The sequence below is a fragment of the Coralloluteibacterium thermophilum genome, from assembly GCF_042654365.1.
In the GTDB taxonomy this organism is placed as follows: domain Bacteria; phylum Pseudomonadota; class Gammaproteobacteria; order Xanthomonadales; family Xanthomonadaceae; genus Coralloluteibacterium; species Coralloluteibacterium thermophilum.
The window spans coordinates 1-56265 of the sequence record NZ_JBHSGG010000030.1; the positions used below are offsets into that span (position 1 = coordinate 1).

Genomic DNA, 56265 nt, shown 5'->3' on the forward strand with positions numbered 1-56265 from the left:
GCCTTCCTCTACCTCGCATCGATTCCGATGTGGCTGGAATGAATGTCGATTCGCCCTAGCGTCCGGCGTCCGCCGGTACCGCATCCGCCTGCGCCAGCGGCCGCCGCAGGCGATGCAGGTGCCACAGCGCACCGGGGTCGCCCAGCAGTTCGCCGCGGACGCGCGGGGGGAGGCCGTCGAGCGGGGCGGCGGCGGCCTGCGCCACCCGGTCCGGGAGGCGTCGCTCCGGCGCGTCGAGGCCGCGCCGGCGGGCGCCGGCGGCGGCGCAGTGCATGGCGTTGACGACCGGGTCCTCCACCGCGTCGGCGAAGCCGGGCATGGGCCGCTGCGCCGCCTCGTCGAGGGCCTCGCGCATCCAGCCCAGCTCCTTCGGCGGACGGGTCTCCTCGGGAATCAGGAACAGCCCGGCGCGGCGTGCGGTGCGGCCCAGCCGCGCGCTGCTCGACAGGACCGAGATCGGGATCGACACGATCAGCGCGCCGGCCACCGGGATCAGCCACAGTGCCAGCGCCGGGCTCAGCCAGATGGCGAAGGCCATCCACGCCAGCCCGATCGCGGTGTGCGGCAGGTGCCGCCTGATCGCGGTGCCCCACGGGGTGGCGGCGTCGTCGCGCGCCGGCGAGGTCCAGCTTCCCTTGATGTTGAGCAGGGTCGCGATCACGAACTGGGTGTGGAACAGCATGCGCACCGGCGCCAGCAGCGCCGCGAACACCGTCTCCACCAGGATCGACAGCGCCAGGCGCGCGCGGCCGCCGTACTCGCGCGAGCGACGGAACGCGACCATCAGCAGGGCCAGCAGCTTGGGCGCGAACAGCAGGATCATGGTCGCGGTGAACAGCGAGATGGCGGCGGTCGCGTTCCACTCCGGCCACTCCGGATACAGCTGGTTGGGCTCGGTGAAGTAGACCGGGACCGCCAGGATCTGGTGCGCCAGCATGCCGGTGGAGATCGCGAGGAACAGCAGCCAGAGCGGCGATGACACGTAGGCCAGGGCGCCGATCAGGAACATCACCCGGTGCGCGGAGAAGATGCCGCGGGTGAAGAACAGCCGCATGTTCCTGAGGTTGCCGCCCGCCCAGCGCTTGTCGCGGCCCAGCTCGTCGAGCAGGTTGGGCGGCAGCTCCTCGTAGCTGCCCTCCAGGTCGTAGGCGATCCACACCGCCCAGCCCGCGCGGCGGATCAGCGCCGCCTCGCAGAAGTCGTGCGACATGATCTCGCCGGACAGGAAGCCGCGCCCGGACAGGCGTCCCAGCGCGCAGTGCTTCATGAAGGGCTCGACGCGGATGATCGCGTTGTGCCCCCAGAAGTGCGACTCGCCGAGCTGCCAGAAGCACAGGCCCGCGGTGAACAGCGGGCCGTACACTCGCGAGGCGAACTGCTGCGCGCGCGCGTAGAAGGTGTCGCGGCCCATGGGGTGCGGCACGCTCTGGATGATGCCGGCGTTGGGGCGCGCCTCCATCATCCGCACCAGGGTCGCCAGGCAGTCGCCGGTCATGATGCTGTCGGCGTCCAGCACCACCATGTAGCGGTAGTTGCGGCCCCAGCGCCGGCAGAAGTCGGCGACGTTGCCGCTCTTCTTCTTGATGTGGTGGCGGCGCCAGCGGTAGTGCAGCCGGCCGTGCGCGCCCAGCTCGGCGCACATGCGCCGCCAGGCCTCCAGCTCCGCCACGCGCGCGTCGGCGTTGCCGGTGTCGGAGAGCACGTAGAAGTCGAAGTGCTCGAGCACGCCGGCCTCGGCCACCGAGCGGTAGGTCGCGCGCAGCCCCGCGAACACCCGCGCCACGTCCTCGTTGCAGATGGGCATGACGATGGCGGTGCGCGCGGCGGGGTCGATGGGGCCGCTCTCGTGGCCGGCCTTCGACATCGACAGCCCGTCGCCGCCGACCAGGGTCAGGAAGAACCCCGCGATGGCGCTCCAGAACCCGGCGGAGACCCACAGAAACAGCACGCCGAACATGGCCAGCACGCCGAGTTCGAGCGGCTGGCGGCCGCCGTAGGGCAGCGCCTGCGCCATGGCGGCGATGCCCCAGGCGGTCTGCAGCAGCACGATGAGGGTGAGCGCGGTGCGGCGCAGGCGCGCGGCGGTCTGCCAGCGCCCGCGCGGGTCGGGCGAATCCATGACCGGCTTGCCGGCGTCGGAGAACGGCGCGCGCCAGACGGTGCGCAGCGGCCATGCCGACGGCGCCATGCTGGCGCGGGCGAGCGGCGGCGCCGTCGCCAGGCGCGGCCGCCCGGCGGCGTCCTCGGCGAGGACGGGCGCCAGGTCGGGCGCCGCGGCCAGGCGCGTCCGCAGCTCGCGGGCGACGTCGGTTGCACTGGAGTCGGACATGGGCGCCATCTGGGCTCGAAGGGTGCCGTGCGCGTCGCGCGGCGGCGTCAGGGGCGCGGCAGCAGGTAGCTCCAGGTCTCGGAGACCTGCTCGCCGCCGTGCCTCAGCAGGGCGCGCATCTCGACCGGTCGCTCGGCATCGAGGTGGCGGACCCGCAGGTACACGCGCCAGCCGCCGGTCACCTCGTTGCGGTACACGTTCTGCTCGACCAGCTGGCCGTTGTCGTTCACCCAGAGATCGGCGCCGACCTCGGCATCGGGCGGCAGCGCTTCGAGCGCCGGGCCGACGAAGTCCACGGTGAAGGCATGCTCGTCCTCGCCGATGTCGCCGAAGCCCTGGCCGCGCCGGCTCTGCATGACCCAGCTGGTGTCGGGGCGCGCCTCGTCCTCCATCTGCCAGGACAGCCGGTAGCGGAATTCCAAGGGCGTGTCGGCGCCGGCGCGCGGCCGCTCGGCCGGCACCCAGAAGGCGACGATGTTGTCGTTGGTCTCGTCCGGCGAGGGGATCTCGATCAGCCGCACCACGCCCTCGCCCCAGTCGCCGCGCGGTTCCACCCACGCGCTGGGGCGCAGCTCGTAGCGCGCCTCCAGGTCCTCGTAGTGGTCGAAACGGCGGTCGCGCTGCATCAGGCCGAAGCCGCGCGGGTTCTCGACCTGGAAGCTCGACACCTGCAGGAAGCGCGGATCGGTCAGCGGGCGCCAGATCCACTCGCCGTTGCCGGCGAGGATGGAGAGGCCGTCGGAATCGTGGACCTGCGGACGGTAGTCCTCGCGCGGCGGCGGCTGGTTCTCGCCGAAGAAGAACATGCTGGTCAGCGGGGCGATGCCGAGCACCTCGACGTCCTCGCGCAGGAACAGGCGCGCGGTGACGTCCATCACCATCGACGGGCCCTCGGGATTCACCACGAAGCGGTAGGCGCCGGTGACGCGGCGCGAGTCCATCAGCGCATAGATGGTGATGGTCCGGGCGTCGCGGGCCGGCCGCGCGATCCAGAACTCGCGGAACTGCGGGAACTCCTCGCCGCTGGGCAGCGCGGTGTCCACGGCGAGGCCGCGCGCGGACAGCCCGTAGCGCTGCCCGCGGCCCACGCCGCGGAAGTAGCTGGCGCCGAGGAAGCTCAGGACCTCGTCCTTGTAGTCCGGCGTGTTCACCGGGTAGTGCAGGCGGAAGCCGGAGAAGCCGGCACCCTCGAAATCGGCCTCGCCCAGCCGGTTCTGCCCGTAGTCGAACAGCGCCGGGTCGAAACGGATCGGGCGCACGCCCTTGGCGCCCACCTCGTGGATGCGCACCGGCGAGCGGTAGTGCGAACCGGCGTGGAAGAAGGCCACCTCGAAGGGCAGGCCGGTGGCGCGCCACAGGTTGGCCCGCGGCCGGTAGCGGATGTCGCGGAGCTGGTCGTAGTTGAGCGCGTTGAGCGCGGGCGACAGCGTCTCCGGCGGCGCGACGTAGGGCTCGTCCGCCAGCGCGCGCGCCCTGGCGGTCACGTCCTCCAGCCCGAAGGCGCTCGCGGCGCCCGCGCACAGCGGAAGCAGAAGGACGAGTACGGCGCGCAGCGCGCGGAGCGGAACGTTCGCGGGCATCGGGGTCTCGTTGGGGTCTGGACGGACTGCGCGCCGACTATAAACCGCGGCTGCTGCTATGCATCATGAAGATCGTGCGAGGCCGCACGCTCCTGCCGTTCCAGCCGGCGCAGCCAGGCCAGCATCAGGAGCACGCCGCCCACCAGGTAGGGCACGGCCGCCGGCACCCACATGATCAGGCCGGCCAGCTGCTGGTCCTCCAGCGCGGTCAGGCCGAGCTGCGGGGCGCGGTCGAAGTAGAACGGGTAGCGCGGCTCGGGCGCGAACGTCAGCAGCGCGCTCAGCAGGCCCATCTGCACCATGGTGCCGACGATGGCCATGAGCCCCGCGCCGTAGCCGGCGCCGCCCGCGCGCAGGCTGCGCAGCAGCGCCCACCAGAAGAGCAGCCCGGCCACGAGGAAGCTGGCGTGCATGAGGTAGTGCACCGCCTCGTCGTGCAGCGCACGCTCCATCGCCGCGGGCGCATGCCAGGCCCACATGGCCGCCCCCTGCACCAGGGTCGCGGCGGTGGGCGCGGTCCACAGCGCCCAGCCGCGGCGCACCCGCGGCCCGCGGAAGGGCGCGGCCACGCGGCGCGCCGCCCCCGCCGGCAGCCCGGCCAGCATCACCGCGCCCGGCAGGCCGACCAGCAGCAGCGGCGCGGCCAGCGCCATGAGCACCATGTGCTGGGCCATGTGCGCGGCCAGCGACCACTCGCCGTAGGCGTCCAGCGGCCAGACCAGGGCCAGCACCAGGCAGGCCATGCCGCCGGCGAAGGCGGCGCTGCGCCAGGCCGGCAGCCCGCGCCCCAGGCGCGCGGCGCCTGCCGCGTAGGCGACGGCGGCCAGCGCCAGCGGCACGAGCAGGAGCGGATCGGCGCTGAACGCCTCGGCCAGGCGCGGGGGGTGGGCGTGGTCGCCGCCGGCGTGGGCGCCGGCGACCGCGGGCGCCAGCAGCGCCGCCCACGCCACGCGCACGCGGGCCGGGTGCACACTGCGGCTCCGTCGCGGGGGCGCATCCATGTACTTCTGGCTCAAGGTCATCCACATCACGGCATTGTCGATCTGGTTCACCGGGCTGTTCTTCCTGCCCAGGGTGTTCATCGCCAAGATCAAGCGGCAGGCCGGCCCGGACGAGCTGGAAAAGCTCAACGCGATGGGCAAGACGCTCTACTTCCACCTCATGACGCCGGCCGCGGTGGCGACGGTCCTGGCCGGCACGGCGCTGATCGCCTACGGGTTCCAGGGTGCCTGGTTCCCCGTGAAGCTGACGCTGGTGGCGATGCTGGTCATGACCCACATCTACTTCGGCCAGCTGCTGCTCGACCTCACCCGCGGGCGCACGCGGCACTCGATCTGGCTGTTCCGCGCGCTGAGCTGGTGGCCCCTGGTGCTGCTGCTCTCCATCGCCACCCTCACCGGCGCCAAGCCGCACAGCCTGCTGGTGGACCGCCTGCCCAACCCGCTTCAGTCCTTGGGCGGCGAATCGCTGTCGTCGTCGTCGTCGCCGATCGAGTCCTCGCCCTTGAACTCGTCGCCGTAGGTGCCGATGTCGTGCCGGAAGGTGAGCGTGCCGCCCAGCCAGCCGGTCACCCCCACCACGAAGGTGCCGACCGCCGACAGCAGCAGGCCCCAGGGCCAGACGTCCTCCACGTCGCCCCAGCGGTGCCGGGTGTTCGCCGCCGCCAGCGACAGCAGCATGATTCCCGAGATGAAGTGGCTCCAGCCGGAGACGTGGCGCCGCGCCTCGTGCATGGTGAAGAAGTCGGTCATGCCCAGCAGCGCCGCGAGCAGTCCCATGGTCAGCCCGCCCGCGCACAGCCAGAACGAGAACTGCGCCCAGACCGCGCTGCCGGTGACCAGGTAGGCCAGATCCGTCGCCAGCGCGCCGCTGAGGAAGGCGATGGGGAAGTTCACGACCATCGGGTGCAGCGGATGCTGCAGGATCGAGACGGTGCTCGACTTGCCCTCGTTGGTGGCGGCGTCGCGGACGCTGCGGGCTACGCGCTTGACGCTCATGGGTGTCCGGAACCTCCACTCATCGGCAGGGATGCAGCATGAACACGGGAATGGCGACCAGCACCGTCGCCACCGCGGCGAGCACGCCGAGCAGGGTCATCGTCATGCCCATGAAGCGCGCGCGCTGCGACATCTCGGTGCCGAGATCGTCGCGCCGCGCCTGCCGCCACGCGCGCCAGCCGATGGACGACAGCCACCCGATGGCGCCGAGCGCGAGCACGGACAGCAGGGCGAGCACCACGCTCAGCAGGTTGGTGCCGCCGACGCCGATCAGCGCCCAGCCGGCCTCGCAGCCGATGGCCTGCAGCACGTAGATGGCGAGGAAGTAGGCCGCCCACACCCCCATGGTGCTGACGACCCCGAGCATGCGGTCCGGGCCGATGGCGCGCATCACGAGACCTCCGGGAACAGGTGCACCACGATCGAGCCCACCACCCACAGGGCGACGGAATAGCGCCAGAACAGCGCGGTCACGCGCAGGTCCAGGCTGCGCGCCGGGGTCACCAGCCCGTGGCGGGCGCGCACCAGGGTGAAGCCGGCCATCAGCACCGCGATGAGGACGTGCAGAGCCTCGAAGCCGACCAGGGTCCAGACCACCGACGCATAGGCGTGGGCCTGCGGCGCGCCGAGCGCCAGCCCGAGCGGGACGGTGCGCAGGACGATCGCAGCGACGCCTGCCAGCGCCGCCAGGACGAGCGCGGCCTGCATGCGCCCGGCCGCGCCCTCGCCGTTGGCGCGCACGGCCCGGCCGACCAGCAGGCCCGCCGCCGCCACCAGCAGCAGCGAGAGCCCCGGCAGGACCAGCCCCGGCATGTCGGCCGTCGGCGGCGGCCAGGCGTCGTTGACCAGCCACAGGAAGAAGTAGGCGAACACCAGCGAGGCGTAGAGCGTCGAGTCCACCACCAGGAGCAGCGCCGTGCCCCACCAGCCCGGCGCGTTGCGCGCGTGGGCATGCGTCGGCAGCACGCGTCCGTGGCCGGCATCGAGCTCGGCCGGCGCGTACGGATCGCCCGTGGTCCAGAGCCAGCGCAGCAGCACGCCGACGAAGGCCGCGACGCAGAGCGCCGAAAGCCAGTACCACGAGGCAAGGAAGCCGGCGAAGAACACCGCGAGGATGAGCGCCGCGATCAGCGGCAGCCAGGTCGCGTTGGACAGACGGATGACCTGCTCCGGCTCGCCGGTGCGCAGCGAGGTGCCGAGCGTCTCGCGCGCCTCGTCGCGGGCGAACGGCAGCCAGCCCCGCCCGGCCTCGATCTGCTCGCGCACCGTGCTGTCGTCCCACAGCGGGTTGCGGCCGATCACCTGCGGCTGGCTGACGAAGTTGTAGGCCGGCGCGGGCGTCGGCATCGCCCACTCCAGCGAGCCGGCCTTCCACGGATCTGGCTCGGCGCGGCGGCCGTGGCGGAGCATCAGCAGCATGTCGATGACGAAGGCGACGAACCCCACCGCCAGCGCGAAGCCCGCCGCGGTCGAGAGCAGGTTGAGCCCCTGCACCCAGGGGCCGAGGTCCTCGCTGTAGGTGTAGGCCCGTCGCGGCATGCCCAGCAGGCCGGTGAAGTGCATCGGCAGGAACAGCAGGTTGAAGCTCACGAAGATCAGCCAGAACACCATGCGGCTGAAGCCTTCCGAGGGCATGCGCCCGGTCACCTGCGGCAGCCAGTAGTAGAAGCCCGCGAACATCGGGAACAGCAGGCCGCCGATCAGCACGTAGTGCAGGTGGGCGACCACGAAGTGGGTGTCGTGCGCCTGCCAGTCGAAGGGCACCAGCGCGACCATGACCCCGGTCAGGCCGCCGCAGACGAAGATCGCGAAGAAGCCCAGCATGAAGCGCATCGGCTGGCGCAGCTGCGGCCTGCCCGTCCACAGCGTCGCGATCCACGAGAACACCTGTATGCCCATGGGGATCGCCACGCCCATCGACGCCGCCGAGAAGAAGCTCAGCGCCAGCAGGGGAATGCCCACGGTGAACATGTGGTGCACCCACAGCCCGAAGCTCAGGAAGCCGGTGGCGATGATCGCCAGCACCACCCAGGTGTAGCCCACCGCCGGCCTTCGCGAGAAGGTCGGGATGATGGTCGAGACCACCCCCGCCGCGGGCAGGAAGATGATGTAGACCTCGGGGTGGCCGAACAGCCAGAACAGGTGCTGCCACAGCAGCGGATCGCCGCCCAGCGCCGGCTCGTAGAAGGTGAAGTCGAAGGCGCGCTCGATCTCCAGCAGCACGCTGGCCATGATCAGCGGCGGGAAGCCGAAGGCGATCATGAAGGCGGTGACCAGCACGTACCACGCGAACAGCGGCATGCGCTGGAGCGACATGCCCGGCGCGCGGCAGAACAGGATGGCCACGATCAGCTCGATGGCCGCGCTCACCGCCGCGATCTCGGCGAAGGTCACGCCCAGCAGCCAGAAGTCCGCGCTCTTGCCCGGCGTGTAGGTGCTGCCCGACAGCGGCGTGTACATGAACCAGCCGGCGTCGGGCGCCTCGCCGAAGAAGAAGCTCGAGTACAGGAACAGCCCGCCGAACAGGTAGCACCAGTAGCCGAAGGCGGTCATCCGCGGGAAGGGCACGTCGCGCGCGCCGATCATCTTCGGGATCAGGTAGAGCGCGAAGCCCTCCATGATCGGCACGGCGAACAGGAACATCATCGTCGTGCCGTGCATGGTCACGAACTGGTGGTAGGTGTCGTGGTCCAGCACCGTGTTGCCCGGCCAGGCCAGCTGCAGGCGCATGAACATCGACAGCAGGCCGCCGAGCATCAGGAAGGCGATGCCGGTGACGATGAAGCGCAGGCCGACCGTGGTGTGGTTGACCGCGGTGAGCTGGCCGACCAGCCCGGGCTTGTTGTCCCAGATCGCCTCGAGCCGGCGCCGCAGGGACACGTCCTGCCCGCGTGCCTCCTCGGCCGGCAGCGGCAGCTTGTCGGCGCTCATCGCAGCGTCTCCATGGCGTCCAGCAGCCCGTCGACCTCGTCGTCGCCGACGCCCCGCAGGTGCCCGCGGTTGCCCGGCTTGACCCGCTGGGGATCGGTCAGGAAGCGCCCGATGTACTCGCGGTCGAAGCCGCGCCGGCCCAGCACCATGGCGCGTGCGCCGACGTGGCGCAGATCGGGCCCCGCCTCCTCCGGCGCGGGCCCGCCGGGCAGTTGGTGGCAGGCCGCACAGCCCGCGTCGCCCAGCGCGGCCGCGCCGGCGGGCACGGCCGCGGCGGGGCCGCCGACTTCGCGGCTGCGGCGCCAGGCTTCGAACTCCTCCATGGGCGCGGCGGTGGCGACGAAGGACATCAGCGCGTGCTGCGCGCCGCAGAACTCGGCGCACTGGCCGCGGAACTCGCCCGGCGCCTCCGCCATCAGGCGCAGGGTGTTGTCGCGGCCGGGGATCATGTCGAGCTTGCCGCCGAGCTGCGGGATCCAGAAGCTGTGGATCACGTCCACGCTGCGCACCGTGATCTCGGCCAGCTCGCCGACCGGCAGCCACAGTTCGTTGGCGGTGACCGCCTCCGCCCAGCCCCGCTCCGCATCGGCGGGATAGCGCACCTCCCACCACCACTGGTGCCCGGTGACCTCGATCCGCAGCGTGGGCACCTCGCCGGCGAACACCATGCGCCGCCCCACCGTGGTGCCGTAGATCAGCAGTGCCGTCAGCACGGTGATGGGGAACAGCAGGCCGCCGACGAGGATGAAGGGGTTCGGGCGCAGCCGCGGGCGGCGTTCCGGCGCGCGCAGGGTGGCGTAGATCACCAGCCCCATCACCAGCGCGAAGATCGCGCTGGCGCCCACCAGCATCACCCACCAGGCCTCGGCCGCGGCCGCCGCCGCGGGGCCGCGCGGATCCAGCGAGGACTGCTCGCCCGCGCAGGCCGCCAGCAGCGCGGCGGCGCCCGCGACGGCGATGCGCGGGGCCGGGAGCGGTGCACGATGACGGGGCGCGGGCGATGTGCCGGGCATGCGGCTCCTGGTCCGGAACGGCCGGCACTGCCGGCGGAAGGGCGAAGGCGCGTCGCGCCGGGGCGCCTGCCGCAGGGGCGGCGTGGCTGCGACAGCCTGCGTTCCGGGACGTATGCGCTGCGTCGAGCCGCAGGACGCCGCGCGGTCGGGCCGCTCAGCCCGGGACGGGCCGCCCGTCGAGCAGCGCGTCGAGGACCTCGCGCAGGCGTTCCGCCGTGCCCGGCTTGGGAATCACCGGCACGTCGCGGTAGGCCGCCGGGATCGAGGCCCGGTCGTGGTCCCCGGTGGCGAAGGCGAAGGGGATCGCGTCGCCCGCGAGCCGCGCGGCGACCGGCAGTGCGTCGCGGCCGCCGCCCAGGTGCACGTCGATCACCGCGACGCCGATGCCGCCGGCGTCGAGGATGCGCAGGGCGTCCTCGACCGTCGCCGCGATCTCCACCTGCGCGGCGCCGAGGCGCCGCAGCGCGTGCTCGGTGTCCATGGCGATGAGCATGTTGTCCTCCAGCACCAGCGCCGCCAGGCCCTCGACCGGCGAACCGGCGGGGGCGGGCCCCGGGACGGAGGCCCCGGGAGGCGGCACCGTGCGGAGATGGGCCGCGGGCACCACGAACAGGGCCTCGACGCCCGCCGGCAGGTAGCGGACCTCCGCCCTGCCCCCCAGTTCGTGCGGGATGGCGCGGCGGATCAGGGTCGAGCCGAAGCCCTGCTGCGCCGGCGGCGTCACCGGCGGCCCGTCGCGCTCGGCCCAGGCGATGCGGCAGTCGCCGGTCGCGTCGATCTCCCAGCGCACCTCGACCCGCCCTTCCGGGCGGCTCAGCGAACCGGCCTTGGCCGCGTTCGTCGCCATCTCGTGCAGCACCAGGGCCAGCGCCGAACGCGCCCTGGCATCGAGCAGCACCTGCGGTCCTGTCAAGGCGAAGCGGCCCTCGCGCCCGTGGTAGGGCGCGAGTTCGGCCTCGACCAGGTCGCGCAGGGTGCCGATCTGCGTGCGCGCGTCGTACTGGTCGTGGGCGAAGGCCAGCGCGCGGATGCGCCCTTCGAGCGTCTCCACGAAGTCCTTGACGTCGGTGGCGGTCTCGGCGCTGTGCATCACCATCGACTGCATCAGCGCCAGCATGTTCTTGACGCGATGGTTGAGCTCCGCGATGACCAGCGCCTGGCTCCCGGCGCCCGCCGCGGCGGCCTCGCCGGGGCGCCGCATCCGCAGCTCGGCCAGGCTGTCGCCCAGGCGCCCGGCCACCCGGCGCTCGGCCGCGCTCCAGGGCGCGCTGGTGCCGCGCGCGGCCTGGGTCCAGGCGGCGAAGCTGGCGCGCGGAGACAGCCGGCCCATGCTGTCGGTCCGGTAGGGGCGGTTGGGATCGCCCGCCCAGGACACCGTCTCCACCACCTCGCGGCGGAACAGGAGCAGCCAGTCGCCGTCCGTGCCGAGCGGCACGCCGAGCGCGCCGCTGGCGTCCCGGGCATACGCGGACGCCTCCTCCAGCAGTCCGCCCAGCGCATGCGTGCAGGGCACCGCCTCGCCGCGCGCGGCCAGTGCGCGCACGATGGCGGGGATGGCCGCAGGCGGCGGCGTGGCGCCGTCGCCCCGCCAGGTCCCGCCGAGGAACAGGCCCGCCCCGTCGCAGGGCACCAGCCTGCGCAGCGCGACCAGGCGCCCGGCCAGGACCGCGAACGGATCCTCCGCGACCCCGAGGCCGGCGACGATCTCGTCGTGGACGATGCGCGCCCGCGAGGCGTAGTCGAAGTCCTCGGCGCGTTCGCGCGAGGCCACCTGCATCGAATAGAACATCCCGAACAGGTCGGCGGCCGCGCGCACGTCGATCGGCAGGCGGCGCGGCGTCGCGTGGTGGCAGGCGATCAGCCCCCACAGTGCGCCTTCGCACAGCACCGAGACCGACATCGAGCAGGCCACGCCCATGTTCCGGAGGTATTCCAGGTGCACCGGCGCCACGCTGCGCAGCGCGGTCAGGCCGAGATCGAGCGGCTGCCCGTCGCCGTCGCGCGCCGGCAGCACCGGCACCGGCGCGTAGCGCGCATCGGGGATCAGCCGGATGCGGTTGCGGCGGTACAGCTCGCGCGCCTGCGGCGGGATGTCGGACGCCGGGTAGTGCAGGTCCAGGTAGGAGTCCAGGCCCGCGCGCCGGGACTCGGCGATGACCTTGCCGGTGCCGTCGTGCAGGAAGCGGTAGATCATCACCCGGTCGAAGCCGATCAGCGCGCGCATCTGCTGCGCGGCGCGGGCGTGGAACTCGGCCATGCTGCGGGTGCCGGCGAGCCGGCCGATCATGGCCTGGGCCAGCACCAGCGGGGACTGCGCGCGCAGGTGGCCGTGCTCGGCCGGCTCGATCTCCACGTGCAGGTGCGGGCCGGCGCGATGCACGGAGACGTCGCACAGCAGCGCATGCGGCCCGAAGTTGGCCTGCGCCGCGCGCTGCTGGCCCGCGTATTCGCCGCCGCCCGCGGTGACCGCGTTGCCCAGCGCGTGCAGCACCTCGCGCGACAACCAGGCGTCGAGCGAACTGCCGATCAGCGCATCGAGCGCGACGCCGAACAGCTCGCCGGCATTGGCCGAGGCGTGGCGGATCGTCCAGCCCGGCATCGACACCGCCAGCAGCCAGCCGTGCGGCTGGATGGCGCCGGAAAGATGGATGGGCGCGGTCGCGCACTCGCGCAGTTCCGCCTCCAGGCGCGCCGCGTTGGAATCGTCAGCCATGCCGCATCGCCTCCCGGCGTTCTTCTTCGAGCGAATGAACCACGCTGCCGAAGGCGTCCACGGCACCGATGGCGAGCAGGCGTTCCTGCGTGGTGTCGAGGTCGGCGTCGCGCAGCAGCGCCTGGAACCGGCGCCAGCGCCCGGCGTCGGCCGCGTGGGCGGCGAGGAAGCGCGTGGCGCCGGCCTCGGGCATGGCCAGTGCGCGCACCGCGGGCAGCAGCACGCGGGCGCCGAGGCTGGAGCCTTCGATCACGTAGCGGATGCCGAGGCCGCGACCCGGGCCATCGCCGTCCAGCGCGGGCGCCGCGGGAGGCAGCGGTTCGCCCAGCGCATCGAGGTCGGCCGCGATCAGCCTCGCCCCGGCGGCGTCCCACGCGGCCGGCGCGCCGTCCGCGCGCTGCCGTGCCAGCGCGGACTCGGCGGCACGGTGGAAGCGGTACATCGCGCGGAGGAAGCGGCGGTAGCCGGCCTGGCGGGTCCGCGCGCCGAGCGCGTCGGCCAGCGCTTCCGCACGCGCGTGCAGCGGCGCCGTCGCGCGGCGAAGGAGGCCATGGCGGTCGGACGCGGGCGCGACGGGCGGTTGGGGGGATGACGTAAGTCCGTCCGGGGGGAAGGCGGTCGGCGATGATAGCCAGCCGGGGCCGGCATCGGACACGTTTTCTTCACGCCGGCCTTCACGCCGCGGCGGCGGCCGTCCTCCGCCGCATGCCGCCTGCGGGGCTCAGCGCGCCAGGCGCACCCACACCGGCGCGTGGTCGGAGGGCCGCTCCCAGGTGCGCGGCTCGCGGTCGATCCCGCTCGCCACGCAGCGCGCGCGCAGCGCGTCGGAGACCAGCACCAGGTCGATGCGCAGGCCGAGGTTGCGGCGGAAGCCCGCCATCCGGTAGTCCCACCACGAGAACTGCCCGCCCTCCTCGCTGTGCAGCCGGAAGCTGTCGTGCAGGCCGAGGTCGGTGATCGCGCGCAGCGCATCGCGCTCCGGCGTGGAGCAGAGGATCTTCTCGTGCCAGGCGGCGGGATCGTGCACGTCGCGGTCGTCCGGCGCGATGTTGAAGTCGCCCAGCACCACCAGTTCCGGGTACTGCGCGATCTGCGCCGCCAGCCAGTCGCGCACCGCCGCCAGCCAACGCAGCTTGTACTCGTACTTGACGTCGCCGACCGCCTTGCCGTTGACCACGTAGAGGTTGACCACGCGCACACCGTCGATGGTCGCCGCGATCACCCGCTTCTGCTCGTCCTCGAACCCCGGGATGGCGATGACGCAGTCCTCCGCCGGCACGCGCGAGAGCAGCGCCACGCCGTTGTAGGTCTTCTGCCCGCAGAACACGCTGCGGTAGCCCAGCGCCGCGATGTCCCCGTCGGGGAACCGCGTGTCCTCGAGCTTGGTCTCCTGCAGCGCCACCACGTCCGGCTGCGCCGCCGCGAGCCACTGCGCGAGGTGCGGCATGCGCACGTTGAGGGAGTTGACGTTCCAGCTGGCGATTTTCATGGGGCGGCATTGTGAAGCGGGAATCGGGAATGGGGAATCGGGAACGGAAGGCTGGACGCATCCGGACGCTCACGGCACAGGCGGCCGCTACCATGCGCAGCCGGCACGCCCCGCAGCCGTCCGGGTCCCGATTCCCCATTCCCACTTCCCGCCTTTTCCGAAACCCCATGCCCATCGACCTCCGCTCCGACACCGTCACCCGTCCCACCGCGGCCATGCGCGCGGCGATGCTGGAGGCCGAGGTCGGGGACGACGTGTACGGCGAGGATCCGACGGTCAACGCGCTGCAGGCGCGGCTGGCGGGCGAGCTGGGCTTCGAGGATGCGCTGTTCGTGCCGACCGGCACGCAGTCGAACCTGCTGGCGCTGATGAGCCACTGCGCGCGCGGGGACGAGTACCTCGTGGGCATGGACGCGCACGCGTACAGGTACGAGGGCGGCGGCGCCGCGGTGCTGGGCGCGATCCAGCCGCAGCCCATCGTGCAGGCGGACGACGGCACCATCCCGCTCGACGTCGCGCGCGCGATGGTCAAGCCCGTCGACCCGCACTTCGCGCGCACCCGCCTGCTCTGCCTGGAGAACACCTGGCACGGGCGCGTGCTGCCGATGGACTACCTCGCCGAGGCGCGCGCGTTCTGCGACGCCCACGGCCTCGCCCTGCACCTCGACGGCGCGCGCCTGTTCAACGCCGCGGTGGCGCTGGAGGTGCCGGCCCGCGCCATCGCCCGCCACTTCGACAGCGTCTCGGTCTGCCTGTCCAAGGGCCTCGGCGCGCCGGTGGGCTCGGTGCTGCTGGGCAACCGCGACCTGATCGAGCGCGCGCGGCGCTGGCGCAAGGTCGCCGGCGGCGGCTGGCGCCAGGCCGGCATGCTCGCCGCCGCCGCGCTGTACGCCCTCGACCACCACGTCGCGCGGCTGGCCGACGACCACGCGCGCGCGGCGCGGCTCGCCGCCCTGCTGGAGGATGCGCCGGCGGTGCGCGTGGTGGCGCAGCACACCAACATGCTGTTCGTCGAGGTCGCGCCCGAGCGCCTCGCGGCGTTCAGGGCGCACACCGAGGCCGCGGGCATCGCGATGTCCATCGGCACCCTGCCGAGCGTGCGCATGGTCGTGCACCTGGACATCGACGACGCGGCGATCGCGCGCACGGCCGAGGTGCTGCGCGCCTTCCCGGCGCGGGCGGCATGAGCGCCGGCGCGGACCGCCGCGACGGCCGCCGCGCCCGGCTGCGGCGCGGCCTCGGCCTGCTGCTCGCGCTCTACCTCGCCAGCGCCGCCTGGCAGGCCTGGAAGCCCCTGCCGCCGGGCATCGGCGAGGCGCAGCCGCTGCGCGCCAGCGCGGACGTACGCTTCCTCGCCGACCGCACCTGGGTCGATGCCGAAGGCCGGCGCCACAGCGAGCAGGTCATCTTCGACGAGATCCTCGCGCTGATCGGGCAGGCGCAGCGCCTCGTCGTGCTCGACATGTTCCTGTTCAACGCCTTCGGCAGCGCGCCGGACGAGGACGGCCGCGCGCTCAGCAGCGAACTGAGCGAGGCGCTCGCCGCGCGTCTCGCGGAGGTGCCGACGCTGAAGGCGGTGCTGATCACCGACCCGGTCAACACCGTCTACGGCGGCGTGGCCGCGCCGCACCTGGCGGCGCTGGAGGCGGCCGGTGCGACCGTGATCGTCACCGACCTCGACCGCCTGCGCGCCCCCAATCCGCTGTGGTCGGGACCGTGGCGCGCCTGCTGCGCCTGGCTCGGCAACGATCCCCACGGCGGCTGGCTGCCCAGCCCGTTCGGCCCCGAGCGCGTGACCCTGCGCAGCTACGGCCACCTGCTGAACTTCAACGCCAACCACCGCAAGACCCTGGTGGTCGACGCCGGCGACGACTGGGTCGGCCTGGTGGCCTCGGCCAATCCGCACGACGCCAGCCGGGCGCACGGCAACGTCGCCCTGCGCTTCTCGGGGCCGGCCGTGCTCGACCTGCTGGACACCGAGCACGCGGTGGCGGCCATGTCCGGCACCGAGCTGCGCCTGCCGGACCCGCTGCCGGTCGATGCCCCCATCGAGGACGTGCTTGGTGCGCGGGTGCAGGTGCTGACCGAGGGCCGCATCCGCGACGCCCTGCTGTCGATGCTCGCCGCCGCGGGCGCCGGCGACCGCATCGACGTCGCCGCGTTCTACCTCTCGCACCGCGGCGTGATCGCGGCGCTGCGCGATGCGCATGCGCGCGGCGCCGCCGTGCGCGTGCTGCTCGACCCCAACCGCGACGCCTTCGGCCGCACCAAGAACGGCGTGCCCAACCGCCAGGTCGCGCGCGAACTGCATGCCGCGGGGGTGCCGGTGCGCTGGTGCGACACCCACGGCGAGCAGTGCCACGCCAAGCTCGTCCTGCTGCGGCGTGCGGACGGGGACGCCGAGCTGGTCGCCGGCTCGGCCAACTTCACCCGCCGCAACCTCGACGACCTCAACCTCGAGACCAGCCTGCGCGTGCTGGCGACGGAGGACGACCCGGCCGTGGCCGACGCCGCGGCCTGGTTCGAGGAGCAGTGGTCGAACACGCCCGAGCGCCGTTACAGCCTGCCCTACCCCGCCTACGCCGACGACGCGCGCCTGCGCGTGCTGCTCTACCGCATCGGCGAGGCGACCGGGCTGTCCACCTTCTGACGTACGGCGCGCGCGGGGCCCGCGGCCGGAACTAGACTCCGCCCGCTCCTTCCCACCGTCGGCACGCGGAGTCGCGCATGTACGTCCTGCACATCGCCAACAAGAACTACTCGTCGTGGTCGCTCCGCCCCTGGGTGCTGCTGCACGCGCTCGGCATCCCGTTCGAGGAACGCCTGCTGCCGTTCCCGCCGGACGGCGACTGGAGCGCCTTCCGGGCGCTGTCGCCGACCGGGCAGGTCCCGCTGCTGGAGGACGCCGGCACCGTGGTCTGGGACTCGCTCGCCATCGTCGAGTACCTCGCCGAGCGCCATTCCGGCGTGTGGCCGGAGGACGCCGCCGCGCGCGCCTGGGCCCGCTGCGCCGCCGCGGAGATGCACGCAGGCTTCCAGGCCCTGCGCGGGACCTGCCCGATGAACTGCGGCATCCGGGCGCGCTTCGAGCGCCTGCCGCCGGCGCTCGCCGCCGACGTCGCGCGCGTGGAGGCGCTTTGGAACGACGGGCTCGCGCGCTTCGGCGGGCCCTTCCTCGCCGGTGCCGCGTTCACCGCCGCCGACGCCTTCTTCGCGCCCGTCGCCTTCCGCGTGCAGAGCTATGCCCTGCCGCTGCGCGGTCCGGCCGCGGACTACGCGCAGCGCCTGCTGGCCCTGCCGGCCATGCGCGACTGGTACCGCGCGGCCCTGGCCGAGTCCTGGCGCGAACGCGGGCACGAGGCGGCGGTCGCGGCGGCGGTCGGCGAGGTCGAGGACCTGCGCGGGTGAGCGGCGGGACCGTCCTCGAAACCGCCCGCACGCGCCTCGGCGAACTGGTGGCGGACGACGCGCCCTTCGTCCTCGCCCTGCTGACCTCGCCCTCCTTCCTGCGCCACATCGGCGACCGCGGCGTGCACGACCTCGACGGCGCCCGCCGCTACATCGCCGACAGCGCGCAGGCCAGCTACGCGCGCCACGGCTTCGGGCTGTGGCGGGCGACGCGGCGCGAGGACGGCGCCGCCATCGGCCTGTGCGGCCTCCTCCGCCGCCCGGAGCTGCCCGCGCCCGACCTCGGCTTCGCCTTCCTGGAGACGGCGCAGGGCCAGGGCTACGGGCGCGAGACCGCCGAGGCGGTGCTGCGCCACGCACGCGCGGCGCTCGGCATCGGCCGCGTGCTCGCCATCGTCGCCGAGGGCAACGTCGCCTCGCTGGCGGTCCTGCGACACCTGGGCTTCGCCGACGCCGGCGAACACGCGCCGGGCGTGCGCCTGCTCGCGCACGCGGGCCGGCCGGCCGACGACGCGCAGCGGAGCCGACCGCCCGACTGCGCCCGCCCGGGCTGATCAGGTCGCCGAGCGCTGCTCGGCCTTCTGCTCGGCGACCTCGCGCCCGGCCTCGGCACGACCGGCCATCTCGGCCCCCGCGTCGCGCGGCAGGCGCCACATCATCCAGGCCGAACTGGCCGAGATCAGGCCGACGGTGAGGAAGGCGAAGCCGAAGTTGATCACCGCCTCGATGGGCGCCCCGGTGGCCACCGAGGCGAGCTGCAGGGCATAGCCGCCGACCGCGATGCCGAGGGTGAGCGACACCTGCTGGACCATGCCGGCGAGGCTCGACGCGTGGCTCATGCGCGCCTGGTCCACCTCGGCGTAGGCGATGGCGTTGAGGCTGGTGAACTGCAGCGAGCGGAAGCAGCCGCTGACCAGCAGCACCGCGACGATCAGGAGATGCGGCGTGTCGGGCCGGAACAGGCCGAAGCCCGCCAGCAGCGCCGAGGCGATCAGCGCGTTGACCACCAGCACGCGACGGAAGCCGAAGCTGCGGATCACGCGCGCGGCGATGGTCTTCATGAACAGCGCGCCGGCCGCCGAGGCGAAGGTCAGCAGGCCGGCCTCGAACGGATTCAGCCCGAAGCCCAGCTGCAGCATCAGCGGCAGCAGGAAGGGCGTCGCGCCGATGCCGATGCGGAACAGCGCGCCGCCGAGCACGCCCGCGCGCAGGGTCGGCAGGCGCAGCAGGCCGAGGTCGATCAGCGGGTGCGCGTGCCGGCGCGCATGCGGCACGTACAGCGCCACCGCGGCCACGCCCGCGACCAGGCAGGCCAGGGCGACGCGCACGTCCACCATGTGCTGGCTCAGCGTGGAGAAGCCGAACATCGCCAGGCCGAGTCCGAGCCCGGACAGGGCGAAGCCGGTCCAGTCCAGCGGCGCGCGCGGCTGGCGGATCTGCGGGATGAAGCGCCACGCCAGCCAGATCCCGGCGATGCCGATCGGCAGGTTGATCAGGAAGATCCAGCGCCAGTGCGCGTAGGTCGAGATGAAGCCGCCGAGCACCGGCCCCAGCATCGGCCCGACCAGGGCCGGCACCGTCAGCCAGCTCAGCGCCTGCACCAGTTCGTTCTTGGGCACAGTGCGCAGCAGCACCAGGCGACCCACCGGGACCATCAGCGCGCCGCCCGTCCCCTGCAGGAAGCGCGCGGCGACCAGCTCCGGCAGGGTGCTGCTGGCGGCGCAGGCCACCGAGCCGAGCAGGTAGACGCCGATCGCCGCCATGAAGGTGCTGCGCGCGCCGAAGCGGTCGGCGACCCAGCCGCTCACCGGGATGAACACCGCGAGCGCGAGCATGTAGGTGGTGAGCGCGAGCTTGAGCGCGATGGGCTCGGTGCCGAGGTCGGCGGCGATGGCGGGCAGCGACGTCGAGATCGACGTCGAGTCCATGTTCTCGATGAACAGCGCGCAGGCGACGATGAGCGGCAGCAGCCGCGCCGGCCTCATCGCTGGTGGCTCCGCATCGGCATGGACGCGCGAGCATGCCGCCGCGCGCGTCGAGGCCGCATGTGCGGCGGCGGCCTCATCGCGCGGGCCGCGCCGGCGGCCCGCATGGCGTCACGCCGCGAGGCCGTAGCTGCGCAGCAGGGCGTCCGGCTGGGGTTCGCGGCCGCGGAAGGCGACGAAGCTCTCCAGGGCCGGGCGCGACCCGCCGACCGCGAGGATCTCGCGGCGGAAGCGCGCGCCGGTCTCGGCGTCCAGCACCTGCCCGCCGGCGGCCGCGGCTTCCTCGAAGGCGGCGAAGGCGTCCGCCGACAGCACCTCGGCCCAGAGGTAGCTGTAGTAGCCCGCGGCGTAGCCGCCCGCGAAGACGTGGGTGAAGGCATTGGGGAAGCGGTGCCACGCGGGCGGCCGGATCACCGCCACCTCCTCGCGCACCTGGTCGAGGATCTCCAGCGCGCGCGCGCCGCGCGCCGGGTCGTACTCCAGGTGCAGGCGAAAGTCGAACAGCGCGAACTCGAGCTGGCGCACCAGGAACAGCCCCGCGTGGAAATGCCGCGCGGCGAGCATCCTGTCGTAGAGCGCCTGCGGCAGCGGCTCGCCGGTCTCGTGATGGCGGGCGAACAGGTCCAGGGTCTCGCGCGCCCAGGCGAAGTTCTCCAGGAACTGGCTGGGCAGCTCGACCGCGTCCCACTCCACGCCGCCGATGCCGCCGACGCTGGGCCAGGCGACCTCGGTCAGCAGGTGGTGCAGGCCGTGGCCGAACTCGTGGAACAGGGTCAGCACGTCGTCGTGGGTGAGCAGCGCCGGCTTGCCGTCCGCCGGCGGCGCGAAGTTGCAGACCAGGAAGGCGACCGGCATCTGCTCGCCGTCGGCGCCGCGGATGCGCGAGCGGCAGACGTCCATCCACGCGCCGCCGCGCTTGCCGTCGCGGGCGTAGACGTCGGTGTAGAAGCCGGCGCGGACGCTGCCGTCGGCATCGAGCACCTCGTAGTAGCGCGCGTCCGGATGCCACAGGTCCACGCCCTCGCGGGCGCGCAGGCGCACGCCGAAGGCGCGCTCGGCGACGGTGAACAGGCCCTGCATCGCGGCGTCGAGCGGGAAGTAGGGCTTGATGTCCTCCTCGCTGAAGTCGAAGCGCGCCACGCGCAGCTTCTCCGCGGCGTAGGCGACGTCCCAGGGCTCGAGCGTGTCGAGCCCGAGCTCGGCCTTCGCGAAGGCCGCGAGGTCGGCCAGCTCGCGCTCGGCGACCGGCCGCGCGCGCGCGGCGAGGTCGCGCAGGAAGCCGAGCACGCGCTCCGGGCTCACCGCCATCTTGTCGGCCAGCGAGAGGTGCGCGGCCGACTCGAAGCCGAGCAGGCGCGCGGACTCGTGGCGCAGCGCCATGATCTCCTCGATGCGCGCGGCGTTGTCGAACTTCGGATCGTGCGGACCCTGGTCGGAGGCGCGCGTGGCGGAGGCGGTGTAGACCTCGCGCCGCAGCTCGCGGTCGTCGGCGTAGGTCATGACCGCCTGCACCGCCGGGCCCTTCAGCGTGGCGAGCCAGCCTTCGCGTCCCTTGTCCCGGGCCGCCTGCGCCAGGATCGCGCGCGCCGAGGCGGGCAGGCCGGCCAGCTCGGCCTCGCTCACCGGACGGGTCCAGGCGTCGGTGGCGTCCAGCACCGCCTCGCCGAACTCGGTGGAGAGCTTGGACAGGCGGTTCTCGATCTCGCGGAAGCGCGCCCGCTCCGCGCCCTCCAGGCCCACGCCCGAGAGGCGGAAGTCGCGCAGGGCGTCCTCGACCAGGGTCTTCTGCGCCGCATCGAGCGCGCCGAAGCCCGGCCCGCCGCGCACCGCCTGCACGGCCTCGTACAGGGCGCGGTTCTGGCCCAGCTCGGTGGAGAAGTCGGTCAGCCTGTCCTGCGCGTCGGCATAGACCTCGCGCAACTCCGGCGAGTCCTTGACCCCGTGCAGGTGCCCGACCGGCGCCCACACGTGCGACAGCCGCGCCTCCCAGTGCTCGAGGGGCGCGATCAGACTGTCGAAGTCGCGCGCGGCGGGATCGTCGACCAGCCGCTCCACCGCGGCACGGTAGTCGGCGAGCACCGCGTCGACCGCCGGGCCGACATGCGCGGGAACGATGGCGGAGAAGGCCGGCAGAGCGTCGGCGGCGAGCAGCGGGTTGTCGGTCTGGGGCGTGGTCATGGGAGGGGAGGTGGCGGGGGGAGAGGGGGATTTCAAGTTTCGGGGCTCGCTTGGGAGCGGGGAACGAGGAGCAGGAGCGGGAAGCGGGAATGGGGAATCGGGAATGCAAGGTGGCCGCGTGGGGGCAGGCCTGCCAGCGAGGCGCCCCGCCGTTCCCCGCCCGCCCCCTGTCTCCGCTCCACTCCCGCTTCCCGCTTCCCGATTCCCGCTTCCCGCTTCCCGCCTCACCCCGATGTAGCATCCCCATCCCCCCACTCTCCACCGAGCCCCCATGCCCTCCCCGCTCCGCCCCTACCTCGACGCCCGGCCGCAGCTGGGGGCGCGGGTCTACGTGGATCCGGCGGCGACGGTGATCGGGGACGTGGCGCTGGGCGACGACGCGTCGGTGTGGCCGGGCTGCGTGCTGCGTGGGGACGTGAACCGCATCCGCATCGGCGCGCGCACGAACGTGCAGGACGGGACGATCGTGCACGTGACCCACGAAGGGCCGTTCACCCGCCCCGGCGGCATTCCGACCCTGGTCGGCGACGACGTCACCATCGGCCACGGCGTGATCCTGCACGCCTGCACCGTCGAGGACGCCTGCCTGATCGGCATGCGCGCCATCCTGCTCGATGGCGTCGTCGTGAAGCGCCACGCCTTCGTCGGTGCCGGCGCCCTGGTGCCGCCGGGCAAGACCGTCGGCGAGGGCGAGCTCTGGCTGGGCAACCCGGCACGGAAGGTGCGCATGCTCACCGACCGCGAGCTGGAGAACCTGCACTACTCCGCCGCGCACTACGTGCGGGTCAAGGACCGCTACCTCGGCATGGGCGAGGTCGCCGATTCCAGCGCCGCGAGGTAGGCGAGGGCGGCGTCGCGCGAGCCGCCGCACATCGACGCGCTGGGCTGGAGCGAGCCGCACACCGCCGGCCGCTCGGGATGCCCGAAGATCCGGCAGCGATTGGCCTCGTCGAGCTGCACGCAGCGGACGCCGGCCGGCTTGCCCTGCGGCATGCCCGGGATGGGCGTGGAGATCGAGGGCGCGATGCAGCAGGCGCCGCAGCCGCTCCGACAGGCGAGCGCGCGCACCCTCAGTCCGCGGTGGCGAGGGCGTCGGCGCGCGCGCGCAGGGCCGCGTAGACGGGCCCGGTGTCGGGACGGACGCCGTGCCAGCGCTGGAAGCTCTCGGCCGCCTGCTCCACCAGCATGCCGAGCCCGTCCACGGCATCCGCGCAGCCGGCGGCCCGCGCCCACGCGAGGAAGGGCACGGCGGCCTCGCCGTAGGAGAGGTCCACGGCGAGGCAGTGGCCCGGCGCGACCAGCCCGAACGGCAGGCCCACGCGCGACTGCTCGCGTCCCAGCGAGGTCGCGTTGACGATCATCCCGAAGTCGCCGAGCGCGTCGAGGTCGTCCCAGTAACGGGCACGGGCGCGCGCGGGTTCGCCGAGCGCCAGGCACAGCGCGTCGGCGCGCTCGGCGGTGCGGTTGACGACGATCAGCTCGGAGACGCCGGCGTCCAGCAGCAGGGGCGCGACGCCGCGCGCGGCGCCGCCGGCGCCCAGCAGCAGGCAGCGGCGGCCGCGCAGGTCGTGCCGGCGGCGTTCGGTGAGGTCGCGGACCAGGCCGGCGCCGTCGGTGTTGTCGCCGTGCCAGCCGCCGCCGGTCCAGGTGAGCGTGTTCGCCGCGCCGGCCGCGCGCGCGCGCGGCGTCGCCTCCGCGCAGAGAGCGAAGGCGCGCTCCTTGTGCGGCAGGGTCACGTTGAGCCCGCGCCCGCCCTCCGCGACGAAGGCGGCGAGCACCGCCTCGAATTCCTCGGGCGCGGCCTCGATGGCGGTGTAGGTTAGGGCGATGCCGGTCTCGCGCGCGAAGGCCGCATGGATGCGCGGCGACAGCGAGTGGGCGATGGGCCGGCCGACGACGGCATAGCGTGCGGGGGTGGTCATGGCGGCTCCTGCGGCGCGAGGCGGACCGCGTCCAGCCTACGCCCGCGCCCACGACGCGTCATGCCCGAGGGCGCCGGTGCGGCGCCGACGGCGGGCACGCCGCGCTCAGCCCTCGCGCAGCCAGCGCGCGGCGTCGAGGGCGGAGTAGGTCAGCACGCCGTCGGCGCCGGCGCGCTTGAAGCCCGTCAGCGCCTCGAGCACGCAGGCGCGCTCGTCGAGCCAGCCGTTGGCGGCGGCCGCCTTGAGCATCGCGTACTCGCCGCTGACCTGGTAGGCGAAGGTCGGCACGCCGAAGGCCTCCTTCACCCGTCGCACGATGTCGAGGTAGGGCATGCCGGGCTTCACCATCACCATGTCGGCACCCTCGGCGAGGTCCAGCTCGACCTCGCGCAGCGCCTCCTCCGCGTTGGCGGGATCCATCTGGTAGGTGGATTTGTCGCCCTTGCCGAGGTTGCCGGCCGAACCGACGGCGTCGCGGAACGGGCCGTAGAAGGCCGAGGCGTACTTGGCGGCGTAGGCGAGGATGCGCGTATGCACGTGGCTGCCGCCCTCCAGCGCCTCGCGGATGGCGCCGATGCGGCCGTCCATCATGTCCGAGGGCGCCACGATGTCGGCGCCGGCCTCGGCGTGCGAGAGCGCCTGCTTCACCAGCGCCTCGACGGTGACGTCGTTCGCCACGTAGCCCTCGGCATCGACGATGCCGTCCTGGCCGTGGGTGGTGTAGGGGTCGAGCGCGACGTCGGTGATGACGCCCAGCTCCGGGAAGCGCGCCTTCAGCGCCCGCACCGCGCGCTGCGCGATGCCCTCCGGGTTCCACGCCTCGGCGGCGTCGAGCGACTTGGCCCCGGGATCCGTCACCGGGAACAGCGCCAGCGCGGGAATCCGCAGCGTGGCGGCCTGCTCGGCCACGCGCAGCAGCTCGTCCAGCGACAGCCGCTCCACGCCCGGCATCGACGCCACCGGCGCCCGCCCCTCCCGCTCGTGCACGAAGACCGGATAGATCAGGTCGTCGGCGGTGAGAGTGTGCTCGCGCATCAACCGGCGCGAGAACGCGTCGCGGCGCATGCGGCGGGGACGGACGGCGGGAAAGGTCATGACGCGGCTCCTGGGGGAGCCGGACATGATACGGGTTGGGGAGCGGGCAGAGGGCAGAGGGCAGAGGGCAACGGGAAGCGGGAATGCGAGGCTGTTCCATACTGCCGGCGGCGTTCCAGCCATGACGGCCCAACCATTCCCCATTCCCTCTTCCCGAGTCCCGCTTCACCCGACCGCCCCATTCCCTCTTCCCGATTCCCGCTTCACCCAACACACCATGCCCCGCCCCCCGCCCCCGCTCGTCGTCGCCTGCCTCGCCACGCTGGGCGTGCTGCTGGTGCTGGTCTGGATCGGGCCTGTGCTGCTGGGGGTGGATCCGCATGCGCCGGACTGGGATGCGCTGTCCCTGCCGCCGCTGGCGGATGCGGCGCATCCGCTCGGCACCGACGCCATCGGGCGGGACGTGCTGGCGCGCAGCCTGGTCGGAGGCCGGCTGTCGCTGGGGATCGGGGTGCTGGCGAGCGCGATCGCGCTGGCGATCGGCATGGCCTGGGGCGCCGTGGCGGGCTATGCGGGCGGGGCGGTCGAGCGGGCCATGGTGCGCGTGCTCGACGTGCTCTCGGCCCTGCCCTTCCTGCTCATCGTGATCCTGCTGCTGACCCTGTTCGAGCGCTCGCTGTGGCTGATGCTGGCGGCCATCGGCGGCTACGTGTGGATCGACCTGGCGCGGGTGGTGCGGGCCGAGGCGGCGCGCCTGCGCGAGACGCCCTTCGTGCTCGCCGCGCGGGCGAGCGGGGCGCGCTTCGACCAGGTGCTGCGCTGGCACCTGGTGCCCAACCTGCTGCCGATCGCGCTGGTCTACCTCGGCCTGATCCTGCCCCAGGCCATCCTGGTCGAGAGCTTCCTCGGCTTCCTCGGGCTGTCGGTGGACGAACCCTCGGCGAGCTGGGGCACCCTGCTGGCCGAGGGCGCCCAAGAGCTCGATACCGCGCCGTGGACCCTGCTGGTGCCGGCGGTGTTCCTCACCGCGACGCTGGCGGCCTTCCAGTTCCTCGGCGACGGCCTGCGCGACTGGCTGGACGTGCGCGGCGGCGGCGCGCTGCGCGACGCGGCGGCGACGGCATGAGTGACGCGCTGCTGCGCCTGGACGACCTCGTCGTGACCGGCCCGCGCGGCAGGCTGCTGGGACCGCTCGACCTCGACCTGCGGGCGGGCGAGTGCCTCGGGCTGGTGGGCGAGTCCGGCAGCGGCAAGAGCCTCGCCACCCTCGCCCTGCTCGGCCTGCTGCCGCCGGAGCTGGCCGCACGCGGCGCGCTGCGCGTGGACGGGGCCACGGTCGCGCTCGGCAGCCCGGCGCACGCCGCCCTGCGGGGGCGCACCCTCGGCTGGGTTCCCCAGGACCCGCTCGCGAGCCTGCACCCCATGCGCACCGTCGGCGCGCAACTGCGCGAGACGCTGGTGCGGATCGGCGGCGCGGCCCGTGCCGCCGCCCGCGCCGAGGCCGCCGACCTGCTCGCCCGCGTGCGCCTGCCGGCGCCGGACGCGCTGCTGGCGCGCTTCCCGCACCAACTCTCGGGCGGCCAGCGGCAGCGCGTCCTGATCGCGCTCGCGCTCGCAGCACGGCCGCGCGTGCTGATCGCCGACGAGCCGACTTCGGCGCTCGACCCCAGCCTCGCGCGGGAGGTGCTCGACCTGCTCGACGCCCTGCGGCGCGAGCTCGGCCTGGCCCTGCTGCTGATCGGCCACGACCTGCCGCAGGTACGCCGCGTGGCGCAGCGGGTCGCGGTCCTCCGCCGCGGCGAGGTGGTCGAGCGGGGCGCCACGGCGGCGGTGCTGGAAGCGCCCGCGCACGCCTACACCCGCGAGCTGCTCGCGGCCGCGGCGCTGCCGACGGCAGTGGCGACGACGCCCGGCCCGCGCCTGCTCGAAGCGGAGGCGCTGCGCGTGCGCTACCCCCGCGCCGCCGCCGACGCGGTGGACGGGGTGGACCTCGTCCTGCACCGCGGCGAGTGCCTGGCCCTGCTCGGCGAATCCGGCAGCGGCAAGAGCACACTCGGGCGCGCCCTGCTGCGGCTGGCGCGCAGCCACGGCCGCATCCTGCTCGACGGCCAGCCCATCGAGGCGCTGGACGCGCGCCGCCTGCGCCCGCTGCGGCGGCGCATCGGCATCGTCTTCCAGGATCCCTACGCCTCCCTGGACCCGCGCCAGCGCATCGCGGAGATCGTCGCGGAGCCGCTGCGCGTGCACGGGGTGGGCGACGCCGCCGCCCGGCGCGCGCGCGCGGCCGAACTGCTGCGGGCCGTCGGCCTGGACGCCGACGCCCTGCCGCGTTACCCGCACCAGTTCTCCGGCGGCCAGCGCCAGCGCATCGCCATCGCCCGCGCACTCGCCACCGATCCCGACCTCCTGGTCTGCGACGAAGCGGTCTCCGCGCTGGACGCCCACCACCGCGCCGGCATCCTGCGCCTGCTCGGCGACCTCCGGACCGGCCGCGGGCTGGCGCTGCTGTTCATCACCCACGACGTCGACGCGGCCCGCGCCCTGGCGGACCGCATCGCCGTGATGCATGCCGGCCGCATCGTCGAGACCGGCCCCGCGGCCACCCTCCTCGCCGCGCCCGCGCACCCGGCGACGCGGGGGATCGTCGCTGTGGCCGGGGGATAGGCACGGGGCACGGGGCACGGGGCACGGGGCACGGCAGGAGCATCCAGCATCGCCGCCCTGGCCCCAAGCCCCCAGCCCCAAGCCCCAAGCCCCCAGCCCCCGAGCCCAATGCCCCAAGCCCCACGCACCAACGCCCCACCCTCGGGTCACCACCAGATGGCGCGCCGTCGCGGGGCACGCGAAGCTGCGGCGGCGTTCCACCACTGGGCTCGACCTCATGGACGGTATCCACGCCGGGATCGGCAGTGTCCCGACCTTCTTCGCCGCCGCCTCGCCGCTCGCGGCCTCGGCCCTGCAGCTGCGGGCCGCCGCGCCGGACGACCTGGGCGGACACCTGCAGGCGCTGGCGGAGGCCGGGCGCCTGCCCGAGTTCCTCGACAGCACCGCCCTCGCGCTCGACCTGGCGGCGGCCGACCCCACCTTCGCCGCCGAACTGGACGACCTGCTCGGCCGCATCCGCGACGCGCTCGGCGAGCTCGACCTCTCGCGCCTGCCGCGGGTCGACCGGGACCAGGCCGAGGACGTGGTCGCGCGCATCGAGGACCATCTCGGCCCCACGGCCCAGGTGCCCGGCGGCGGACTCCAGGCCCACGAGGACGCCGGCGGCCACCTGATCGAGCGCCACGTCGGGTGGACCGAGGCCCAGCTCGTGGACCGCGTGCGCCGCGAGAACATCAGCGCCGCCTCCAGCTTCGCCGACCTGCCGTCCGCCGAGGCGCTGGTCGCGGCGACCCAGCAGGAGAACGCCGGGCGCATCGACGCCTGGCTCGACGGCCAGGGCGGCAACCGTCTGGTCGTGAACGCGCAGTTCGACGCGGTCACCGGCATCTCCGTCGCCCGCGGCGAGAACCAGGCCACCGAGGTGCACTCCGTCCGCCTGGTGCTGGAGCGCTCCGGCGCGCTGGACGTCGGCTATAGAATCGTGACCGGCTATCCCAACGCACCCTGACGCATGAGCGCGCACCCGACGCTTGAGAACTTCTTCTCCGCCTACTTCCACCAGGACTGGACGCAGGAGCAGGACAGCCCCGAGGGCGTCGTGGCCTACTACGTCGCCAACGAGTCCGAGGACGAGGTCGAGGGCCTGCGCGAGGACATCGACCGGCTGCGCGCGGAGGATCTCGACGAGGACGCGCTCGAAGCCCTGTTCCTGGACTACGGCTGCAGCTACGACCCGGCCGCCGACGGCATGACCCGCCGCGAGTGGCTGGACGACCTGGCGCGCCAGCTCGCCGAATAGCCCGCCGCGGCACCCCGCGCGGCGCCCGCCGCGTACGCGCCCGCCCGCGCCGGCCACCTTTCCAAGTTCAACGGAACCCGCCGTACCCGCGGCGGGCGCGATCGCGTGCGTCCGAAGCTGAACCGCGCCGCCACGTTGACAGCGCGGTTCATCGGTGGTTGACGCGAAGGTGGTAAGTTTATCGTTAACTGCAATTCAACTTGCAGAACACTTCTGCGCAGCAATCTTAATTCTTACCATTAAGTGACTGAAGAATAAGAAGATGTTGTACGCGATCGCCGCCCTCATCGTCGTCCTGCTCGTGCTGTCGGCCCGATGGGTGCCGGAGGGTCAGGTCCATACCGTCCACCGCTTCGGGCGCTATGCGCGGGCCCTGCCGCCGGGCATCGGCTTCGTGATTCCCGGTATCGAGCGCATCGCGCAGCGCATCTCGCTGATCGACCATCACCTCGAAGTGCCCGCCCCCGCGCTCGGCAGCGACGGCACCAGCGCCGACCTCTACTTCCAGATCCTCGGCCCGCGCCAGGCCGGCAGCGCCCTGGAGCAGGTCGACGCGGTGATGCGCCAGCACGCCGACGCGGCCCTGAGCGAACTCGCCCAGACCCGCACCGACGACCAGCACGCACCGTCCCTCAGCGAGGCCCTCAAGAGCGCCCTGAACCGCCGTGTCTCCTCGATGGGGCTGCGGGTGATCCGGTGCGCCCTGCACAGCTGAGCGGGTGAAGCGGGAACAGGGAAACGGGAATCGGGAACGGGCGCCGTGAGGCGCCGGACGCGCCGCTCAGCCTGAAGGACGCCTGCGCCCCAGGCGGGATCCAGGCCGTGTCACGCTAGACTGCACGGCTTTCCTCGCGCCGTGCCTGCCGTGACCGCCCTGGCCGACCTCCAACCCGACCTCGAAGCCGGCCTCGCGACCCTGGGCATCGACCCGGCGCACGCGCCGCGCCTGCTCGACTTCCTCGCCCTGCTGGTGCGCTGGAACGGGACCTACAACCTCACCGCGGTCCGCGACCCGCGGGAGATGGTCATCCGGCACCTGCTCGATTCGCTCAGCATCGCCCGTCACGTGCCCGACGGACTGCTGGTGGACATCGGCACCGGGCCGGGCTTCCCTGGCATTCCGCTGGCCATCGTGCGGCCGGGCATCCGCGTCACCCTGGTCGAGTCCAACGGCAAGAAGACCCGCTTCATGCGCGAGGCGGTGCGCAGCCTCGGGCTTCCCAACGCCCAGGTCGCCGAGAGCCGTGCCGAGGCGCTGCCGGACGCAGGCCGCTTCGACCGCCTGACCGCGCGCGCCCTCGGCACCCTGGCCGAGCTGGTCCGCCTCGGCGGGCACCTCGTCGCGCCGCAGGGCCAGATCCTGGCGATGAAGGGCCGCCGGCCCGACGACGAGATCGCCGCCCTGCCGCCGGGCTGGGAGGTGCGTACCATGCATCGCCTCGACGTGCCCGGCCTCGAGGGCGAGCGCCATCTGGTGGTGCTGGGGCGCGACCACACTTCCGACAGCCTGGGGACCGGGACCAATGCCTAGCGCGCGCATCTTCGCCGTCGCCAACCAGAAGGGCGGCGTCGGCAAGACCACCACCGCGGTGAACCTGGCCGCGGCGCTCGCGCAGGCGCCGCGCAGGGTGCTGCTGATCGACCTCGATCCGCAGGGCAACGCCACCATGGGCGCGGGCGTCGACAAGCGCGAGCTCGAGGTCTCGGCCTGCGAGGTGCTGCTGGGCGAGGCCGAGGCCGGGCAGGCGCTGCTGCGCACGGCCGAGGACTACGACCTGCTGCCGTCCAACATCGACCTGACCGCCGCCGAGGTGCGGCTGATGGACGTGCCGCAGCGCGAGCTGCGCCTCAAGGCAGCGCTGGTGCCGCTGCGCGAGCGCTACGACTACATCCTGATCGACTGCCCCCCTTCGCTGTCGCTGCTCACGCTCAACGCCCTGGCCGCGGCCGACGGCGTGGTCGTGCCGATGCAGTGCGAGTACTACGCGCTGGAGGGCATCTCGGCCCTGGTCGACACCATCGAGGCGGTCAGGGCGCGGCTCAACCCGACGCTGCGGATCGAGGGCATCCTGCGCACCATGTTCGACGTGCGCAACAACCTCGCCAACGCGGTGTCGGGGGAGCTCATCACCCACTTCGGCGACCGCGTGTTCCGCTCGATCGTGCCGCGCAACGTGCGCCTGGCCGAGGCGCCCAGCCACGGCCAGTCCATCCTCGGCTACGACCGCGCCTCGCGCGGCGGCGTCGCCTACCTCGGCGTCGCCGGCGAGATCGTGCGCCGCGAGCGCGCCGTCGCCACTTCCACGGAGACGCCCTGATGGCGGTGAAGAAGCGCGGCCTCGGCCGCGGACTGGATGCCCTGCTCGGCGGCCCGGCCACCCCCGCCAGCACTGACGAGGGCGCCCCCGCGCCGTCCGCCGAGGCGCTGACGACCCTGCCGATCGACGCCCTGCAGCCCGGCAAGTACCAGCCGCGCACCGGCATGGACCCGGAGAAGCTCACCGAACTGGCCGACTCCATCCGCAGCCAGGGCCTGATCCAGCCCATCGTGGTGCGCCCGGTCGGCGGCGACCGCTACGAGATCATCGCCGGCGAGCGCCGCTGGCGCGCCGCCCGCGAGGCCGGGCTGACCGAGGTGCCGGTGGTCAGGCGCGAGGTCGAGGACCGCGCCGCCATCGCCATGGCGCTGATCGAGAACATCCAGCGCGAGGACCTCAACCCGCTCGAGGAGGCGCTCGCCCTGGCGCGCCTGATCGAGGAGTTCGGGCTGACCCACCAGCAGGCCGCCGAAGCCGTCGGTCGCGCGCGCTCGGCGGTGTCCAACCTGCTGCGCCTGCTCGACCTGCCCGAGCCCATCCGCCGCCTCGTGGAGGCCCGCCGCATCGAGATGGGCCACGCCCGCGCCCTGCTGAGCCTGCCCGAGAAGCAGGCGGTCGCGCTCGCCCAGGAGGCGGCCGACGACGAGCTGTCGGTGCGCGAGGTCGAGCAGCGCGTGCAGCGCCTGACCCAGGGCCTGCCGGCGCCGGCGCCCAAGCCGGCGGCACTGCCCGACGCCGACATCGCCGCGCTGGAGCGGGAGATGTCCGAGACCCTGGGCACCCGCGTGGCCGTGCAGCACGGCAAGGGCGGCAAGGGCAGGCTGGTGATCCATTACCACGGCCTCGACGCCCTCGAGGGCGTGCTGGAGCGCCTGCGCCGCCGCGGCTGAACACGGCGGCAGCCGCCGTTCACGCGCAAGCGCTTGCGCGGCAAGAGAAAACCGCGCATGATGCGCGGCTCGCTCCGTCCAGCCGACAGGCCCGGGCGCCCGGAAACACGACTCCGGCGCCGCAGGCGAGCGACTTCCCGCGTCGCGTACGACGGCATTCCGCCGCCGTGGGGCCGATGTCTCCCTGGCCAAAGGGGGATCAACCCAATCCTATCGAGGTGCGTATGGCCCGCGTGTGCCAAGTAACCGGTAAGGGTGTGCAGACGGGCAACAACGTCTCCCACGCCAACAACAAGACCCGCCGCCGCTTCCTGCCCAACCTGCACGAGCGCCGGTTCTGGGTCGCCAGCGAGAACCGCTGGATCAAGCTGCGCGTGAGCACCCACGCTCTGCGCACCATCGACAAGAAGGGCATCGACTCGGTCATCGCCGAGCTGCGCGCCCGTGGCGAGAAGATCTGAGGAGGACTGAATCATGGCAGGCAGCAAGAGCGACAAGATCCGCCTGATCTCCTCCGCGGGGACCGGCCACTTCTACACGACCACCAAGAACAAGAAGAACACGCCGAACAAGTTCGAGTTCATGAAGTACGACCCGGTGGTCCGCAAGCACGTGATCTACAAGGAAGGCAAGATCAAGTGAGCCGGCCCCGGCCGGCCACCCCGCGCTGACGGGATGCCTCCTGACGAAACCCGCCGTATGGCGGGTTTTGTCGTTTTGGAGAAGAGGCGGGAATCGGTGGCCGGGAATGGGGACCTGGAGGTCTCAAGCCGCCCGCGGCCTGCACCACTGCCCACGCCGGCTCCGTTCCCGATTCCCGATTCCCGCTCCTCGCCCCCGCCCCACCCCCTACACTACCTCGATGCCCACCCACGCTCTCCTGATCGTCGGCGGTGGCGCGGGGGGCGCGCTCGTCGCGCTGCACGCCCTGCGCCGCGCGCCTGCCGGCGCCCGCATCCTCCTGGTCGAGCCGGCGGCGACGCTGGCGGCCGGCATCGCCTACGCCACGCGCTGGCCGGAGCATCTGCTCAACGTGCCGGCGGGGCGCATGAGCGCGTTTCCCGACGCGCCGGGCGATTTCGTGGCGGCGCTCGCGGAGGACGGACACGCCGACCCGGACCATCTCGCGCACGTCTACGCACCGCGCCGCGACTACGGCGCCTACCTCCGTGCGCGGCTGTCGGCAGCCCGGGCGGCCTCGGCGGCCCGGTTCGAGGTCGTGCACGGGCGCGCGGTGGCGCTCGACCCCGCGACCGGCGGCATCGTCCTGGACGACGGCAGGCGGTTCGAGGGCGACACCGTCGCCCTGGCCCTCGGCAACGCACCGCGGCGCCTGCGCGCGGACGGCGTGCAGGCGGTCGAGGCCTGGGACTACGACGCGATCCGCGGCATCCCCGTCGACGCGCGCGTCGCCATCGTCGGCGCGGGACTGAGCATGGTCGACGCGCTGCTGAGCCTCGACGCGACCGGCCATCGCGGTCCGGTCGAGGTGCTCTCGCGTCACGCCCTGCTGCCGCGCCCGCATGCCGCGCACGGCCCGGCCTTCGCGGCGGACCTCGACGCCCTGCTCGCGCTGCCGGGCGTGCGCGCGCGGACCCGCCTGCTGCGCCGGTGGGTGGAGGCCGCCGCCGCGCAGGGCCTGCCCTGGCAGGCGGTGATGGAGGCGCTGCGCCCGCACGTGCAGCGGCTCTGGCGCACGCTCGGCGCGGCCGAGCAGCGCCGCTTCCTGCGCCACGCCGTGCGGCACTGGGACGTCCACCGCCACCGCATCGCGCCCGAGGTGCACGCGACGGTGCAGGCAGCCATCGACGCGGGACGCGTGCGCCTGCACCGTGGCCGCGCGCTGGCGATCGCGCGGGACGCCGGCGGCCTGCGCATCGAGACCGGGGCCGGCCCCCTGCGCGCGGACGTGGTGGTCAATGCCACCGGCGTCGAGAGCGCGGCGGCGCGGATGCGCAACCCGCTGCTCGACGACCTGCTCGCCCGGGGCGCGGCACGTCCGGGTCCGCACGGCATCGGCGTGGACACCGACGCCGAGGGCGCGCTCCTCGATGCCGCCGGCACGCCGCAGCCGCGCGTGCGCGTGGCGGGCAGCCTGCGCATCGGCACGCTGTGGGAGAGCCTCGCCGTGCCCGAGCTGCGGGTGCAGGCCGCCGCGATCGCCGCGCATGCCTTCCCGGGCTGAACCGGCGCCGCCCCGCCCGCACGGGGCTACACTCGGGCACGCCGTCGAACGGGGGACTTCGGGGTGATCACCGGCTGGCTGCTGCTGCTCGTCTCCGCCGCCTACGTGGGCGTGCTGTTCGCGGTCGCCTGGTGGGGCGACCGCCGCCCCCTCTATCCCGCCCGCACCTGGCTGCGGCCGGCGGTCTACAGCCTGGCGCTGGCGGTCTACTGCTCCTCGTGGACCTTCTACGGTGCGGTCGGCACCGCGGCGCGCAGCGGCCTGGGCTTCCTGCCGATCTACCTCGGGCCGGTGCTGCTGCTGATCTTCGCGTGGCGCGTGCTGGAGCGGCTGGCGCTGATCGCGCGCGAGCAGAACACGGTCTCCATCGCCGACTTCATCGCCTCCCGCTACGGCCGCGCGCGGACGCTGGCGGCCCTGGTCGCCTTCATCGCCGTGGTCGCGGCGATTCCCTACGTCGCGCTGCAGTTCAAGGCGGTGGCGATGAGCCTGGACGTGCTCGCGGGCACCGCCTCCGCAACGGGCCAGCACGCGGTGCTGGCCGACCCGGCCTTCTACGTGGCCGGGCTGTTCGCGGTGTTCGCCATCCTGTTCGGCACCCGCAAGCTCGACGCCACCGAGCACCACCACGGCATGATGCTGGCGGTCGCGCTGGAGTCGCTGGTCAAGCTGCTGGCCTTTGTGGCGGTCGGCGTGTTCGCGATCCTGCACCTGCCCGGCGGCGAAGGGCTGGGCGAACGCGTGCTCGAGGCCGGCCGCGAATTCGCCGGCAAGGGCATCCCGCAGGGCTTCGTCGCCCAGACCCTCCTGGCCTTCGTCGCCATCGTCTGCCTGCCGCGCCAGTTCCAGGTGGCCGTGGTGGAGTGCGAGGACGTCGGCGACGTGCGCCGCGCGCGCTGGCTGTTCGGCATGTACCTGGCCATCGTCTGCGTGATGGTGCTGCCGATCACCGCGGCCGGCCAGGCGCTGCTCGCCGGCGTCGCGGAGCCCGACGTCTACGTGCTGGCGCTGCCCCTGTCCGAAGGCGCCACCACGCTCGCGCTGGCCGCCTACATCGGCGGCTTCTCGGCGGCGACCGGCATGGTGATCGTGGCGAGCGTGGCGCTCGCGACCATGGTCAGCAACGACCTGGTCATGCCCCTGCTGCTGCGCTGGCGCCGGCGCGCCGGGGGCGGCACGGCGGGCTCCCCCATCGGCGCGCAGGTGCTGTGGGTGCGGCGGGCGGCCATCGTCGTCATCACCGCGCTGGCCTACAGCTACTACCGCCTCGCGGGCGAGACCGAGTCGCTGGCCGCCTACGGCCTGCTCGCCTTCGCCGCGGTGGCGCAGTTCGCGCCGGCCCTCATCGGCGGCCTGTACTGGCGCGGGGGCAGCCGCGCCGGCGCGCTCGCCGGGCTGGCGGCGGGCTTCCTGGTCTGGGCCTACACCCTGCTCGTCCCGGTGCTGCTGCGCGGCATCGGCGCCGACGCGGCCTGGCTCATCGACGGCCCGCTGGGCATCGGCTGGCTGCGCCCGGAGAGCCTGTTCGGCCTGCAGGGCTGGGACGCCATCACCCACGGCACGTTCTGGTCGCTGCTGGCCAACGTCGGCGCCTTCCTGGTGGTGTCCGCACGCTACCGGCCCAGCTTCGACGATCGCCTGCGCGCGACGCCGTTCCTCGACCCCTACTCGATCCGCCCGACGCTCGCCGGCGGCGTGTGGCGCGGCGGCCTGACCGTGGGCGACCTGCAGGCCCTGGCGGCCCACGTGATCGGCGAGCGCAACGCCCGGCGCGCGTTCTTCGAGCACTTCGCCGGCAAGGGCGTGAAGTCGGTGCCGCCCCAGGCCGCGGCCGATCGTGCGCTGGTGCAGTTCACCGAGCGCCTGCTGGCCGCCTCCATCGGCGCGGCCTCCGCGCGCCTGACCCTCACCACCGCGCTGCGCGGCTCGGGCATGGAGCTCGGCGAGGTGATGGCCCTGCTCGACGAGGCCAGCCAGGAGCTCCGCTTCAACCGCGAGATCCTCTCGGCGACGATGGAGAACATGTCGCAGGCGGTCAGCGTGGTCGACCGCGACATGCGCCTGGTGGCGTGGAACCGCCGCTACCAGGAGCTGTTCGAGTACCCCGACGGCATGCTCTACGTCGGCCGCCCGGTCGCCGACCTGATCCGCTACAACGCCGAGCGCGGCGAGTTCGCCAGCGACGACGTCGAGGCCCAGATCGCCAAGCGCATCGGCTACATGCGCGCCGGCACCAGCCACCTGTTCGAACGCGTGCGCGCCGACGGCCGCACCATCGAGATGCAGGGCCGGCCGCTGCCGCACGGCGGCTACGTCACCACCTACAACGACGTCACCGACTACAAGCGCGTCGAGCGTGCGCTGCGCGAGGCCAACGAGAACCTCGAACGCCGCGTCGCCGAGCGCACCCGCGAGGCGGAGGCGGCGCACCAGTCCAAGACCCGCTTCCTCGCCGCACTGAGCCACGACGTGCTGCAGCCGCTCAACGCGGCGCGCCTGTTCGCCTCGGCGCTGCGCGCCACCGACGACGGACGCGAGCAGAAGCGCCTGGCGGAGCGCGTCGACGTCTCGCTGCGCGCGGCCGAGGAGCTTCTCGACGGCCTGCTCGACATCTCCCGCCTCGACGCCGGCGCGCTGGAGACCGAGATCACGGACTTCCGGCTCGACGAGCTGCTGGCCGGGGTCGGCGAGCAGTACGCGCCGCTCGCGGCCGAGCGCGGGCTCACGCTCACGGTGCGCACGCGCGCGATCACCGTCACCAGCGACCGCCGGCTGCTGCGCCGGGCGGTGCAGAACTTCGTGTCGAACGCGCTGCGCTACACCGAACGCGGCGGCATCGTGCTCGGCGTGCGCCTGCGCGGCGACGCGGCGCTGATCGAGGTGTGGGACACGGGCCCGGGCATCGCCCCGCGCCACCTGCGGCACGTGTTCGAGGAGTTCCGCCGCTTCGACCAGCCCTCCCCCTGGGGCGAGCGCGGCCTGGGCCTGGGACTGTCGATCTGCCAGCGCGTCTCGCACGTGCTCGGCCATCCCATCGCGGTGCGCTCGCGCGAGGGCCGCGGCAGCGTGTTCTCCATGCGCGTGCCGATCGCGCGCACCGCGATGCCCAGCTCGCCGCGGCGTCCGCCGCCGCCGGTCAAGGGCGACCTCGGCGGCATGCGCGTGCTGTGCCTGGACAACGACCGCGAGATCCTTGCCGGCATGCGCGCCCTGCTGGCGCGCTGGGAGGTGGAGGTGTTCACCGCCGAGACCGTCGACGACGCCGTGGAGATCGCCAGCGACGCCCAGCCCGACGCCCTGCTGGTGGATTTCCACCTGCACGAGGACGCCGACGGGCTCGAAGCCCTCGGCCGCCTGCGCAGCGTATGCGGCACCGACACCCCGGCCGCCCTGGTGACCGCCGACGGCAGCGACGCGGTCAAGCGCAAGGCCCGCGAGCGCGGCTGCACCCTCCTCACCAAGCCCGTGAAGCCGGCCTCCCTGCGCGCCTTCCTCACCGCCCAGCGGAAGCGGGCGGAGGCGTAGCTGCGGCGCGCGCTGCCCGCAGGCGCGCGACCACAGCCGCCTCCACGCCGCCTTCGGCGCGGACGCGACGCAGCACGGCGTCGTCCCAGTCGGCCGCCACCCGACCCCCCTCGATCACAACCACCCTGTCGAACGCGGCTGCGGCGAAATCGATGCCGTGCGTGGCCAGGAGCACGCTGCAGGCGCCGCTGGCTGCGAGTCCGCGCAGATGATCGCGGCACTCCACGGCCGCGACGGGATCGAGACCGTTCATCACCTCGTCGAGCAGGACCAACGGCGGTCCGCCAACGATGGCCAGGACGATGGCAAGCTTCTGGCGCATGCCGAATGAATAGGTCCCGACGGGCCGGTCGAGCCATCGGGCCAGATCGAGGCGCTCAGCGAACTCCAATGCAGCCGCGTCCGGTCGTGAGAGACCGCGGCTTTCTGCGAACAGCTGCAGGCACTGGCTGCCGTCGAGCACTGCAGGGAGCAGTGCCGGATCCACCGCATAGCCCAGGGCGGTGCGCGCCTGCATGCCGGCGCGCACCACGTCGTGCCCGTCCACTGCGATATGCCCCTCGAAGCCGCGCAGAAGCGTCGCCACGCAGCGCAGCAGGCAGCTCTTGCCCGCACCGTTGGCGCCGACGAGACCGCAGAAGGTGCCACGCGGCAGGTTCAGATCGACACCCGCGAGAACGTCGCGCCCGCCCAGCCGCAGACACAGGCGTTCGACCGAGAGCAGCGCCGTCACGGCCGGCGCGCTCGGCGCCACAGCCAGGCCGACTGCAATGCGTAGACCATGGGAACGGCAGAGGGCAGCACCTGCCATGTGCCCGCGAGCAGGGCGAAGTGCAGCAGTTGACGCAGCCGCGGCGATCGGCGGTCTGCCGCTGATGCAAAGACGCAGGCGGCCTGCAGCACTGCGACGCCCGCGCTCCCGAGCAGCACGATCAGCGCCAGGCGCAGATCCGTGACGGCGGCGACCCCACCCAGGAGTACGAGTGCGCATCCCAGCACGCTGGCTGGCAGTGCCAGCCAAGCGGTGATCCGGCGGCCCGGCGGGTACGGCGCCGCCCGCAGGAGCTCCGCGGCGCTCAGCACGCAGCGCAGCGAGGTCAGCCACAGCGTGCCCAGCGCCATTGCACCGAACAGCAGGAACAGCAGGAGAAGCAGACGGCCGCCGCCGACTCCTGCAGGCACCAGGAGCAGGACGGGAGCGACCCGGAACCACAGGCCACGTCCGCGCCAGCCTTGTATCGCGCTCAGCAGTTGATGGGCAGCAGCCGGCGGAAGACGATGCGCCACGACAGCACCCCGAGGAGCGCTATCGCCGGCGCCCCTCGTGGCAGCCGCCGGCTGCCCTCCCGCACGTGCCACATGACGCGCCGCGAGCGTGGGGAGGATCGCGGCCGCGACAGCGAGCATGGCGATCAGTTGCGGCCATCCCGCCGCGTCGGGATGCAGCCACCGAAGCACCAGCGCTGCTACGGCGAGCACCACGAGACTCCACGCGCTGTCCCGCAATGCGGCGCGGCGCAACGCACGGGGGATCGCCGCGTCGATCTGCGGCAGCGCGCCGAGCCATCCTCCCCGCCAGCGGGCCGCACGTGCGCGCGACCGCAGATGCGCGAGCAGACTTCCGGCCACAAGAACGGTGACGCTCACCGCAATGCCATGGCGCTGGAAGGTCGCACCGAGCGTGGGGGCGAGCCGATCCAGCAGCAGCACGAATAGGCCGAGCGCGCCGCACCAGGCGAGGCCCTGCGCCGACAGGGCGAGCGCCGCCCGGCCCGGGTCGAGGCGACGTCGGTGTCGCAGCACGTCGGCGACCGCTGCGGCACGCGCCGCGATCGGATCGAAGCCTGCTGCCCGCGCACCGTCCACGGGGCGCGGCCCTAGCCCTCGTCCTCGTGCCCGCCTTCCGGGATGCTGATGCCGTCCAGCGACAGCCGGCCGGCGAGCAGGACGGCCTGGGTGCGATTGGAGGCGCCGAGCTTGCGCAGCACGGCGGTCATGTGCGCCTTGACGGTGGCCTCGGAGACGTCCATCGCGTAGGCGATCTGCTTGTTGAGCAGGCCTGCGCCGAGCATGGAGAGCACGCGGTACTGCTGCGGGCTGAGCTCGCGGATGCGCTGGGCGATCTCGGCCTCCTCGGGGCCGATGCCGGCGGCGCCGGCGGTCTGCGGCGGCGCCCAGGTGTCGCCGTCGAGGACGGCGCGGATGCCGGCGTGGATGCTGGCGGTGTCCGCCGACTTGGGGATGAAGCCAGCGGCGCCGTGGTCGAGGGCGCGGCGCATGGTGGGGGGGTCCTCGCGCGCGGAGACCACCACCACCGGCAGCTGCGGCTGGGCCGCGCGCAGGTGCACCAGGGCGCTGAAGCCGTGCGCGCCGGGCATGCCGAGGTCCATCAGCAGCAGGTCGGCGTGCGGGTGCGCGTCGGCCGCGGCGAACAGGTCGTCCGCGTTCTCCGCCTCGACGATCTCCGCGTCGGGCAGGAGCGCCGCGACCGCGCCCCGCAGGGCTTCCCGGAACAGCGGGTGGTCGTCGGCGATCAGGATGGTGGGCATCGCGGCCATGGGGAGGACGAAGGAGCGCGTGCGGCGGTGCCGCACGCGCCTTCGACTTTACTTGACCTTGCGCTCGTCCAGCAGGGACTGCACCACCGACGGATCGGCGAGCGTCGAGGTGTCGCCGAGCTGGTCCGGCTGGTTCTCGGCGATCTTGCGCAGGATGCGGCGCATGATCTTGCCCGAGCGGGTCTTGGGCAGGCCGGGCGCCCACTGCAGGTGGTCGGGCGAGGCGATCGGCCCGATCTCCTTGCGCACCCAGGCGACCAGTTCCTTGCGCAGTTCCTCGCTCGGCTGCTCCCCGGCGTTGAGGGTCACGTAGGCGTAGATGCCCTGCCCCTTGATGTCGTGCGGGAAGCCCACCACCGCGGCCTCGGCGACCTTGGCGTGCGCGACCAGGGCGCTCTCGACCTCGGCGGTGCCGATGCGGTGGCCGGAGACGTTGATGACGTCGTCCACGCGGCCGGTGATCCAGTAGTAGCCGTCCTCGTCGCGCCGGCAGCCGTCGCCGGTGAAGTAGCGGCCGGGATAGGTCTTGAAGTAGGTGTCGATGAAGCGCTGGTGGTCGCCGTAGACGGTGCGCATCTGCCCCGGCCAGGAGTCCTTGATGACGAGGTTGCCCTCGGTGGCGCCGTCGAGCTCCTGCCCGTTGGCGTCGACCAGGGCCGGCTCGATGCCGAAGAAGGGCAGCGTCGCCGAGCCCGGCTTGAGCGTCGTGGCGCCCGGCAGCGGGGCGATGAGGATGCCGCCGGTCTCGGTCTGCCACCAGGTGTCGACGATGGGGCAGCGGCTGTCGCCGACGACCTCGTGGTACCAGCGCCAGGCCTCGGGGTTGATCGGCTCGCCGACCGAGCCGAGCACGCGCAGGCTGGCGCGCGAGGTGGACTTCACCGGCGCGTCGCCCTCGCGCATGAGCGCGCGGATGGCGGTGGGCGCGGTGTAGAAGACCGTCACCCTGTGCTTGTCGATGACCTGCCAGAAGCGCGAGACGTCCGGGTAGTTCGGCACGCCCTCGAACATCAGCGACGTGGCGCCGTTGGCGAGCGGGCCGTACACGAGGTAGCTGTGGCCGGTGACCCAGCCGACGTCGGCCGTGCACCAGTAGACGTCGTCCTCCTTGAGGTCGAACACCTGCTCGTGGGTGTAGCTGGCGTACACCAGGTAGCCGCCGGTGGTGTGCAGCACGCCCTTGGGCTTCCCGGTCGAGCCGGAGGTGTAGAGGATGAACAGCGGGTCCTCGGCGTTCATGCGCGCCGGCGCATGCGTGGCCGGCTGCTCGCCGACGACGGCGTCGTACCAGCGGTCGCGCGGCATCTGCATGTCCACCGCGCCGCCGGTGCGCCTGACCACCAGGACGGTCTCGACGCTGTTGGTGCCGGGCCGCTTGAGCGCCTCGTCGACGTTCTTCTTGAGCGGGATCGTCTTGCCGCCGCGCACGCCCTCGTCGGCGGTGATGACCAGCTTGCTGCCGCAGTCGGCGATGCGCCCGGCGATGGAATCCGGGGAGAAGCCGCCGAACACCACCGAATGCACCGCGCCGATGCGCGCGCAGGCGAGCATCGCGTAGGCGGCCTCGGGGATCATCGGCAGGTAGAGGGTGACGCGGTCGCCCTTGACCACGCCGAGGTTCTCCAGCGCGTTGGCGAGCCTGCACACCTCGGCGTGCAGCTCGCGGTAGCTGATGTGGCGCGCGGGCACCTCGGGATCGTCCGCCTCCCAGATCAGCGCGGTCTTGTCGCCGCGCGCCTCGAGATGGCGATCGAGGCAGTTGACGCTGGCGTTGAGCTCGCCGTCGGCATACCAGCGGATGCGGAAGTCCTCCAGTGCGTAGCTGACGTCCTTGATCTGCGTGGGCGCCTTGAACCAGTCCAGGCGCCCGGCGACCTCGCCCCAGAACGCGGCGGGATCGCGCACCGATTCGGCGTACCGGCGCGCGTAGTCGTCGGCGCGCAGACGGGCGGCGGCGGCGAAGTCGGCGGAGGGCGGATAGGTCTCGGGCATGGCGGCTCCTGCTGGCTCGGGCCGGCTGCGGACATCGCGCCGGCGGCAGGTTCGGGAGTGTGCACGCTCATCCGGGCCCGTGGAGGCCGCGCGATTTCGACTTTCGTCGAAGTGGCACTTCGACCAATGGCGAATGGAAGCCGTTGCGGGCTGCGCGCAAGCTCGGCCGGCGCCGCCCACGTTGCCAACTATTCATCCACACCGGCGTCACCTGAGGAGGGGAGCGTTCCCATGTCATCCGTCACCACACGTCCGCATCCGCGCGTCCGGTCCCTGGCCGTCGCGCTGACGCTCGCGCTCGCGGTCCCGGGGGTCGCGTCCGCGCAGACCGCGAAGGAACGCGAGCTCGAGGCCCGCATCGCCCAGCTCGAGCAGATGGTCGAGCAGCTCGTCGCGGAGCGCGCGGCGGCCCCTGCCGCGGCGCCCGCGCCGGCTCCTGCGCCCGCAGCGGCCCCGCCGCCGGCCGGCGCGCAGCCGATCCAGAACACCACCATCATGACCGCCGCCAACCCGGGGACGAGGTTCTCCTACGGCGGCTTCATCAAGATGGACGGCATGTTCACCGACACCAGCGACGGCCGCATCGCCGACGGCTCCGCGGGGCGCCTGTTCTATCTCCCCGGCGCGATCCCGGTCGGCGGCCCGGGTGCCGACGGCGGCGATTCCTATGCCGACTTCCACGCCCAGTTCTCGCGCTTCTGGCTGAGCGCGGACCACGTCACCGACGGCGGCGACACCTTCAAGGCGATGATCGAGGCCGACTTCTTCGGCGGCGGCAACCTCGCCCTGGCCGGCAACGAGGTCGCGACCAACACCTACGCGGTGACCCTGCGCCACGCCTACGTCACCTGGAACAACTGGCTGGCCGGCCAGACCTGGTCCAACTTCCTCGATGCCGCGGCGCTGCCCGACGCGGTGGACTTCGTCGGCACCACCGACGGCACCGTGTTCGTGCGCCAGGCGCAGATCCGCTACACCAACGGCCCGTGGTCGATCTCGCTGGAGAACCCGGAGACGACGGTGCAGCCGGCCGCGCCCTACGCGCTCACGGCCGCCGCGCGCGTCAACACCGGCGACAACACCTATCCCGACCTCACCGCGCGCTGGATCACCCGCGGCGACTGGGGCCACTTCACCGTCGCCGGCCTGCTGCGCCAGTTCAAGTACCTGGGCGAGACCGACACCGGCGGCGCGCTCAGCGTCTCGGGACGCTTCAACCTCGGCGCGAACGACGACATCCGCTACGCCGTCAACGCCGGCAGCGGCATCGGCCGCTACCTCGCCTTCGGCCTCGGCCCGGACGTGGTGCAGGACGTGGACGGCAGCCTCAGCGCGGTCGACGGCTACGGCGCCTTCGTCTCCTGGCGCCATGCCTTCAGCCCGCAGCTGCGCAGCAACCTGATGTACTCGGCCGCGCACTTCGACAACGACCCCGCGGTCGTCGGCTGGGGCGTCACCGAGCGCTCGCAGTCCTGGCACGCCAACCTCATCTACTCGCCGTTCCCGAAGCTCGACATCGGCGCGGAGCTGATCTACGGCACGCGCTCGCTCGAGGACGACCGCGAGGGCCGCCTGCGCCGCCTGCACACGCACGTGAAGTACAGCTTCTGACCGCCACCGGCCGCGGCGGCGCGTCATGCGCCGCGGCCGTCGCGACACCGGAGGAGCCGGCGGGCGCCGGCCCCTTCCGCAGTACCCAGCACCCTCAAGCGGCGCCGCGGCATGCCGGCGGCGCCCCTCTCAACGACGGGAATCGAGCACGGGGAACGACATGACACTCGACAAGACGGCAAGCAACTACTGGAAGGCGAACCTCAGGATCATCTTCATCTGCATGAGCATCTGGGCCCTGGTGTCCTTCGGCTTCGGCATCGTGCTGCGGCCGCTGCTGGCGGGCATCCCCGTCGGCGGCACCGACCTCGGCTTCTGGTTCGCGCAGCAGGGATCGATCCTGGTCTTCATCGCGCTGATCTTCTTCTACACCTGGTACATGAACCGGCTCGATCGCGAGTACGGCGTGGACGAGCAGTAAGGGGCCGACGACCATGGACCAGTTCACCATCAACCTCATCTTCGTGATCGGCTCGTTCCTGCTCTACATCGGCATCGCCGTGTGGGCCCGGGCCGGTTCCACCTCCGAGTTCTACGCGGCCGGCCGCGGCGTGCACCCGATCGTCAACGGCGCGGCGACGGCGGCCGACTGGATGTCGGCGGCCTCGTTCATCTCGATGGCGGGCCTGATCGCCTTCGTGGGCTACGGCAACTCCACCTACCTCATGGGCTGGACCGGCGGCTTCGTGCTGCTGGCGCTGCTGCTGGCGCCCTACCTGCGCAAGTTCGGGCGCTACACGGTGCCGGACTTCATCGGCGACCGCTTCTACAGCCGCGGCGCGCGCCTGGTCGCGGTGGCGGCGCTGCTCATCATGTCGATCACCTACGTGATCGGGCAGATGACCGGCGCCGGCGTGGCGTTCTCGCGCTTCCTGGAGGTCGACGCCACCACCGGCTTGCTGATCGCCTCGGCGGTGGTGTTCGTGTACGCGGTGCTCGGCGGCATGAAGGGCATCACCTACACCCAGCTCGCGCAGTACATCGTGCTGATCATCGCCTACACCATCCCGGCGGTGTTCATCTCGCTGCAGCTCACCAACAACCCGGTGCCGCAGCTCGGCCTGTTCTCCACCCACACCGAGTCCGGCGTTCCGCTGCTGGCGCGCCTCGACCAGGTGCTGGTCGAACTCGGCTTCCAGGACTACACCGGGCACCACGGCTCCACGCTCAACATGGTGCTGTTCACGCTGTCGCTGATGATCGGCACCGCGGGCCTGCCGCACGTCATCATCCGCTTCTTCACCGTGCCCAAGGTGGCCGACGCACGCCGCTCCGCCGGCTGGGCGCTGGTGTTCATCGCGCTGCTCTACACCGTCGCCCCGGCGGTGGGCTCGATGGCGCGCCTGAACATCATCACCACGATCTACCCGGAGGGCACCTCGGCCGAGCCGATCGCCTACGAGGCGCGTCCGGACTGGATGCGCAACTGGGAGCAGACCGGCCTGCTGAGGTTCGAGGACCTCAACGGCGACGGCCGCATCCAGTACTACAACGCGGGCAACGAGGCCTTCGCCGAGGAAGCCGCGGCGCGCGGCTGGCAGGGCAACGAGATGGTGACCTTCAACCAGGACATCCTGGTGCTGGCCAACCCGGAGATCGCGCAGCTTCCCGGCTGGGTGATCGGCCTGATCGCGGCGGGCGGCCTGGCCGCGGCGCTGTCGACGGCGGCGGGCCTGCTGCTGGCGATCTCCTCGGCCATCAGCCACGACCTCGTCAAATCGACCTTCAAACCCGACATCTCGGAGAAGGGGGAGCTGATGTGGGCGCGCGTCTCGATGGCGGTCGCCATCATCGTCGCCACCTATCTGGGACTGAATCCACCCGGATTCGCGGCGCAGACGGTGGCGCTGGCCTTCGGCCTGGCCGCGTCCTCGCTGTTCCCCGCGATCATGATGGGCATCTTCTCGACGCGGATGAACTCGTCCGGCGCGATCGTGGGCATGCTGGTCGGCCTCGGCTCGACCGTGCTGTACATCTTCACCTACCTCGGCTGGTTCTTCATTCCGGGCACCAACATGCTCGAGAACACGCCGGACAACTGGCTGTTCGGCATCTCGCCGCTGTCCTTCGGCGCGGTGGGCGCGATCCTGAACTTCGTCGCCGCCTACATCACCCTGAAGCTGACCCGCCCCGCTCCGGACCACATCCGCGAGCTGGTGGAAGGCATCCGGGTGCCGCGCGGCGCGACGGCGGCGGTGAACCACCACTGATCCCGGCCGTGTGGTGAGATGATCGTGGCCCGCCCCCTCACGGGGGCGGGCCATGTCGTATCGGAACCCAGCAGAGGGAGGGCCGGCATGCACGCGACGTCCGAGGACACCCTCGCTTTCCTGCGCGCGGTGCCGCCGTTCGACCGCCTGCCGCCGCCCGAGCTCGAGGCGCTCGCGCAACGCTGCGAGCGCAGCGTCCACGAGGCCGGCAGCACGATCTACAGCGCCGGTGCGCCGATCGCGCACCTGTACGTACTTGAATGCGGCGAGGTCGAGATCCGCGACGCCGACGGCGGGCTGGTCTCGGAGCTCGGTGCGGGCGACTGCTTCGGCGAGCGCGGCCTGCTGCGCGACGGCGTCGCCGCGACCACGGCACGCACGCGGACGCCCGCGGTGCTGCTGCAGGTGCCGGCGGACGCGTTCGCCCGCCTGATGGCCAGGCATCCCGCCGTCGCCGGCCATTTCGCGCGGAGCGGCGCGCGGCTCACGCGCTCCACCGGCCTGGCGACCGTGCGTGCGCGCGACCTGATGCTGCGCGTGCCGGTCACCTGCCCGCCCGACCTGCCCGCGGACGACGTCGCGCGCCTGATGCGCACGCACGACATCTCCTGCGTCGTAGTGGTCGATCCCGCGCGGCAGCCGGTGGGCATCGTCACCGGCGGCGACCTCGCGCGGCGCGTGCTGGCGGACCGGCGCGACCCGGCGACGCCGGCCCACGAGGTGATGACGCCCGACCCGCGCGCACTCCCTCCCTCGGCGCTGGGCTCGGACATCCTGCGCACCATGCTCGAGGCGCGCATCGGCCACCTGCCCGTGGTCGAGGACGGGCGGCTCGTCGGCGTGATCACCCAGACCGACCTCACCCGCTACCAGGCGCTGCTGGCCGCGGGGCTCGTCGCGCAGGTGAACGCCTGCCGCGATAGCGCGGCCATGGCCGCGGTCACCGCGCGGGTGCCGGCGCTGCTGATGCAGCTCGTCGAGGCGGGAACGCCGCACACGACGGTCACCCGCCTGGTCACCGACGTCGCCGATGCGGCCACGCGACGGCTGATCGCCCTGGCCGAGGCAGCGCTCGGGCCGGCACCGGTGCCCTACGTGTGGCTGGCCTGCGGCTCGCAGGGCCGGCAGGAGCAGACCGGCATCACCGACCAGGACAATTGCCTGTTCGTGGACGACAGCGCCGGCGAGGCGGACATGGCCTACTTCGAGCGGTTCGCGCGCAGCGTCTGCGACGGACTGCACGAGGCCGGCTACGTGCACTGCCCCGGCGGCATGATGGCGATGAACCCGCGCTGGTGCCGCCCGGTGCGCACCTGGCGGCGCTACTTCAGCGACTGGATCGCCACGCCCAACCCGGAAGCGCAGATGCTGGCGAGCGTGATGTTCGACCTGCGCCCGATCGCCGGCACCGCGGCGCTGTTCGAGGGCGTGCAGGCGGAGACGCTGGCGATTGCCGCGGCGCGGCCGATGTTCGTCGCACACATGATCGCCAACGCGCTGCGCCACGCGCCGCCGCTGGGCATCCTGCGCGGGCTGTCCACCATCCGCTCCGGCGCCCACCGCAAGCGCGTGGACATGAAGCACGGCGGCGTGGTGCCGGTGGTCGACCTCGCCCGGCTCTACGCGCTGCAGGCGCGCATCCCGGCGGTCAACACGCGCGCGCGGCTGGAGGCCGCGGGCGCCGCCGGCACGATCAGCGCCTCGGGTGCGCGCGACCTGGTCGAGGCCTACGACCTCATCGCGACCCTGCGACTGGAGCACCAGGCGCGGCTGGTGCGGGCCGGTCGCCCTCCCGACAATTACCTCGCGCCCGCCGACCTCTCCGACTTCGAGCGCGGCCACCTGCGCGACGCCTTCGTCGTCGTGCGCGGCATGCAGTCCGCCATCGGGCATGGCCGCAACGCGTTCACCTAGCGCCTCCACCACCCGCCTTCCGACCACCCACACCAGGAATCCAGATGCTGCTCGAGTTCATCGCCATCGTCGCCGCCGGCTTCGCGCTCGCCGGCATCGCCCTGACGCTCAACCTCGTGGTCGGGAAGCGCCTGCCCGGGTGGATCTTCCCGGCCTCCGCCGGCGTCGGCATGCTGGCGATGGCGATCTGGCTCGAATACTCCTGGCTCGACCGCGTGACCGACGGCTTCCCGCAGGAGGTGGAGGTGGTCTCCACCAACCGCCAGCGCGTCTGGTACCGCCCGTGGACCTTCGTGGTCCCGCAGGTGAACCGGCTGATCGCGGTCGACCACCGCTTCGAGCGGCGCAATCCTGCGCTGCCGGACCAGGTGCTGACCAGCGTGCTGCTGGCCGGCCGCTGGGAGCCGTCGCGCCAGTTCGGCGTGGTGGTGGACTGCGCCGGGCAGCGCCGCGCCGACCTGGTGGACCAGGTGGTGTTCGGCGAGGACGGCGCGCTGGAACGCGCCCGCTGGCTGCCGCTGGCCGCGGACGACCCGCTGCTCCGCGCCGTCTGCCGGGGATGAATCGCGTGGGGCTGCGCCTCCGTGTCTTCCTGTTCTTCGCCCTGCTCGGGCTGGGCAGCGCCGCGGCCATCGCGACGGGCGCCTGGTTCGCCGCCGGGCGCACGGAGGCGGGCGACGCCCTCCCCGCACTCGTCCAGGCGGCCCTCCTCGCGGGCGTGCTCGTCCTGGTGCTGGTGACCTGGGTCTGGCTGCTGTTCGACGCCCACGTCGCCCGTGCGGTGGAGACGCTGGCCCACGGCCTGCGCGCCCGTGCGCACGCCGCGGAGGACGCCGAGCTGGACGCCGAGGCCGCCCGCTACCTGGGCGACCTCGCGCCGGCGGCGGCGGAAGTCGCGCAGGGCCTCGCGATCACCCGGAGTGCGCTGGCCCAGGCCACGGCGCGCGAGACGGCGCGCCTCTCGGTCGAGAAGGCCCGGCTGGACGCCCTGCTCGCCGACCTTCCGGTCGCCGTGCTGGTCTGCACGGCCGAGCACCGGCTCGTGCTCTACAACGCCCGGGCGCTGGCCCTGCTGGGCGCCGTCCCCGCGCCCGGGCTCGACCGCAGCCTGCTGGACACCCTGGAGGAAGGCCCGCTGGCGGCCGCCTACCGGCAGCTGCTGGCCGCGGCGGATCCCGAGGCCGCCTGCGGCTTCCGGTGCACCGCCACCGGGAGCGGCCGCCATCTCGCCGCGCGCATGCGCCTGCTGCGCGAGTCGGAGTGGGACGGCGCCGCGTCGGCACCGCCCTACGCGCTCGTCCTCCTCGATGCCGGGCGCGACGACAGCGCCGGGCCCGCACTCCTTCCGGCGACGGCCGGCGGCGCCCTGGCCTACGACTTCGACCTGCTGGCCCGCCCCTACGCGCCGGCGCTCGCCGCCACCCGGCTCGAGGCCCTGACCTGCGTGGTCTTCGACACCGAGACCACGGGCCTGGCACCGTCGGCCGACGCCATCGTCCAGATCGCGGCGGTGCGCGTGGTCAACGGCCGCGTGGTCGAGGGCGAGACCTTCGAGACCCTGGTGGATCCCTGCCGCCCGATCCCGGCCGGCTCCACCGCGGTGCACGGCATCACCGACGCCATGGTCGCGGGCGCTCCGCCGGTCGCGGAGGCGGCGGCGCGCTTCCACCGCTTCGCCGACGGCGCCGTCCTGGTGGCCCACAACGCGCCGTTCGACATGGAGTTCCTGCGCCGCACCGAGGCCGCCATCGGCGCGCGCTTCGATCATCCGGTGCTGGACACGGTGCTGCTCTCGGCCGCCGTGTTCGGCCAGCGCGAGGACCACTCGCTCGACGCGCTCGCGCGGCGGCTGGGCGTCGTCATCCCGGAGGGCGCGCGCCACACCGCCATGGGCGACGCCGTCGCCACCGCGGAAGCCTTCCTGAGGCTTGCGGCGATCCTGCGCGGCCGCGGCCTGGACACCTTCGGCGACGTGCTGGCGGAAATGCGCCGGCACGGCCGCGTGCTGCGGGGCTGAAGCCCGGGAGCGACGAAGCGGAGCAGTGAGCCGGGAGGCGTGGGAAACGAGGGGTCCAGCGCCTTGCCCGCGCCTCACCGCGGCGGCGCGGTCAGCTCCTGCAGCGTCAGCATCCCGTCCCCGTCGCGATCCATGCGCGCGAACATGCGCGCCAGCGCGCGCTCGCGCTGCACGCGCGAGACGGGCGCGGCCTCGGCGAAGGGCAGCTCGGCGCCCGCGAGGATGCCGTCGCCGTCGCGGTCCATGGCGTCGAAGGCCCGCAGGCCGTGGTCGAGGTATTCGCGCAGGGAGATCAGGCCGTCGCCGTCGGTGTCCATCCGGGCCAGGTACTCGGCGGGCGTGCGCGGGAGGTCGTCGGCCGGCGCCTGGGCGACGACGGCCAGGGGCAGCGCCAGCAACAGTCCCGCGCTCCGCCGCACTCAGCCCGCCTCGACGTGGCGCTTGAGCGCCTCGAGGCTGGTGATCAGCATGCGGTGCCGCTCGGGACTGGACGACAGCACCGGCGGGCAGGGGAAGGGCTCGTCCTCGCAGGCCAGCTCGACGCGCACGCGCGTGGTGTCCTTGGCGCTGCCGCGCAGCAGGCGCAGGGTGTAGCGCCGGGCGATTCCCTCGCCCCGGCGGCCGATCATGTTGAGGCCCAGCTCGCGCCCGGGCTCCCATTCGCTGACCTCGAAGGCCTGCTCCACCACGTCGCCGTCGAGCTGGCGGCGGACCAGCCAGCGGCTGCCGACGCCGAGCATCCCGCGGCTCAGCCACTCGATGTTGTGGATGTCGGGGACCCAGTCGCGCCAGCGCTTGATGTCGCCGATCGCGGCGAAGACCCGCTCCGGCGGCGCCTCGATCTGGAACTCGAAGGCGTTCGTGCCGTCCTCGGACGGCCGGACGATGTCCGCATTGCGTGCGCCGGGCGCGTCTTGGCGGCGGTTCGAGTGCATTGTCAGAGGGTGCGCGCCGGAATCGCCCGAATCAAGTCCGCGGCACGGACGAGGCCGCCCGGAGGCGGCCTCGTGGTCAGCGGGGATTCGGCGAGGGCAAGGCGACGCATGCGTCGTCGGAAGCGCCCGCCGGGCTCAGGCGGTGGCGCCGCGCGCAGGCGCCAGGGTGTAGCCCTTGAGCCGCTCCGAGAACTCCTGCAGCGCGCGGATGCCGCTGGCCTCGGCCTCGCGGCACCACTCCTGCAGCGCCTGCAGCGAGGCGGTGGCGTCGTGCTGGCGCGCTTCCAGCAGCGCCGCCAGGCGCGCCCGGTGCTCGACCAGCACCGCCAGGCGCGGCCGCGTCTGCACCCAGGCCTGCAGGCGCTCGCGGCCGGCGGCGTCCAGCCAGCGGCCGTCGCTGGCGAGGGCGCGGCGGATGCGCCGCGGCACGGACTTCAGGCTGTCGCCGGCGTCGCGGGCCTCCTCGCGCAGCGCGGGCTTGAGCACGGTGCGGTAGTAGTCGGTCATCGCCTGGAAGCGATGCGAGAGCAGCGCCCGGAGGGTCTCCGCGTCGGGCATGGCGATGTTCGGGCGGACGTCGATGGACGGCGCCACGCGCAGCACCTTGGCGAGGCCGAGCTTCTCCAGCCCCTGGATCACCACCCAGCCGATGTCGAACTCCCACTTGCGCAGGGCGAACTTCGCCGAGCTGGGGAAGGTGTGGTGGTTGTTGTGCAGCTCCTCGCCGCCGATCCAGAAGCCCCAGGGCGTGAGGTTGGTGGCCTTGTCGGCGGTCTCGAAGTTGCGGTAGCCCCACCAGTGGCCGAGGCCGTTGACCACGCCCGCCGCCCAGAACGGGATCCAGATCATCTGCACCGCCCACACCGCGACGCCGACCACGCCGAACAGCGCGACGTCGATGAGCAGCATGAGGGTCGGGCCCCAGTTGGCATGCTTGGCGTAGAGGTTGCGCTCGATCCAGTCGTCCGGGCAGCCCTTGCCGTACTTCTCCATGTCCTCGCGGCTGGCGCGCGCGTCGCGGTAGAGCTCGGCGCCCCTCCAGAACACGCGCTTGATGCCCAGCACGTGCGGGCTGTGGGGATCCTCCTCCGTCTCGCACTTGGCGTGGTGCTTGCGGTGGATCGCCGCCCACTCCTTCGTGATCATCGAGGTGGTGAGCCACGTCCAGAAGCGGAAGAAGTGCGCCAGCGCCGGATGGAAGTCCACGGCACGATGCGCCTGGCTGCGGTGCAGGTAGAGCGTGACCGAGAAGATGGTCAGCTGCACGAAGACCAGGAAGGTGACGAGGATGCCGACCCAGCCGAAGCCGGTCAGGCCACCGGTCAGCCAGTCGTAGAAAGCGGAAGACATGCGCGTGGGTACTCCGGACGGATGCCCCATGATGGCCGCTCGCTCCTGCCCGGGCCATCCCTGCGAAGGCGTATGGAGCCGTCGGGATTCAGCAACCTCAAGCCGGTGCCTTGTTGCCGGCCGGCGCCGCGCCCATCTGCGGACGGCATCCGCCCGAGATCCACCCGTGCCCGAGCTTCCCGAAGTCGAAACCACGCGCGCCGGCCTGGCGCCCCATCTCCTGGGCCGCAGCGTGACCGGCGTCACGCTGCGGCGTCCGGACCTGCGCTGGCCGATCCCCGCCGAGGTGGCGGAGACGCTGCCCGGCCAGCGCATCCTGGACGTGCGCCGCCGCGCCAAGTACCTGCTCGTCGACACGGCACCGGGCAGCGCCCTGCTGCACCTGGGCATGTCCGGCATGCTCCGGGTGCTGCCGCCGGAGACGCCGCCCGGCCCGCACGATCACGTGGACCTGAGGCTCGACAGCGGCCGGGTGCTGCGCTTCACCGATCCCCGCCGCTTCGGCTGCCTGCTCTGGCAGCCGGCCGGCGACACCCATCCACTGCTGCGGGAGCTCGGACCGGAGCCGCTGTCGGACGCCTTCGACGGCCGCCACCTGTTCCTGCGCTCGCGGGGGCGCAGCGCGCCGGTCAAGGCCTTCCTCATGGACCAGGCGGTGGTCGTCGGCGTCGGCAACATCTACGCCGCGGAGAGCCTGTTCCACGCCGGCATCTCCCCGCTGCGCGCGGCCGGCAGCGTGTCGCCGGCCCGCTACGGGCGCCTCGCGGAGGCGGTGAAGGCGATCCTGGCCCGTGCCATCGCCCGCGGCGGCACCACCCTGCGCGACTTCCTCAGCCCCGACGGCGCGCCCGGCTACTTCGAACAGGAGCTGTGGGTCTACGGACGCGGCGGCGAACCCTGCCGCACCTGCGGCGCCCGCCTGCGCGAGGCCACCATCGGCCAGCGCGCGAGCGTGTGGTGCGGGCGGTGTCAGCGGTGAGGCGGTGAGGCGGGGTCGGAGCCCGGGCTCAGGGCACGGGGCGCGGGCGTCAGGGGATTACCCGTTCCCGGTTTCCCGCTCCCGCTTCTCCGTGGCCATCGGCGCCACCCGGGCCTCGCCGCCCATCACGCGCTTGAACTCCGCGCGGCTGACCGAGACGTAGCGCTCGTTGCCGCCGATCTGCACCTGCGGGCCGTCGGTGACGACGTGGCCGTCGGCGTCCACCCGCACGACCATCGTCGCCTTCTTGCCGCTGTGGCAGATGGTCTTGATCTCGGTCAGCTCGTCGGCCCAGGCCAGGAGGTGGCGGCTGCCCTCGAAGAGTTCGCCGCGGAAGTCGGTGCGCAGGCCGTAGCAGAGCACCGGGATGCGCAGCAGGTCGACCACGTCGGAGAGCTGCCAGACCTGGTCGCGGCCGAGGAACTGCGCCTCGTCGACCAGCACGCAGTGCAGCGGCCCGTTCGCCGCGACGTCGGCGCGCACCACGGCGAGGAGATCGTCCTGCGCCGTGAACACGTGCCCGTCGGCGCGCAGCCCGATGCGGGAGGCGACGACGCCCGTGCCGTGGCGGTCGTCGAGGCGCGGGGTGAGGATCAGCGTGCGCATCCCGCGCTCGCGGTAGTTGTGCGCGCTCTGCAGGAGCGTGGTGGTCTTCCCGGCGTTCATCGCCGAGTAGTAGAAATAGAGTTTCGCCATCCACGGAGTGTAGAGCGTGCCGCGCCTCCGCGCGCCGTCTCCCTAGTCTCCCGAGGGGGCGTCCGGCGTCCGCAGGATCTCCAGCTCGCCGACCTCGACGCTGCCGCGCGGCGGTGCGTCCCAGACCTCGTCCTGCCAGGCCCAGTAGCGCTCCGGCTCCCAGAACTCGGGGTCGTAGAAGCGGCTGCCGTCGATCTGGCGCATGCGGCCGTCGGGCCCGGGAATCTCGACCTTGAGCGCATTGCCGCCGAAGCCGGTGCGCGATCCGGTCATCCGCTGCCGCGCACGGCGCAGCACCCGCTCCAGCCGCGGCTTGGCCACGACGTCGCCGTAGACCTCGTACATGTCGCCGCCCACCTCGATCGCGCGGGCGCGCTCCTCGTCCGACAGCGCCGCCCAGTACTGCTCGCGCTTGAGCAGGAAGGTGCGGTAGTGCCGTTCCGCGGCCAGGTCCATCCAGACGTAGCCGAGGGCGCGATCCCGCTCGACGCCCTGCCCCGTCCAGTACATCTCGGCGAGCATGGCCTGCGAGGGCTTGTCGGCATGGCGCGCGCCCCTGCGGAAGTACTCGAGCGCGCGCTCGGGGGCGCCCTTCCGCCACTGTTCGACCCCGTGCGCGCGCCACTTCATGTCCGGATGCGCGTCCAGGAAGCCCGCACTGCCCATGACCTCGGGATCCGGCCCGCGGCGCCGTTCCCCGGGTTCTCCGGCGACGGCGCCTGCCGCCAGCCACGCCCCTGCCAGCAGCGCTGCGATCCGCTTCATGCTTCCCCCTCGGCGTCCCGTCCACGGCCGATCATCGCGGCCCGGACGGGGGGAATCCAGTCCCGCCGGCTGACGCTGCCCCGGCCGGCTGCGACAATGCCGCCCGCTCTTCCGTCCCGCCCGCACCATGTCCCTCAACCCCCAGCAGCGCGCCGCCGTGGACTACGTCGACGGTCCCCTCCTCGTCCTCGCGGGCGCAGGCAGCGGCAAGACGCGGGTGATCACGGAGAAGATCGCGCACCTGGTCGATACCGGCCGGCTGCAGGCGCGGCACATCGCCGCGATCACCTTCACCAACAAGTCGGCGCGCGAGATGAAGGAGCGCGTCGCCAAGCGCCTGCCCGGCGACCGCGCGGACGGCCTGACGGTCTGCACCTTCCACGCGCTCGGCCTGCGCTTCCTGCAGATCGAGCACGCGAAGGCCGGCCTGCGGCGCGGGTTCTCGATCTTCGATTCCGACGACCAGCTGGGCGTGATCAAGGACCTCGCGCCCAAGGGCGTGAAGCCCGACGTGGTGGAAGCCCTCCGCCAGCTGGTGTCCAGGGCCAAGAACGAGGCGCTGACGCCCGGGGAGGCGATGGCCGCGGCGCGCTCGCCGCGCGAGGTGGAGGCGGCGACGGTCTACGACCTCTACCAGCAGCGGCTGGCGGCGTTCAACGCGGTCGACTTCGACGACCTCATCCGCCTGCCGGTGCGCCTGCTGGAGGCCGACCCCGAACTCGCCGCGGCCTGGCGCGAGCGCCTGCGCTACCTGCTCGTGGACGAGTGCCAGGACACCAACGGCGCGCAGTACCGGCTGCTGAAGCAGCTCGCCGGCCCGAAGGGCATGTTCACCTGCGTGGGCGACGACGACCAGTCGATCTACGCCTGGCGCGGCGCCGATCCGGAGAACCTGCTGAGGCTCGGGGCGGACTACCCGAACCTCAAGGTGATCAAGCTGGAGCAGAACTACCGCTGCTCGGCGCGCATCCTGCGCGCGGCCAACACGCTGATCGCCAACAACCCGCACGAGCACCTCAAGCAGCTGTGGTCCACGCATCCCGACGGCGCGCCGATCCGGGTGTGGCCCTGCCGCGACGCCGAGCACGAGGCCGAGCGCGTGGCGGCCGAGATCAGCTTCCGGCAGGAGTCGGAGAAGCTGCAGTGGAGCGACTTCGCCATCCTGTTCCGCAGCAACTTCCAGTCGCGCGAGCTGGAGAAGGCGCTGCAGCGGCTGCGCGTGCCCTACCACCTCTCCGGCGGCACCGCCTTCCTCGACCGCGGCGAGGTCAAGGACGCCCTGGCCTGGCTGCGCGTGCTCGCCAATCCGGACGACGACTCCGCCTTCCTGCGCGCCATCGCCGCGCCCAAGCGCGAGGTCGGCTCGGCCTCGCTCGCGAAGCTGGCGGAGCTGGCGCGCAACGCGCACATGCCCATGTCGCGCGCCTGCGAGTCCATCTCGCTGCTCAAGCAGCTGACGCCGCGCGCCGCCGCCGGACTGGATGCCTTCGCCTCCATCCTGCGCACGCTGCGCGCGGAGGCCGAGCGGCTGACGCCGGCGGAGCTGTGCCGCAGCCTGATCGAGCGCTCCGGCATGCTCGGCGCGCTCCGGGCGAGCTGCAAGGACGAGGCGCTGTTCCAGCGCCGCAAGGCCAACCTCGACGACCTCGCGAGCTGGTTCGAGGCCGCGCCCGGCATGAAGAGCAGGCCCGGGCCGGGCGAGCTGGCGGCGCAGCTGGCCCTGCTCACCCACGCCGACCGCGGCGAGCCCGGCAACCAGGTGCGGCTGATGAGCCTGCACGCCGCCAAGGGGCTGGAGTTCGAGGCGGTGTTCATCGTCGGCGTCGAGGACGGCGT

50 protein-coding genes (1 of these 50 only partly in view) are annotated in these 56265 nt (G+C 73.0%); 26 read left to right on the forward strand and 24 right to left on the reverse strand.

Going from position 1 to position 56265, the window contains the following annotated elements:
• Positions 1-55: 55 nt before the first annotated feature.
• The 3 genes from mdoH to ACFO3Q_RS10705 are packed head-to-tail and all read right to left on the reverse strand — an operon-like array spanning position 56 to position 4880.
• Positions 56-2329, reverse strand: coding sequence for a glucans biosynthesis glucosyltransferase MdoH (mdoH, locus tag ACFO3Q_RS10695; protein ID WP_377004667.1), 2274 nt, complete (start codon positions 2327-2329; stop codon positions 56-58).
• A gap of 47 nt (positions 2330-2376) precedes the next feature.
• Positions 2377-3909, reverse strand: coding sequence for a glucan biosynthesis protein G (locus tag ACFO3Q_RS10700; RefSeq protein ID WP_377004668.1), 1533 nt, complete (start codon positions 3907-3909; stop codon positions 2377-2379).
• Positions 3910-3965: 56 nt separating this feature from the next.
• A complete protein-coding gene (locus ACFO3Q_RS10705) occupies positions 3966-4880 on the reverse strand; it encodes a cytochrome c oxidase assembly protein (protein WP_377004669.1) in 915 nt (304 codons plus the stop codon).
• Between the two features lie 28 nt (positions 4881-4908).
• On the opposite strand from ACFO3Q_RS10705, the gene ACFO3Q_RS10710 reads away from it, so the two are divergent.
• On the forward strand, positions 4909-5430 hold the full coding sequence (locus ACFO3Q_RS10710) for a CopD family protein (RefSeq protein ID WP_377004670.1): 522 nt from the start codon (positions 4909-4911) through the stop codon (positions 5428-5430).
• On the opposite strand, the gene ACFO3Q_RS10715 is transcribed toward ACFO3Q_RS10710, so the two are convergent.
• The 7 genes from ACFO3Q_RS10715 to xth form a co-directional block, all read right to left on the reverse strand.
• Positions 5355-5906: a DUF2231 domain-containing protein gene (locus tag ACFO3Q_RS10715; protein WP_377004671.1), complete on the reverse strand. Its 552-nt coding sequence runs from the start codon at positions 5904-5906 to the stop codon at positions 5355-5357. The two genes, ACFO3Q_RS10710 and ACFO3Q_RS10715, sit on opposite strands and share 76 nt — an antisense overlap.
• Before the next feature lie 19 nt (positions 5907-5925).
• Positions 5926-6297, reverse strand: coding sequence for a hypothetical protein (locus tag ACFO3Q_RS10720; protein ID WP_377004672.1), 372 nt, complete (start codon positions 6295-6297; stop codon positions 5926-5928).
• Positions 6297-8837, reverse strand: coding sequence for a cytochrome c oxidase subunit I (ctaD, locus tag ACFO3Q_RS10725; RefSeq protein WP_377004673.1), 2541 nt, complete (start codon positions 8835-8837; stop codon positions 6297-6299). Before ctaD ends, ACFO3Q_RS10720 begins: the two co-directional genes overlap by 1 nt.
• Positions 8834-9850, reverse strand: a complete 1017-nt coding sequence (gene coxB / locus ACFO3Q_RS10730) for a cytochrome c oxidase subunit II (protein ID WP_377004674.1) — start codon at positions 9848-9850, stop codon at positions 8834-8836. Before coxB ends, ctaD begins: the two co-directional genes overlap by 4 nt.
• Positions 9851-10004: 154 nt before the next feature.
• The gene (locus ACFO3Q_RS10735) at positions 10005-12563 is read right to left on the reverse strand and encodes an HWE histidine kinase domain-containing protein (RefSeq protein ID WP_377004675.1); all 2559 of its coding nucleotides are present in this window, start codon (positions 12561-12563) and stop codon (positions 10005-10007) included.
• Positions 12556-13218, reverse strand: a complete 663-nt coding sequence (locus tag ACFO3Q_RS10740) for a biliverdin-producing heme oxygenase (RefSeq protein WP_377004676.1) — start codon at positions 13216-13218, stop codon at positions 12556-12558. Before ACFO3Q_RS10740 ends, ACFO3Q_RS10735 begins: the two co-directional genes overlap by 8 nt.
• 66 nt (positions 13219-13284) lie before the next feature.
• Positions 13285-14052, reverse strand: a complete 768-nt coding sequence (gene xth, locus ACFO3Q_RS10745; RefSeq protein ID WP_377004677.1) for an exodeoxyribonuclease III — start codon at positions 14050-14052, stop codon at positions 13285-13287.
• Positions 14053-14219: 167 nt separating this feature from the next.
• Between xth and ltaE the strand changes: the two genes are divergently transcribed.
• From ltaE to ACFO3Q_RS10765, 4 genes are all read left to right on the forward strand, one after another.
• On the forward strand, positions 14220-15239 hold the full coding sequence (gene ltaE / locus ACFO3Q_RS10750) for a low-specificity L-threonine aldolase (protein WP_377004678.1): 1020 nt from the start codon (positions 14220-14222) through the stop codon (positions 15237-15239).
• On the forward strand, positions 15236-16702 hold the full coding sequence (locus ACFO3Q_RS10755) for a phospholipase D-like domain-containing protein (protein ID WP_377004679.1): 1467 nt from the start codon (positions 15236-15238) through the stop codon (positions 16700-16702). The genes ltaE and ACFO3Q_RS10755 overlap by 4 nt, the downstream gene beginning before the upstream one ends.
• A gap of 77 nt (positions 16703-16779) precedes the next feature.
• A complete protein-coding gene (locus ACFO3Q_RS10760; RefSeq protein WP_377004680.1) occupies positions 16780-17460 on the forward strand; it encodes a glutathione S-transferase in 681 nt (226 codons plus the stop codon).
• Positions 17457-18014 (forward strand): GNAT family N-acetyltransferase, encoded by a 558-nt coding sequence (locus ACFO3Q_RS10765; RefSeq protein ID WP_377004681.1) that lies wholly within the window; start codon positions 17457-17459, stop codon positions 18012-18014. The genes ACFO3Q_RS10760 and ACFO3Q_RS10765 overlap by 4 nt, the downstream gene beginning before the upstream one ends.
• On the opposite strand, the gene ACFO3Q_RS10770 is transcribed toward ACFO3Q_RS10765, so the two are convergent.
• Both ACFO3Q_RS10770 and ACFO3Q_RS10775 read right to left on the reverse strand, forming a co-directional pair.
• Complete coding sequence (locus tag ACFO3Q_RS10770; protein ID WP_377004682.1) at positions 18015-19445, reverse strand: MFS transporter; 1431 nt, start codon at positions 19443-19445, stop codon at positions 18015-18017.
• Positions 19446-19556: 111 nt separating this feature from the next.
• Positions 19557-21623: a M3 family metallopeptidase gene (locus tag ACFO3Q_RS10775; RefSeq protein WP_377004683.1), complete on the reverse strand. Its 2067-nt coding sequence runs from the start codon at positions 21621-21623 to the stop codon at positions 19557-19559.
• A 271-nt stretch (positions 21624-21894) separates the two neighbouring features.
• Here ACFO3Q_RS10775 and ACFO3Q_RS10780 point away from each other — a divergent pair, with 271 nt between their 5' ends.
• Positions 21895-22464 carry a gamma carbonic anhydrase family protein gene (locus tag ACFO3Q_RS10780; protein ID WP_377004684.1) on the forward strand — a complete coding sequence of 190 codons (570 nt, stop codon included), beginning with the start codon at positions 21895-21897 and terminating at the stop codon, positions 22462-22464.
• Here the strand turns inward: ACFO3Q_RS10780 and ACFO3Q_RS10785 are convergent.
• The 3 genes from ACFO3Q_RS10785 to hemB form a co-directional block, all read right to left on the reverse strand.
• A complete protein-coding gene (locus tag ACFO3Q_RS10785; protein WP_377004685.1) occupies positions 22419-22691 on the reverse strand; it encodes a YkgJ family cysteine cluster protein in 273 nt (90 codons plus the stop codon). The genes ACFO3Q_RS10780 and ACFO3Q_RS10785 overlap by 46 nt on opposite strands.
• Before the next feature lie 2 nt (positions 22692-22693).
• Entirely contained in the window at positions 22694-23545 is an 852-nt protein-coding gene (gene aroE, locus ACFO3Q_RS10790; RefSeq protein WP_377004686.1) for a shikimate dehydrogenase, read from the reverse strand.
• A 105-nt stretch (positions 23546-23650) separates the two neighbouring features.
• Positions 23651-24640: a porphobilinogen synthase gene (hemB, locus tag ACFO3Q_RS10795; RefSeq protein WP_377004687.1), complete on the reverse strand. Its 990-nt coding sequence runs from the start codon at positions 24638-24640 to the stop codon at positions 23651-23653.
• Between the two features lie 217 nt (positions 24641-24857).
• Here hemB and ACFO3Q_RS10800 point away from each other — a divergent pair, with 217 nt between their 5' ends.
• The 12 genes from ACFO3Q_RS10800 to ACFO3Q_RS10855 all read left to right on the forward strand — a co-directional run bounded on the left by ACFO3Q_RS10800 (position 24858) and on the right by ACFO3Q_RS10855 (position 37402).
• The gene (locus ACFO3Q_RS10800; RefSeq protein ID WP_377004688.1) at positions 24858-25706 is read left to right on the forward strand and encodes an ABC transporter permease; all 849 of its coding nucleotides are present in this window, start codon (positions 24858-24860) and stop codon (positions 25704-25706) included.
• Entirely contained in the window at positions 25703-27244 is a 1542-nt protein-coding gene (gene nikE / locus ACFO3Q_RS10805) for a nickel ABC transporter ATP-binding protein NikE (RefSeq protein ID WP_377004689.1), read from the forward strand. The genes ACFO3Q_RS10800 and nikE overlap by 4 nt, the downstream gene beginning before the upstream one ends.
• A 217-nt stretch (positions 27245-27461) precedes the next feature.
• Positions 27462-28193, forward strand: a complete 732-nt coding sequence (locus tag ACFO3Q_RS10810; RefSeq protein WP_377004690.1) for an RNase A-like domain-containing protein — start codon at positions 27462-27464, stop codon at positions 28191-28193.
• Between the two features lie 3 nt (positions 28194-28196).
• Entirely contained in the window at positions 28197-28484 is a 288-nt protein-coding gene (locus ACFO3Q_RS10815; protein ID WP_377004691.1) for a contact-dependent growth inhibition system immunity protein, read from the forward strand.
• A gap of 262 nt (positions 28485-28746) precedes the next feature.
• Positions 28747-29199: an SPFH domain-containing protein gene (locus tag ACFO3Q_RS10820; RefSeq protein ID WP_377004692.1), complete on the forward strand. Its 453-nt coding sequence runs from the start codon at positions 28747-28749 to the stop codon at positions 29197-29199.
• A 141-nt stretch (positions 29200-29340) separates the two neighbouring features.
• Positions 29341-30015 (forward strand): 16S rRNA (guanine(527)-N(7))-methyltransferase RsmG, encoded by a 675-nt coding sequence (gene rsmG / locus ACFO3Q_RS10825; RefSeq protein WP_377004693.1) that lies wholly within the window; start codon positions 29341-29343, stop codon positions 30013-30015.
• A complete protein-coding gene (locus tag ACFO3Q_RS10830) occupies positions 30008-30802 on the forward strand; it encodes a ParA family protein (RefSeq protein ID WP_377004694.1) in 795 nt (264 codons plus the stop codon). Before rsmG ends, ACFO3Q_RS10830 begins: the two co-directional genes overlap by 8 nt.
• Positions 30802-31692, forward strand: coding sequence for a ParB/RepB/Spo0J family partition protein (locus ACFO3Q_RS10835; RefSeq protein ID WP_377004695.1), 891 nt, complete (start codon positions 30802-30804; stop codon positions 31690-31692). Before ACFO3Q_RS10830 ends, ACFO3Q_RS10835 begins: the two co-directional genes overlap by 1 nt.
• 224 nt (positions 31693-31916) lie before the next feature.
• Complete coding sequence (gene rpmB, locus ACFO3Q_RS10840; RefSeq protein WP_377004696.1) at positions 31917-32153, forward strand: 50S ribosomal protein L28; 237 nt, start codon at positions 31917-31919, stop codon at positions 32151-32153.
• A gap of 13 nt (positions 32154-32166) precedes the next feature.
• The gene (gene rpmG, locus ACFO3Q_RS10845; protein ID WP_377004698.1) at positions 32167-32334 is read left to right on the forward strand and encodes a 50S ribosomal protein L33; all 168 of its coding nucleotides are present in this window, start codon (positions 32167-32169) and stop codon (positions 32332-32334) included.
• Between the two features lie 220 nt (positions 32335-32554).
• On the forward strand, positions 32555-33877 hold the full coding sequence (locus ACFO3Q_RS10850; protein ID WP_377004699.1) for an FAD/NAD(P)-binding protein: 1323 nt from the start codon (positions 32555-32557) through the stop codon (positions 33875-33877).
• Positions 33878-33940: 63 nt separating this feature from the next.
• Positions 33941-37402: a hybrid sensor histidine kinase/response regulator gene (locus ACFO3Q_RS10855; RefSeq protein WP_377004700.1), complete on the forward strand. Its 3462-nt coding sequence runs from the start codon at positions 33941-33943 to the stop codon at positions 37400-37402.
• Here the strand turns inward: ACFO3Q_RS10855 and ACFO3Q_RS10860 are convergent.
• Genes ACFO3Q_RS10860 through acs form a run of 4 tightly spaced genes read right to left on the reverse strand, consistent with a single transcriptional unit; the run spans position 37371 to position 41952 of the window.
• Positions 37371-38135, reverse strand: a complete 765-nt coding sequence (locus ACFO3Q_RS10860) for an ABC transporter ATP-binding protein (RefSeq protein WP_377004701.1) — start codon at positions 38133-38135, stop codon at positions 37371-37373. The genes ACFO3Q_RS10855 and ACFO3Q_RS10860 overlap by 32 nt on opposite strands.
• Positions 38132-39268 (reverse strand): hypothetical protein, encoded by a 1137-nt coding sequence (locus tag ACFO3Q_RS10865; RefSeq protein WP_377004702.1) that lies wholly within the window; start codon positions 39266-39268, stop codon positions 38132-38134. Before ACFO3Q_RS10865 ends, ACFO3Q_RS10860 begins: the two co-directional genes overlap by 4 nt.
• An 11-nt stretch (positions 39269-39279) precedes the next feature.
• Positions 39280-39951 (reverse strand): response regulator, encoded by a 672-nt coding sequence (locus tag ACFO3Q_RS10870; protein ID WP_377004704.1) that lies wholly within the window; start codon positions 39949-39951, stop codon positions 39280-39282.
• Positions 39952-40008: 57 nt separating this feature from the next.
• Positions 40009-41952 (reverse strand): acetate--CoA ligase, encoded by a 1944-nt coding sequence (acs, locus tag ACFO3Q_RS10875; RefSeq protein ID WP_377004705.1) that lies wholly within the window; start codon positions 41950-41952, stop codon positions 40009-40011.
• Positions 41953-42183: 231 nt separating this feature from the next.
• On the opposite strand from acs, the gene ACFO3Q_RS10880 reads away from it, so the two are divergent.
• The 6 genes from ACFO3Q_RS10880 (at position 42184) to ACFO3Q_RS10905 (ending at position 49704) form a co-directional block, all read left to right on the forward strand.
• The gene (locus tag ACFO3Q_RS10880) at positions 42184-43563 is read left to right on the forward strand and encodes a DcaP family trimeric outer membrane transporter (protein WP_377004706.1); all 1380 of its coding nucleotides are present in this window, start codon (positions 42184-42186) and stop codon (positions 43561-43563) included.
• Positions 43564-43723: 160 nt separating this feature from the next.
• Positions 43724-43984, forward strand: a complete 261-nt coding sequence (locus tag ACFO3Q_RS10885; RefSeq protein ID WP_377004707.1) for a DUF4212 domain-containing protein — start codon at positions 43724-43726, stop codon at positions 43982-43984.
• A 13-nt stretch (positions 43985-43997) separates the two neighbouring features.
• A complete protein-coding gene (locus ACFO3Q_RS10890; protein ID WP_377004708.1) occupies positions 43998-45773 on the forward strand; it encodes a sodium:solute symporter family protein in 1776 nt (591 codons plus the stop codon).
• A gap of 87 nt (positions 45774-45860) precedes the next feature.
• Positions 45861-47687, forward strand: a complete 1827-nt coding sequence (locus ACFO3Q_RS10895; protein WP_377004709.1) for a putative nucleotidyltransferase substrate binding domain-containing protein — start codon at positions 45861-45863, stop codon at positions 47685-47687.
• A 44-nt stretch (positions 47688-47731) separates the two neighbouring features.
• Positions 47732-48250 (forward strand): hypothetical protein, encoded by a 519-nt coding sequence (locus ACFO3Q_RS10900; protein ID WP_377004710.1) that lies wholly within the window; start codon positions 47732-47734, stop codon positions 48248-48250.
• Positions 48251-48255: 5 nt separating this feature from the next.
• Positions 48256-49704 carry a 3'-5' exonuclease gene (locus ACFO3Q_RS10905; protein ID WP_377004711.1) on the forward strand — a complete coding sequence of 483 codons (1449 nt, stop codon included), beginning with the start codon at positions 48256-48258 and terminating at the stop codon, positions 49702-49704.
• Positions 49705-49778: 74 nt separating this feature from the next.
• On the opposite strand, the gene ACFO3Q_RS10910 is transcribed toward ACFO3Q_RS10905, so the two are convergent.
• The 3 genes from ACFO3Q_RS10910 to ACFO3Q_RS10920 all read right to left on the reverse strand — a co-directional run bounded on the left by ACFO3Q_RS10910 (position 49779) and on the right by ACFO3Q_RS10920 (position 51989).
• A complete protein-coding gene (locus ACFO3Q_RS10910) occupies positions 49779-50102 on the reverse strand; it encodes an EF-hand domain-containing protein (RefSeq protein ID WP_377004712.1) in 324 nt (107 codons plus the stop codon).
• A 21-nt stretch (positions 50103-50123) separates the two neighbouring features.
• A complete protein-coding gene (locus ACFO3Q_RS10915; RefSeq protein ID WP_377004713.1) occupies positions 50124-50639 on the reverse strand; it encodes an SRPBCC family protein in 516 nt (171 codons plus the stop codon).
• Between the two features lie 135 nt (positions 50640-50774).
• Positions 50775-51989, reverse strand: coding sequence for a DesA family fatty acid desaturase (locus ACFO3Q_RS10920; protein WP_465251331.1), 1215 nt, complete (start codon positions 51987-51989; stop codon positions 50775-50777).
• A 166-nt stretch (positions 51990-52155) separates the two neighbouring features.
• On the opposite strand from ACFO3Q_RS10920, the gene mutM reads away from it, so the two are divergent.
• The gene (mutM, locus tag ACFO3Q_RS10925) at positions 52156-52968 is read left to right on the forward strand and encodes a bifunctional DNA-formamidopyrimidine glycosylase/DNA-(apurinic or apyrimidinic site) lyase (RefSeq protein WP_377004715.1); all 813 of its coding nucleotides are present in this window, start codon (positions 52156-52158) and stop codon (positions 52966-52968) included.
• A 57-nt stretch (positions 52969-53025) separates the two neighbouring features.
• Here the strand turns inward: mutM and ACFO3Q_RS10930 are convergent, their stop codons facing one another.
• Positions 53026-53664: a thymidine kinase gene (locus ACFO3Q_RS10930; protein ID WP_377004716.1), complete on the reverse strand. Its 639-nt coding sequence runs from the start codon at positions 53662-53664 to the stop codon at positions 53026-53028.
• Positions 53665-53706: 42 nt separating this feature from the next.
• Positions 53707-54429, reverse strand: coding sequence for an SEL1-like repeat protein (locus tag ACFO3Q_RS10935; RefSeq protein WP_377004717.1), 723 nt, complete (start codon positions 54427-54429; stop codon positions 53707-53709).
• Between the two features lie 127 nt (positions 54430-54556).
• Between ACFO3Q_RS10935 and ACFO3Q_RS10940 the strand changes: the two genes are divergently transcribed.
• On the forward strand, positions 54557-56265 hold the 5' portion of the coding sequence (locus ACFO3Q_RS10940; protein WP_377004718.1) for a UvrD-helicase domain-containing protein. It continues 283 nt past the right edge of the window; the window shows 1709 of its 1992 coding nt (coding positions 1-1709); its start codon is at positions 54557-54559; its stop codon lies off the right edge, out of view.

Excerpts from the sequence above, each read along its gene's own strand:
- mdoH (WP_377004667.1), bottom strand. The coding sequence starts at position 2,329 with ATGTCCGACTCCAGTGCAACCGACGTCGCCCGCGAGCTGCGGACGCGC.
- ACFO3Q_RS10700 (WP_377004668.1), bottom strand. The coding sequence starts at position 3,909 with ATGCCCGCGAACGTTCCGCTCCGCGCGCTGCGCGCCGTACTCGTCCTT.
- ACFO3Q_RS10710 (WP_377004670.1), top strand. The coding sequence starts at position 4,909 with ATGTACTTCTGGCTCAAGGTCATCCACATCACGGCATTGTCGATCTGG.
- ACFO3Q_RS10715 (WP_377004671.1), bottom strand. The coding sequence starts at position 5,906 with ATGAGCGTCAAGCGCGTAGCCCGCAGCGTCCGCGACGCCGCCACCAAC.
- ACFO3Q_RS10720 (WP_377004672.1), bottom strand. The coding sequence starts at position 6,297 with ATGCGCGCCATCGGCCCGGACCGCATGCTCGGGGTCGTCAGCACCATG.
- ctaD (WP_377004673.1), bottom strand. The coding sequence starts at position 8,837 with ATGAGCGCCGACAAGCTGCCGCTGCCGGCCGAGGAGGCACGCGGGCAG.
- coxB (WP_377004674.1), bottom strand. The coding sequence starts at position 9,850 with ATGCCCGGCACATCGCCCGCGCCCCGTCATCGTGCACCGCTCCCGGCC.
- ACFO3Q_RS10735 (WP_377004675.1), bottom strand. The coding sequence starts at position 12,563 with ATGGCTGACGATTCCAACGCGGCGCGCCTGGAGGCGGAACTGCGCGAG.
- xth (WP_377004677.1), bottom strand. The coding sequence starts at position 14,052 with ATGAAAATCGCCAGCTGGAACGTCAACTCCCTCAACGTGCGCATGCCG.
- ltaE (WP_377004678.1), top strand. The coding sequence starts at position 14,220 with ATGCCCATCGACCTCCGCTCCGACACCGTCACCCGTCCCACCGCGGCC.
- ACFO3Q_RS10755 (WP_377004679.1), top strand. The coding sequence starts at position 15,236 with ATGAGCGCCGGCGCGGACCGCCGCGACGGCCGCCGCGCCCGGCTGCGG.
- ACFO3Q_RS10760 (WP_377004680.1), top strand. The coding sequence starts at position 16,780 with ATGTACGTCCTGCACATCGCCAACAAGAACTACTCGTCGTGGTCGCTC.
- ACFO3Q_RS10770 (WP_377004682.1), bottom strand. The coding sequence starts at position 19,445 with ATGAGGCCGGCGCGGCTGCTGCCGCTCATCGTCGCCTGCGCGCTGTTC.
- ACFO3Q_RS10775 (WP_377004683.1), bottom strand. The coding sequence starts at position 21,623 with ATGACCACGCCCCAGACCGACAACCCGCTGCTCGCCGCCGACGCTCTG.
- ACFO3Q_RS10780 (WP_377004684.1), top strand. The coding sequence starts at position 21,895 with ATGCCCTCCCCGCTCCGCCCCTACCTCGACGCCCGGCCGCAGCTGGGG.
- aroE (WP_377004686.1), bottom strand. The coding sequence starts at position 23,545 with ATGACCACCCCCGCACGCTATGCCGTCGTCGGCCGGCCCATCGCCCAC.
- hemB (WP_377004687.1), bottom strand. The coding sequence starts at position 24,640 with ATGACCTTTCCCGCCGTCCGTCCCCGCCGCATGCGCCGCGACGCGTTC.
- ACFO3Q_RS10800 (WP_377004688.1), top strand. The coding sequence starts at position 24,858 with ATGCCCCGCCCCCCGCCCCCGCTCGTCGTCGCCTGCCTCGCCACGCTG.
- nikE (WP_377004689.1), top strand. The coding sequence starts at position 25,703 with ATGAGTGACGCGCTGCTGCGCCTGGACGACCTCGTCGTGACCGGCCCG.
- ACFO3Q_RS10810 (WP_377004690.1), top strand. The coding sequence starts at position 27,462 with ATGGACGGTATCCACGCCGGGATCGGCAGTGTCCCGACCTTCTTCGCC.
- ACFO3Q_RS10815 (WP_377004691.1), top strand. The coding sequence starts at position 28,197 with ATGAGCGCGCACCCGACGCTTGAGAACTTCTTCTCCGCCTACTTCCAC.
- ACFO3Q_RS10820 (WP_377004692.1), top strand. The coding sequence starts at position 28,747 with ATGTTGTACGCGATCGCCGCCCTCATCGTCGTCCTGCTCGTGCTGTCG.
- ACFO3Q_RS10830 (WP_377004694.1), top strand. The coding sequence starts at position 30,008 with ATGCCTAGCGCGCGCATCTTCGCCGTCGCCAACCAGAAGGGCGGCGTC.
- ACFO3Q_RS10835 (WP_377004695.1), top strand. The coding sequence starts at position 30,802 with ATGGCGGTGAAGAAGCGCGGCCTCGGCCGCGGACTGGATGCCCTGCTC.
- rpmB (WP_377004696.1), top strand. The coding sequence starts at position 31,917 with ATGGCCCGCGTGTGCCAAGTAACCGGTAAGGGTGTGCAGACGGGCAAC.
- rpmG (WP_377004698.1), top strand. The coding sequence starts at position 32,167 with ATGGCAGGCAGCAAGAGCGACAAGATCCGCCTGATCTCCTCCGCGGGG.
- ACFO3Q_RS10850 (WP_377004699.1), top strand. The coding sequence starts at position 32,555 with ATGCCCACCCACGCTCTCCTGATCGTCGGCGGTGGCGCGGGGGGCGCG.
- ACFO3Q_RS10870 (WP_377004704.1), bottom strand. The coding sequence starts at position 39,951 with ATGCCCACCATCCTGATCGCCGACGACCACCCGCTGTTCCGGGAAGCC.
- acs (WP_377004705.1), bottom strand. The coding sequence starts at position 41,952 with ATGCCCGAGACCTATCCGCCCTCCGCCGACTTCGCCGCCGCCGCCCGT.
- ACFO3Q_RS10880 (WP_377004706.1), top strand. The coding sequence starts at position 42,184 with ATGTCATCCGTCACCACACGTCCGCATCCGCGCGTCCGGTCCCTGGCC.
- ACFO3Q_RS10885 (WP_377004707.1), top strand. The coding sequence starts at position 43,724 with ATGACACTCGACAAGACGGCAAGCAACTACTGGAAGGCGAACCTCAGG.
- ACFO3Q_RS10890 (WP_377004708.1), top strand. The coding sequence starts at position 43,998 with ATGGACCAGTTCACCATCAACCTCATCTTCGTGATCGGCTCGTTCCTG.
- ACFO3Q_RS10895 (WP_377004709.1), top strand. The coding sequence starts at position 45,861 with ATGCACGCGACGTCCGAGGACACCCTCGCTTTCCTGCGCGCGGTGCCG.
- ACFO3Q_RS10900 (WP_377004710.1), top strand. The coding sequence starts at position 47,732 with ATGCTGCTCGAGTTCATCGCCATCGTCGCCGCCGGCTTCGCGCTCGCC.
- ACFO3Q_RS10915 (WP_377004713.1), bottom strand. The coding sequence starts at position 50,639 with ATGCACTCGAACCGCCGCCAAGACGCGCCCGGCGCACGCAATGCGGAC.
- ACFO3Q_RS10920 (WP_465251331.1), bottom strand. The coding sequence starts at position 51,989 with ATGTCTTCCGCTTTCTACGACTGGCTGACCGGTGGCCTGACCGGCTTC.
- ACFO3Q_RS10930 (WP_377004716.1), bottom strand. The coding sequence starts at position 53,664 with ATGGCGAAACTCTATTTCTACTACTCGGCGATGAACGCCGGGAAGACC.
- ACFO3Q_RS10935 (WP_377004717.1), bottom strand. The coding sequence starts at position 54,429 with ATGAAGCGGATCGCAGCGCTGCTGGCAGGGGCGTGGCTGGCGGCAGGC.